The 54,316-nt window shown below is 69.2% G+C and carries 56 protein-coding genes and 3 tRNA genes (1 of these 59 cut by a window edge); 34 read left to right on the plus strand and 25 right to left on the minus strand.

The features are described 5' to 3' along the window. Window positions 1-650, minus strand: a 650-nt coding sequence (locus tag ACZ5C2_RS27865) for a polymorphic toxin-type HINT domain-containing protein (protein WP_468796917.1), incomplete at its 3' end; no start/stop codon positions are given. A 9-nt stretch (window positions 651-659) separates the two neighbouring features. Here ACZ5C2_RS27865 and ACZ5C2_RS27870 point away from each other — a divergent pair. After that, entirely contained in the window at window positions 660-782 is a 123-nt protein-coding gene (locus ACZ5C2_RS27870; protein WP_468797520.1) for a hypothetical protein, read from the plus strand. Window positions 783-887: 105 nt separating this feature from the next. Here the strand turns inward: ACZ5C2_RS27870 and ACZ5C2_RS27875 are convergent, their stop codons facing one another. Further along, on the minus strand, window positions 888-1,337 hold the full coding sequence (locus ACZ5C2_RS27875; protein WP_468796920.1) for an ATP-binding protein: 450 nt from the start codon (window positions 1,335-1,337) through the stop codon (window positions 888-890). A 219-nt stretch (window positions 1,338-1,556) separates the two neighbouring features. Here ACZ5C2_RS27875 and ACZ5C2_RS27880 point away from each other — a divergent pair, with 219 nt between their 5' ends. The 7 genes from ACZ5C2_RS27880 (at window position 1,557) to ACZ5C2_RS27910 (ending at window position 4,623) form a co-directional block, all read left to right on the plus strand. Next, window positions 1,557-2,408 carry a helix-turn-helix domain-containing protein gene (locus ACZ5C2_RS27880; RefSeq protein WP_468796923.1) on the plus strand — a complete coding sequence of 284 codons (852 nt, stop codon included), beginning with the start codon at window positions 1,557-1,559 and terminating at the stop codon, window positions 2,406-2,408. Between the two features lie 4 nt (window positions 2,409-2,412). After that, entirely contained in the window at window positions 2,413-2,616 is a 204-nt protein-coding gene (locus tag ACZ5C2_RS27885; RefSeq protein WP_468796926.1) for a DUF397 domain-containing protein, read from the plus strand. Between the two features lie 170 nt (window positions 2,617-2,786). Then, window positions 2,787-2,957, plus strand: coding sequence for a hypothetical protein (locus tag ACZ5C2_RS27890; RefSeq protein WP_468796929.1), 171 nt, complete (start codon window positions 2,787-2,789; stop codon window positions 2,955-2,957). Between the two features lie 64 nt (window positions 2,958-3,021). Then, window positions 3,022-3,363 (plus strand): type II toxin-antitoxin system VapC family toxin, encoded by a 342-nt coding sequence (locus ACZ5C2_RS27895; protein WP_468796932.1) that lies wholly within the window; start codon window positions 3,022-3,024, stop codon window positions 3,361-3,363. Between the two features lie 112 nt (window positions 3,364-3,475). Further along, on the plus strand, window positions 3,476-3,841 hold the full coding sequence (locus ACZ5C2_RS27900) for a hypothetical protein (RefSeq protein ID WP_468796935.1): 366 nt from the start codon (window positions 3,476-3,478) through the stop codon (window positions 3,839-3,841). A 127-nt stretch (window positions 3,842-3,968) separates the two neighbouring features. Next, entirely contained in the window at window positions 3,969-4,559 is a 591-nt protein-coding gene (locus ACZ5C2_RS27905) for a bifunctional DNA primase/polymerase (RefSeq protein WP_468796938.1), read from the plus strand. Next, window positions 4,550-4,623 (plus strand) — tRNA-Lys (locus ACZ5C2_RS27910). Before ACZ5C2_RS27905 ends, ACZ5C2_RS27910 begins: the two co-directional genes overlap by 10 nt. A 76-nt stretch (window positions 4,624-4,699) precedes the next feature. Here ACZ5C2_RS27910 and ACZ5C2_RS27915 read toward each other — a convergent pair. Continuing rightward, window positions 4,700-6,139, minus strand: coding sequence for a M6 family metalloprotease domain-containing protein (locus tag ACZ5C2_RS27915; protein WP_468796941.1), 1,440 nt, complete (start codon window positions 6,137-6,139; stop codon window positions 4,700-4,702). A 326-nt stretch (window positions 6,140-6,465) separates the two neighbouring features. On the opposite strand from ACZ5C2_RS27915, the gene ACZ5C2_RS27920 reads away from it, so the two are divergent. Then, a complete protein-coding gene (locus tag ACZ5C2_RS27920) occupies window positions 6,466-8,331 on the plus strand; it encodes a putative bifunctional diguanylate cyclase/phosphodiesterase (RefSeq protein WP_468796944.1) in 1,866 nt (621 codons plus the stop codon). On the opposite strand, the gene ACZ5C2_RS27925 is transcribed toward ACZ5C2_RS27920, so the two are convergent. From ACZ5C2_RS27925 to ACZ5C2_RS27935, 3 genes are all read right to left on the minus strand, one after another. After that, entirely contained in the window at window positions 8,307-9,413 is a 1,107-nt protein-coding gene (locus ACZ5C2_RS27925) for an LLM class flavin-dependent oxidoreductase (RefSeq protein ID WP_468796947.1), read from the minus strand. The two genes, ACZ5C2_RS27920 and ACZ5C2_RS27925, sit on opposite strands and share 25 nt — an antisense overlap. A gap of 133 nt (window positions 9,414-9,546) precedes the next feature. Further along, the gene (locus ACZ5C2_RS27930; RefSeq protein ID WP_468796950.1) at window positions 9,547-10,278 is read right to left on the minus strand and encodes a maleate cis-trans isomerase family protein; all 732 of its coding nucleotides are present in this window, start codon (window positions 10,276-10,278) and stop codon (window positions 9,547-9,549) included. Then, window positions 10,275-11,108 carry a maleate cis-trans isomerase family protein gene (locus ACZ5C2_RS27935; protein WP_468797499.1) on the minus strand — a complete coding sequence of 278 codons (834 nt, stop codon included), beginning with the start codon at window positions 11,106-11,108 and terminating at the stop codon, window positions 10,275-10,277. The genes ACZ5C2_RS27930 and ACZ5C2_RS27935 overlap by 4 nt, the downstream gene beginning before the upstream one ends. A 195-nt stretch (window positions 11,109-11,303) precedes the next feature. On the opposite strand from ACZ5C2_RS27935, the gene ACZ5C2_RS27940 reads away from it, so the two are divergent. After that, the gene (locus tag ACZ5C2_RS27940; RefSeq protein WP_468796953.1) at window positions 11,304-12,251 is read left to right on the plus strand and encodes a D-2-hydroxyacid dehydrogenase; all 948 of its coding nucleotides are present in this window, start codon (window positions 11,304-11,306) and stop codon (window positions 12,249-12,251) included. A 25-nt stretch (window positions 12,252-12,276) separates the two neighbouring features. Beyond that, window positions 12,277-13,674 carry an amidase gene (locus ACZ5C2_RS27945; protein WP_468796956.1) on the plus strand — a complete coding sequence of 466 codons (1,398 nt, stop codon included), beginning with the start codon at window positions 12,277-12,279 and terminating at the stop codon, window positions 13,672-13,674. A gap of 61 nt (window positions 13,675-13,735) precedes the next feature. On the opposite strand, the gene ACZ5C2_RS27950 is transcribed toward ACZ5C2_RS27945, so the two are convergent. Continuing rightward, on the minus strand, window positions 13,736-14,230 hold the full coding sequence (locus tag ACZ5C2_RS27950; protein WP_468796959.1) for a DUF3830 family protein: 495 nt from the start codon (window positions 14,228-14,230) through the stop codon (window positions 13,736-13,738). Window positions 14,231-14,327: 97 nt separating this feature from the next. Here ACZ5C2_RS27950 and ehuB point away from each other — a divergent pair, with 97 nt between their 5' ends. From ehuB to ACZ5C2_RS27980, 6 genes are all read left to right on the plus strand, one after another. Beyond that, entirely contained in the window at window positions 14,328-15,257 is a 930-nt protein-coding gene (gene ehuB, locus ACZ5C2_RS27955) for an ectoine/hydroxyectoine ABC transporter substrate-binding protein EhuB (protein WP_468796962.1), read from the plus strand. Next, the gene (gene ehuC / locus ACZ5C2_RS27960) at window positions 15,254-15,967 is read left to right on the plus strand and encodes an ectoine/hydroxyectoine ABC transporter permease subunit EhuC (protein ID WP_468796965.1); all 714 of its coding nucleotides are present in this window, start codon (window positions 15,254-15,256) and stop codon (window positions 15,965-15,967) included. Before ehuB ends, ehuC begins: the two co-directional genes overlap by 4 nt. Continuing rightward, window positions 15,967-16,617, plus strand: coding sequence for an ectoine/hydroxyectoine ABC transporter permease subunit EhuD (gene ehuD / locus ACZ5C2_RS27965; protein ID WP_468796968.1), 651 nt, complete (start codon window positions 15,967-15,969; stop codon window positions 16,615-16,617). The genes ehuC and ehuD overlap by 1 nt, the downstream gene beginning before the upstream one ends. Further along, on the plus strand, window positions 16,607-17,392 hold the full coding sequence (ehuA, locus tag ACZ5C2_RS27970; protein ID WP_468796971.1) for an ectoine/hydroxyectoine ABC transporter ATP-binding protein EhuA: 786 nt from the start codon (window positions 16,607-16,609) through the stop codon (window positions 17,390-17,392). The genes ehuD and ehuA overlap by 11 nt, the downstream gene beginning before the upstream one ends. A gap of 194 nt (window positions 17,393-17,586) precedes the next feature. Continuing rightward, the gene (locus tag ACZ5C2_RS27975; protein WP_468796974.1) at window positions 17,587-18,345 is read left to right on the plus strand and encodes an IclR family transcriptional regulator; all 759 of its coding nucleotides are present in this window, start codon (window positions 17,587-17,589) and stop codon (window positions 18,343-18,345) included. Window positions 18,346-18,430: 85 nt separating this feature from the next. Next, window positions 18,431-18,504 (plus strand) — tRNA-Lys (locus ACZ5C2_RS27980). A 73-nt stretch (window positions 18,505-18,577) separates the two neighbouring features. Here ACZ5C2_RS27980 and ACZ5C2_RS27985 read toward each other — a convergent pair. Both ACZ5C2_RS27985 and ACZ5C2_RS27990 read right to left on the minus strand, forming a co-directional pair. Then, a complete protein-coding gene (locus ACZ5C2_RS27985) occupies window positions 18,578-19,183 on the minus strand; it encodes a lytic polysaccharide monooxygenase auxiliary activity family 9 protein (protein WP_468796977.1) in 606 nt (201 codons plus the stop codon). A gap of 125 nt (window positions 19,184-19,308) precedes the next feature. Next, window positions 19,309-20,577: an SPFH domain-containing protein gene (locus tag ACZ5C2_RS27990; protein ID WP_468796980.1), complete on the minus strand. Its 1,269-nt coding sequence runs from the start codon at window positions 20,575-20,577 to the stop codon at window positions 19,309-19,311. Window positions 20,578-21,256: 679 nt separating this feature from the next. Here ACZ5C2_RS27990 and ACZ5C2_RS27995 point away from each other — a divergent pair. The 3 genes from ACZ5C2_RS27995 to glxA all read left to right on the plus strand — a co-directional run bounded on the left by ACZ5C2_RS27995 (window position 21,257) and on the right by glxA (window position 25,777). Continuing rightward, window positions 21,257-21,330, plus strand: a tRNA-Lys gene (locus ACZ5C2_RS27995). Between the two features lie 461 nt (window positions 21,331-21,791). Beyond that, a complete protein-coding gene (locus tag ACZ5C2_RS28000; protein WP_468796983.1) occupies window positions 21,792-23,840 on the plus strand; it encodes a glycosyltransferase family 2 protein in 2,049 nt (682 codons plus the stop codon). Next, the gene (gene glxA / locus ACZ5C2_RS28005; protein ID WP_468796986.1) at window positions 23,837-25,777 is read left to right on the plus strand and encodes a radical copper oxidase GlxA; all 1,941 of its coding nucleotides are present in this window, start codon (window positions 23,837-23,839) and stop codon (window positions 25,775-25,777) included. The genes ACZ5C2_RS28000 and glxA overlap by 4 nt, the downstream gene beginning before the upstream one ends. Window positions 25,778-25,897: 120 nt before the next feature. Here the strand turns inward: glxA and ACZ5C2_RS28010 are convergent, their stop codons facing one another. The 4 genes from ACZ5C2_RS28010 to ACZ5C2_RS28025 all read right to left on the minus strand — a co-directional run bounded on the left by ACZ5C2_RS28010 (window position 25,898) and on the right by ACZ5C2_RS28025 (window position 30,293). After that, the gene (locus ACZ5C2_RS28010) at window positions 25,898-26,926 is read right to left on the minus strand and encodes a glycoside hydrolase family 6 protein (protein WP_468796989.1); all 1,029 of its coding nucleotides are present in this window, start codon (window positions 26,924-26,926) and stop codon (window positions 25,898-25,900) included. A gap of 510 nt (window positions 26,927-27,436) precedes the next feature. Next, window positions 27,437-28,129 (minus strand): sortase domain-containing protein, encoded by a 693-nt coding sequence (locus tag ACZ5C2_RS28015; RefSeq protein ID WP_468796992.1) that lies wholly within the window; start codon window positions 28,127-28,129, stop codon window positions 27,437-27,439. A gap of 90 nt (window positions 28,130-28,219) precedes the next feature. Further along, window positions 28,220-28,999: an HAD-IIA family hydrolase gene (locus ACZ5C2_RS28020; protein ID WP_468796995.1), complete on the minus strand. Its 780-nt coding sequence runs from the start codon at window positions 28,997-28,999 to the stop codon at window positions 28,220-28,222. Between the two features lie 172 nt (window positions 29,000-29,171). After that, entirely contained in the window at window positions 29,172-30,293 is a 1,122-nt protein-coding gene (locus ACZ5C2_RS28025) for an ROK family transcriptional regulator (protein WP_468796998.1), read from the minus strand. A 56-nt stretch (window positions 30,294-30,349) separates the two neighbouring features. Between ACZ5C2_RS28025 and ACZ5C2_RS28030 the strand changes: the two genes are divergently transcribed. Together ACZ5C2_RS28030 and ACZ5C2_RS28035 are read left to right on the plus strand one after the other, a co-directional pair. Beyond that, complete coding sequence (locus ACZ5C2_RS28030) at window positions 30,350-31,417, plus strand: Gfo/Idh/MocA family protein (RefSeq protein ID WP_468797001.1); 1,068 nt, start codon at window positions 30,350-30,352, stop codon at window positions 31,415-31,417. Beyond that, complete coding sequence (locus tag ACZ5C2_RS28035) at window positions 31,414-31,902, plus strand: heme-degrading domain-containing protein (protein ID WP_468797004.1); 489 nt, start codon at window positions 31,414-31,416, stop codon at window positions 31,900-31,902. The genes ACZ5C2_RS28030 and ACZ5C2_RS28035 overlap by 4 nt, the downstream gene beginning before the upstream one ends. Window positions 31,903-32,017: 115 nt before the next feature. Here ACZ5C2_RS28035 and ACZ5C2_RS28040 read toward each other — a convergent pair whose 3' ends face one another. The 3 genes from ACZ5C2_RS28040 to ACZ5C2_RS28050 form a co-directional block, all read right to left on the minus strand. Further along, a complete protein-coding gene (locus ACZ5C2_RS28040; protein WP_468797007.1) occupies window positions 32,018-32,875 on the minus strand; it encodes a fumarylacetoacetate hydrolase family protein in 858 nt (285 codons plus the stop codon). Between the two features lie 150 nt (window positions 32,876-33,025). Continuing rightward, window positions 33,026-33,742, minus strand: coding sequence for a YidC/Oxa1 family membrane protein insertase (locus ACZ5C2_RS28045; RefSeq protein WP_468797010.1), 717 nt, complete (start codon window positions 33,740-33,742; stop codon window positions 33,026-33,028). 98 nt (window positions 33,743-33,840) lie between these two features. After that, the gene (locus ACZ5C2_RS28050) at window positions 33,841-34,152 is read right to left on the minus strand and encodes a DUF6412 domain-containing protein (RefSeq protein WP_468797013.1); all 312 of its coding nucleotides are present in this window, start codon (window positions 34,150-34,152) and stop codon (window positions 33,841-33,843) included. Window positions 34,153-34,424: 272 nt separating this feature from the next. Here ACZ5C2_RS28050 and ACZ5C2_RS28055 point away from each other — a divergent pair, with 272 nt between their 5' ends. Beyond that, window positions 34,425-35,465: an SEC-C metal-binding domain-containing protein gene (locus ACZ5C2_RS28055; RefSeq protein WP_468797016.1), complete on the plus strand. Its 1,041-nt coding sequence runs from the start codon at window positions 34,425-34,427 to the stop codon at window positions 35,463-35,465. A 207-nt stretch (window positions 35,466-35,672) separates the two neighbouring features. On the opposite strand, the gene ACZ5C2_RS28060 is transcribed toward ACZ5C2_RS28055, so the two are convergent. From ACZ5C2_RS28060 to ACZ5C2_RS28070, 3 genes are all read right to left on the minus strand, one after another. Further along, entirely contained in the window at window positions 35,673-36,059 is a 387-nt protein-coding gene (locus ACZ5C2_RS28060) for a hypothetical protein (protein ID WP_468797019.1), read from the minus strand. Between the two features lie 56 nt (window positions 36,060-36,115). Then, window positions 36,116-37,150, minus strand: coding sequence for an AraC-like ligand-binding domain-containing protein (locus tag ACZ5C2_RS28065; RefSeq protein WP_468797022.1), 1,035 nt, complete (start codon window positions 37,148-37,150; stop codon window positions 36,116-36,118). Between the two features lie 452 nt (window positions 37,151-37,602). Beyond that, the gene (locus ACZ5C2_RS28070; protein ID WP_468797502.1) at window positions 37,603-38,508 is read right to left on the minus strand and encodes an NADP-dependent oxidoreductase; all 906 of its coding nucleotides are present in this window, start codon (window positions 38,506-38,508) and stop codon (window positions 37,603-37,605) included. Between the two features lie 120 nt (window positions 38,509-38,628). On the opposite strand from ACZ5C2_RS28070, the gene ACZ5C2_RS28075 reads away from it, so the two are divergent. Next, entirely contained in the window at window positions 38,629-39,090 is a 462-nt protein-coding gene (locus tag ACZ5C2_RS28075; RefSeq protein WP_468797025.1) for a MarR family winged helix-turn-helix transcriptional regulator, read from the plus strand. A gap of 583 nt (window positions 39,091-39,673) precedes the next feature. Beyond that, on the plus strand, window positions 39,674-40,135 hold the full coding sequence (locus ACZ5C2_RS28080) for a very short patch repair endonuclease (RefSeq protein WP_468797028.1): 462 nt from the start codon (window positions 39,674-39,676) through the stop codon (window positions 40,133-40,135). Window positions 40,136-40,579: 444 nt separating this feature from the next. On the opposite strand, the gene ACZ5C2_RS28085 is transcribed toward ACZ5C2_RS28080, so the two are convergent. From ACZ5C2_RS28085 to ACZ5C2_RS28095, 3 genes are read right to left on the minus strand one after another with little or no spacing between them, the layout of a single operon-like run. Then, on the minus strand, window positions 40,580-41,425 hold the full coding sequence (locus tag ACZ5C2_RS28085; RefSeq protein WP_468797031.1) for a protein NO VEIN domain-containing protein: 846 nt from the start codon (window positions 41,423-41,425) through the stop codon (window positions 40,580-40,582). Next, window positions 41,415-43,259, minus strand: a complete 1,845-nt coding sequence (locus tag ACZ5C2_RS28090; protein ID WP_468797034.1) for a DEAD/DEAH box helicase — start codon at window positions 43,257-43,259, stop codon at window positions 41,415-41,417. The genes ACZ5C2_RS28085 and ACZ5C2_RS28090 overlap by 11 nt, the downstream gene beginning before the upstream one ends. Next, on the minus strand, window positions 43,259-44,713 hold the full coding sequence (locus ACZ5C2_RS28095) for a ParB N-terminal domain-containing protein (RefSeq protein ID WP_468797037.1): 1,455 nt from the start codon (window positions 44,711-44,713) through the stop codon (window positions 43,259-43,261). Before ACZ5C2_RS28095 ends, ACZ5C2_RS28090 begins: the two co-directional genes overlap by 1 nt. Window positions 44,714-44,788: 75 nt before the next feature. On the opposite strand from ACZ5C2_RS28095, the gene ACZ5C2_RS28100 reads away from it, so the two are divergent. Together ACZ5C2_RS28100 and ACZ5C2_RS28105 are read left to right on the plus strand one after the other, a co-directional pair. Next, the gene (locus ACZ5C2_RS28100; RefSeq protein ID WP_468797040.1) at window positions 44,789-45,478 is read left to right on the plus strand and encodes a hypothetical protein; all 690 of its coding nucleotides are present in this window, start codon (window positions 44,789-44,791) and stop codon (window positions 45,476-45,478) included. Between the two features lie 226 nt (window positions 45,479-45,704). After that, on the plus strand, window positions 45,705-47,039 hold the full coding sequence (locus tag ACZ5C2_RS28105) for a DNA cytosine methyltransferase (protein WP_468797043.1): 1,335 nt from the start codon (window positions 45,705-45,707) through the stop codon (window positions 47,037-47,039). Between the two features lie 116 nt (window positions 47,040-47,155). On the opposite strand, the gene ACZ5C2_RS28110 is transcribed toward ACZ5C2_RS28105, so the two are convergent. Further along, complete coding sequence (locus ACZ5C2_RS28110; RefSeq protein WP_468797046.1) at window positions 47,156-47,782, minus strand: ATP-binding protein; 627 nt, start codon at window positions 47,780-47,782, stop codon at window positions 47,156-47,158. Between the two features lie 216 nt (window positions 47,783-47,998). Here ACZ5C2_RS28110 and ACZ5C2_RS28115 point away from each other — a divergent pair, with 216 nt between their 5' ends. From ACZ5C2_RS28115 to ACZ5C2_RS28125, 3 genes are all read left to right on the plus strand, one after another. Continuing rightward, window positions 47,999-48,844 (plus strand): helix-turn-helix domain-containing protein, encoded by an 846-nt coding sequence (locus ACZ5C2_RS28115; RefSeq protein WP_468797049.1) that lies wholly within the window; start codon window positions 47,999-48,001, stop codon window positions 48,842-48,844. Then, complete coding sequence (locus ACZ5C2_RS28120) at window positions 48,845-49,045, plus strand: DUF397 domain-containing protein (RefSeq protein ID WP_468797052.1); 201 nt, start codon at window positions 48,845-48,847, stop codon at window positions 49,043-49,045. Between the two features lie 67 nt (window positions 49,046-49,112). Continuing rightward, window positions 49,113-49,421: a DUF6247 family protein gene (locus ACZ5C2_RS28125; protein WP_468797055.1), complete on the plus strand. Its 309-nt coding sequence runs from the start codon at window positions 49,113-49,115 to the stop codon at window positions 49,419-49,421. Between the two features lie 64 nt (window positions 49,422-49,485). On the opposite strand, the gene ACZ5C2_RS28130 is transcribed toward ACZ5C2_RS28125, so the two are convergent. Beyond that, the gene (locus ACZ5C2_RS28130) at window positions 49,486-49,953 is read right to left on the minus strand and encodes a Fur family transcriptional regulator (RefSeq protein WP_468797058.1); all 468 of its coding nucleotides are present in this window, start codon (window positions 49,951-49,953) and stop codon (window positions 49,486-49,488) included. Between the two features lie 191 nt (window positions 49,954-50,144). Between ACZ5C2_RS28130 and ACZ5C2_RS28135 the strand changes: the two genes are divergently transcribed. Beyond that, window positions 50,145-51,608, plus strand: a complete 1,464-nt coding sequence (locus tag ACZ5C2_RS28135) for a catalase (RefSeq protein ID WP_468797061.1) — start codon at window positions 50,145-50,147, stop codon at window positions 51,606-51,608. 110 nt (window positions 51,609-51,718) lie between these two features. Further along, the gene (locus ACZ5C2_RS28140) at window positions 51,719-52,117 is read left to right on the plus strand and encodes an ankyrin repeat domain-containing protein (protein ID WP_468797064.1); all 399 of its coding nucleotides are present in this window, start codon (window positions 51,719-51,721) and stop codon (window positions 52,115-52,117) included. A 276-nt stretch (window positions 52,118-52,393) separates the two neighbouring features. Here the strand turns inward: ACZ5C2_RS28140 and ACZ5C2_RS28145 are convergent, their stop codons facing one another. Continuing rightward, on the minus strand, window positions 52,394-52,855 hold the full coding sequence (locus tag ACZ5C2_RS28145) for a nuclear transport factor 2 family protein (protein ID WP_468797066.1): 462 nt from the start codon (window positions 52,853-52,855) through the stop codon (window positions 52,394-52,396). 87 nt (window positions 52,856-52,942) lie between these two features. On the opposite strand from ACZ5C2_RS28145, the gene ACZ5C2_RS28150 reads away from it, so the two are divergent. Both ACZ5C2_RS28150 and ACZ5C2_RS28155 read left to right on the plus strand, forming a co-directional pair. After that, complete coding sequence (locus ACZ5C2_RS28150; RefSeq protein WP_468797069.1) at window positions 52,943-53,509, plus strand: TetR/AcrR family transcriptional regulator; 567 nt, start codon at window positions 52,943-52,945, stop codon at window positions 53,507-53,509. A gap of 356 nt (window positions 53,510-53,865) precedes the next feature. Beyond that, window positions 53,866-54,316 carry the beginning of an N-acetylmuramoyl-L-alanine amidase gene (locus tag ACZ5C2_RS28155; protein WP_468797072.1) on the plus strand. 1,121 nt of this gene lie beyond the right edge of the window, so 451 of the gene's 1,572 nt are visible here — the first part of the coding sequence; the start codon lies at window positions 53,866-53,868; the stop codon falls past the right edge of the window.

Consider the following 54,316-nt stretch of genomic DNA (forward strand, 5'->3'; position numbering starts at 1 on the left):
ACTCCGGCGTAGCCCGTGAACGGCCTCGGCACCAGCAACCTCTCAACAACGCTCCGACCAGCCCTGGCACGCCAGCAAGATCGTGTTATGAGTTCATAGTACGTGTGGGAGTCCGTGACCGTCAGGTTGTGCACTCTCGCCGATTGTGACCAGCGATCAATGCCGGTGATGCGGACGGTTTCGGTGGCTGCAGTGCGCAGTTCCTGCCCGATGGCGAGTTCCCCTGCGTCCACCCACGCATCGAGGCCGGGCACCCAGAACGGGTGGCCGTCGGTCGCGGTGACGCTTACCTGCTCGCCACCAACCGTGAGAGTGAGCGTCACCAGGTTCTTCGTACCTTCCCCAGTGATTTCGGCGGTGACCTGTTTGACTTCGGTCTTCCCCGTCTCCGGGTCCGTCGCCAAGACCTTTTCGCCGATTTCGACGTCCTCAATGGGCTTCGTCGTACCGTCCGCCATCAGGACCTCGGTGCCAGGGGCAAAGCTGTTGCACGGCAGATCCGCTTTGAAGATTTTCAACCCCTTGAACACCCGCCCCCAGGGAAGATCTGTCATCGCCCAGCCGCACGCACTGAGGCTGTCGCCGCTCAGGCAGCTCTTCCACGCGTCGACGTCGGGGGCCACCAGTGAGATGACAATCTGCTGGAACAAGGTTTGTTCATGGTGGACGAGACCAAGCGCCTCACCGGCACCGGACGCAAACGCTGGACCATGCGCTGGAAGGCCGCGCTCCAAGCCTTCGACATCACCTTCGACGGCCGGCTCACCGCCGGACGCCGCTGAACAAATCCGACCGAGTTCCACCGTTCGCTACACAGACCCGCGTCACCCAACGAGCGCCAACCCGTCGCGGGGCAAGGGCTGTTGGGGCGTACACCCGGTCGGCACTCAGCGCCTTGCGTGATCACTGCGCGCAACTCCCGGAGCCACACCCGTGCCCAGTTCGCACCAGATGTACTTGCCTCGGCTGCCGTCCCTCGCCAACGGTTGCCAGCCCCACACGTCGGCGCACGCTCTGATCAGCGCCAGTCCCCGACCGTCCTGTCGATCGATATCCAGGCCCAACGGCTTCGGCGGCTCCGGCGGCGAGGGGTCCGCGTCCCAGGCGCCAAGCCTCAGTACGCCGGCCTCCGACCAGCGCACCCGCAGAGCGGCGGGACCCTTGGTGTGCCGGATGGCGTTCGACACCAGCTCCGTAGCCAGGAGTTCGGCCACGTCGACCAGGCGGATCAGGCCGTGCATGGTCAGGATCAGGCGGAGGGTGCGGCGGCAGATGGTGACGGCGCGGGCGTCGTTCGGGATGGAGAGGGAGTACTCCCACGGGTCGTTTTCGGGCATGCGGATTCCTCACGGGAGCAGGCGGGGGGATGGTGTGCAGCGGTGTCACTGCAGCATCCGTCACGGCAGGACGGAGCGGTGCACTTCCGCCGTACGGGATACACAGAGTGTGCTGTGCGTCACCGACAGTAGGACCTAATTTTAGGTCTGCACAACTCTTTGCCCTACTCTTGCCCCGAAAGAGACGGCTGTTCTTGGAAGTTGAGGCGGGAGAAGGCCATGGCACGTCGACAGCAGCCCACCGCACGTCAGATGCGGTTGGGGCGCGAGTTGCGGAAGCTACGTGAGGCAGCAGGGCTCAAGGCGCGTGAAGCCGCCGCACTGCTCGGGGCCGACTCTGTCCAGATGAGCCAGATCGAGTCCGGGATCTCGGCAGTGAGCGAGGAGCGCATTCGACGGCTCGCTGCTCACTACTCCTGCCCGAACGAGGAGTTGATCACTGCATTGGTGGCCATGGCGGGTGACCGGACGCGCGGCTGGTGGGAGGAGTACCGAGGGCATCTGCCCACGCAGTTCCTGGATCTGTCCGAGCTGGAGCACCACGCTCGCTGCCGCTTGGACGTGGACTTCCTTCACGTCCCGGGCCTTCTGCAGACGGAGGAATACTCACGAGCGCTCTTCTCGTATGTGAATCCAGAGTTCCCCGAGGACGAGGTGGAGCGCTGGGTGGAACACCGGATGCGGCGCAAGGTCATCATCGAACGCCCCCAGCCAGTGGCGTACAAGGCCGTGGTGCATGAAGGGGCACTGCGCATTCGGGTGGGCGACCGGGCCGCGGCGCGGAAGCAACTTGCCCGCATCCTCGAGATCTCCGAGATCGAACATGTCAGCGTGCGCATTGTCCCCTTCGACCTGGACGGCTTCGGTGGTGCCGGAAGCGTCATGGTGTACGCAGGCGGCACTGTTCCCGAACTGGACACGGTGGTTCGCGACGGCCCCAACGGGCCGGTGTTCATCGATGCTGAAGCCCAACTGAACCGCTATCGAACGCTCTTCCGTAGGGTGGAAGCGGTGTCACTCGGTCCCGAGCGTTCGCGGGACTTCATCCACAGGCTGGCGAAGGAGCTGTAAGGACATGCTGATCCCCGGGACTTGGCAGAAGTCGTCGTTCTCCGGCGGCGGACAGGGCGATGCCTGCGTAGAGGTCGCCCACCGCCACCCCCACATAGCCGTCCGCGACTCCAAGGACCCGGGCCGGGCCACGCTCACCTTCCCCGCCACCGCGTTCAGCACGTTCACCGCCCATCTCGGCACCATGCGCCTGCCCGATGTGGAATGAAGCCGTCGGCAGACCCCACCGCGGGATGGTGCTGGGAGTGGATGTCCAGGCAGCACGGCTGCCTCTGTGGAAGACCGGGGACGGAACGGCCCCGTGGACCGCAGACTGTCCGGTATGACCGTTCGCGAGGAAGCGCACCGCCTTCTGGATGCACGCCGGAGGACCGGCTGGTGGATGCCATAGAGCTGTTGCGCGAATGGGCCGAGGTGGAGCGCGGTGAGCGGCGCCCTCGTCGGCGCTTCCGCACGACCTCTTCTTCCGACGGTGAGCCGGACCTCGGCGCGCGCGCCAAGGACGTCGTCCGTGAGGCGTGGGACGGTCAGGAGCAGCGCAGCGCGTGATCGTGATCGACACCGGCCCGTGGTCGCGGCGGCCAACCGCAAAGATGAGCACCACTCCGCTTGCGTGCGTCTGCTGAAGAACCATCCCGGCCCTCTGCCACTGCCGTCCCCGCTCGTGGCAGAGATCGGCTACATGCTCTCCAGCCGGGCCGGCGTGAAGGCCGAGGCCGGTTTCCTGCGTGATGTGGCCGACGGTGTGTACGACTTCGTCCCCGTTACTTCATCCGGAGCCGCACGGGCCGCCGACCTGGTGGAACGGTACGCGGATCTCCCTCTGGGAACGGCGGATGCCTTCGTCGTGGCCGTAGCGGAAAAGTTCCGCGCGATCAACATCGCGACGCTGGACCGTCGCCACTTCAGCATCGTCCGGCCCGCTCACGTATCCGCCTTGACCCTGCTTCCGTAGCGATCCTGCGGGCTCTCACCGAGCGCGTCGACGCCCTCTTGCGCGGGCGCGGGAGAATGGACGGTGGCCCGCCTACCGGGGGGCGATCGTGTCGTACGTGAAGGAGTACCTCATGGCGGAGCACGCGCCGCGTCGGGAGCAGCCGCGGCTACGCCCCGCGCCCCTGCTGTTCGAGCCCGCGGAGGCGGTCTCGGATCCCGAGCACTTCTTCGACCTGGAGTCGATCGAGGATCCGCGCGCCCTGCTGGAGCGGGCGACCGAGCTGACGCTCGCGTTCCGTGCCGCGGCGGACCGGGCGACGGAGTTCCAGGCGATGGCGGCGGCCCAGCTGGCCGACCCCCGGCGCTTCGACCGGCTGACGACGGCGGACATCGCCGAGCGCGCCGAGTGGACCGAGGACTACGCGAAGAAGATGGTCGAGTTCGGCCGGGATCTGATGCGGGGCGGGGACGGGCCGGGGCACGTCGACCCCACGTGAGCCGGCCATCCGCTCGAACGGGCGTGGCATATGCCGGGTGGGCACGATACTGCCTCTCCCGGCCCCGTGTCAGCGGTTCGGGCAACTCTGCGGAATCGTTCCCTCACAGGCGGTAGACCTGTCCGTCATGAGCAGCACACGGAACGCCTCCGACGTCAGCGGTGTCACCCCGGACGGTGCCGCCTGGCTCGCCTCGGCCGGAACGTATCCGCGCAGCACGCTCTCGCACTGGAGGGAGCGGCCGGACGTTCCGGTCGTACTGCCCTGCGGTGTGGTCTTCGACGTGGTGAGCGTTCCCGCGGTCTTCGGGCGCCGGATGCTGGACCGGCTGTGGGAGGAGGGCCCGGGGTCCGGCCCCGTGGCCGAGTACCGCGGGCGGACACTGCTCTTCGCCGCACCCGGTACGGCGCAGAGGCTGCCGGCCCTCATGGAGTGGGAGGAGTGGGGGGCGCGCGGCGCGCGGACGGACGGGGTTCCGCCGCTGCTGTGTCACGGCACCGGCGACGCGGTGACCCTCCCGGCCCCCGCCCCGGCCCTCTCCGGCCCCACCCCCGCCGCCCGCTGGCTGGTCGCCCCCGATACGCGTCGTCCCTGGTTACCGGGCCCGGAGGTGCTGCTGTGGGCGGCCGTACGGGCGGCCCGCGCGGCCGTGCGGATATCGATTTTTCCTCCCACCGATCGTGGTGCTAATGTCTACGACGTCAGCAGGCGCCGCTAGCTCAGTTGGTTAGAGCAGCTGACTCTTAATCAGCGGGTCCGGGGTTCGAGTCCCTGGCGGCGCACGACATGAGTGAGGCCCCTCGCGCAAGCGGGGGGCCTCACTCATGTCCATGGCGGCCATCACGGCTGCCACGACCGTCACGGCTGTCCCGCGGTGATCTTCACCGTCCAGGCGCCCGACGGCGTACGTCCCTCCACCTCCACCCGTACGGACTCCCCCGGCACCGTGAAGCTCTCGCCGAGCGCGACCGGTGCGTCGGCGAGCGGCGGGTAGACGGAGTCCTCCCAGCAGGCCTCGGTGTGCGGGTGGGCGTCGACGACCTCGATGGGCCCGCGCCCGGAGCGGGTGTCGCTGCTCACCCGGTAGACCAGTACCCCCGGCCGGCAGGCCGCCGCGTCGTTGCCGACCGGCCCGCGCACCTCGAAGGCGAGCGCGGTGTCGGGGCCGGTCCGCACGACCGCGAGCTTGGTACCCCGCCCGAGCCCGAAGGACGGCGCCCCCGCCGCCCCCGTCACCGGTGTCCCCGGCCCCGCCCCCAGCGGCTCCAGTGTCAGCCGTACCGGCTCCGGGCCCCGCACGCACCGCACCTGCCGGGGTTCCAGCCAGCCCAGTTTCCATTTGTGCCAGGCGAAGAGGTCCGGGGCGAGGGCGAACTGGCTGCCCATCAGGTCCCAGTCGCCGACGTGGGTGTCCCAGTCGCCCTTGCCGTCCACCGGCCGGTGGTAGAGGTCGGGCAGGTCGAAGACGTGTCCGGTCTCGTGGGCGAGGACGAGGCGGTCCGGGGGGTGGTTCTCGAAGACGGTGACGACCCGGCGGATGTCGGTGCCGTCGGCGCGCAGCGGACGGTCCATGTTGACGACCTTGGTGGCGTCGGAGTCCACGCCCGGTGCGTCCGGGTCGGCGACGAAGTAGACGACGTCGTAGCGCGAGTAGTCGACGTGCCGGTCGGTCACGGCGAGCGCGTCGCGCAGATAGGCCGCGCGGTGGGCGACGGTCCAGTCGCGCTGTATGGCGTACTCGGTGGAGGGGCGCGGCATCCGGATCCACTGCCGCAGGGGGTGCGGGCGCAGGGTGAACCTGCCGTAGGAGGCCCGCTGGAAGAAGCGGCTGGTGGCGGGGAAGTGGTCGGCGGTGAGTTCGGCGGGCGTGGCCAGGGGGTGGGAGTCGGGGAAGGAGAGGAACACCATCACCGCGTCCAGGGTCCGGGACGGGCGGGGGTAGGCGGCGTTCCAGGTGTCCAGGCCCTCGGAGTGGTGGGCGTCGGTGCGGGTGAGGGCGCAGGGCGCCGCCGAGAACAACTCGGTGTCGGAGGGGACGCTCACCAGGGAGGTCGCCGCGAGCGCCGACATGGTGGTGCACATCGCCGCGGTGGTGCGCAGCCGGGGCCGTGCACCCGATCGACCGAACCGGTCCCGTACACCCGATCGGCCCAGCAGGTCCCCCACACCCGATCGGCCCAGCAGGTCCCGTACACCCGATCGGCCGAGCCGGGCCCGCAGTGCCTCACGACCGAGTCGTCTCGGGGTGAGCGGACGCGGCACGAGGACCTCCGGGAGACGGTTCGCGGGACACCGCACCCCAGACTGTGGCGATTTGTCATACTGCGCCCTGTTCAACTGCACCGGACGGGTGAGAAACGCGGGAATCCGAGCGGGGCCGGGCGGAGTCACTCAGAGTCGACACCCAGTTCACTCACGGAACGTCACAACTGGTCGGAGGCCCGCAGAAGCCGTCCACCCGTGGGCAGAAACGATCGGGCAGAGATGCGGAACCGTACGGAAGACCGGAGAGTGACTGGAAGGCCCCGGCGCGGGCCTCTATGATCGGCACACTTCCTGGTACTGAGAGACTTTCCTGCACGGACAGCGGCGGACAGCGATCGAGTGCACTGCGGGAGCGAGTGGTGAGCGGAACGTCCGAAGGGCCGGCGCCCGCGACGGAACTCGACCGGCCGGTCGTCACAGAGAGTGAGATCGTCACGTCTGCCGGTACCGAACCCCCAGCCCTGCGTTCCCCCTCGCCCCTGCCTCCCCCGTCTCCCCCCTCGTACCGCTCGGTCTTCACGGCCGCGCCGCTCGCCATGGCCGTTGTGGACCGCGAGGGCACGGTGACCGGTGCCAACGCCGCCCTCGCCGGACTGCTGGGCCGCGACCCCGACACCCTGACCGGTGCCGTCGCCGCCGACCTGGTGGATCTCACCTCGGACGCCCGTACCTGGCACGCCTACCGGGAGATGCTGCGCGGACGGCGGGCCAGGCTGCGCTGCACGCGCCGGCTGAAGCACCCCGAGGGACACGCGCTGTGGGTGCGGGTGACGGTCGTCCCGCTGTCCGCCGACGACGCGGGCGTCCTGCTGTCCGTCGCCGACATCAGCGATCACCGTGAACTCCAGGAACGGCTGCGGCATGTGCGGATGCACGACCCCGTGACCCGGCTGCCCAACCGCACCCTGTTCTTCGAACGGCTGACGGCCGCGCTGGAGGCGGAGTCGTACGAGGAGAGCGGCACGGGCCGGATCGGGCTGTGCTACCTCGACCTGGACGGGTTCAAGGCCGTCAACGACACCCTGGGCCACCGCGTCGGGGACCAGCTGCTGACGGCCGTCGCCGAACGGCTCAGCCAGTGCGCGAAGGACGCGGCCAGGACCGGCACACCGCTGGTCGCCCGGCTCGGCGGGGACGAGTTCGCGCTGCTGGTCGAGGACTCCACCGGAACCGAACAGCTGGCCGACCTGGCCGGGTCGCTGCTCGACGCGATCCAGGCGCCCTTCGACCTCGACGGCCGGAGGCTGTCGGTGTCCGCGTCGATCGGGGTGGTCGAGCGCCATGCCGCCGGGACCACGCCCACCGCGCTGATGCAGGCCGCCGACACCACGCTGTACTGGGCGAAGGCCGACGGCAAGGCCCGCTGGACGCTGTTCGACCCGGAGCGCAACGCCCACCGGGTGACCCGCCAGGCGCTCGCCTCCACGCTCCGCCCGGCCATCGACCGGGGCGAGTTCGCGCTGGAGTACCAGCCGCTGGTGGGCATGGAGGACGACCGGGTGCACGGCGTGGAGGCGCTGATCCGCTGGCACCATCCGCGGTTCGGCACGCTGACGCCGAATCGGTTCATCTCGCTCGCGGAGGAGGACGGCTCGATCGTGCCGCTCGGCCGCTGGGTGCTGCGCACCGCCTGCCGGCAGGCCCGTGACTGGCAGGTGGAGCACCCGGACGAGCCGCCGATCTTCGTCAGCGTGAACGTGGCGGTCCGTCAGGTGTGGGACTCCGACCTGGTGGCGGACGTCGCCGACACCCTCGCCGAGACGGGCCTCGCGCCGCAGCTGCTCCAGCTGGAGCTGACCGAGTCCGCGGTGATGGGCTCCTCCGGCCGCCCGATCCAGACCCTGAAGGCGCTCAGCGACATGGGCGTACGCATCGCCATCGACGACTTCGGCACCGGCTACTCGAACCTGGCCTACCTCAGCCGGCTGCCGGTGTCGGTGCTGAAGCTGGACGGCTCCTTCGTCCGCGGCTTCCAGATCGAGGAGCGCACCGCCAAGGCGAGCCCGGCGGACGAGGTCATCGTCGAGGCGATGGTGCAGCTCGCCCACCGGCTCGGTCTGACCGTCACCGCGGAGTGCGTGGAGACCTCGGCGCAGGCCACCCGGCTGCGGCGGATCGGCTGCGACACCGGTCAGGGCTGGCTGTACTCGCGTCCGGTGTCGCCGGACCGCATCTCCGAGCTGCTGGGCACGCCCGGGGTTCAGGCGGGCGTGGGCAATCCGTAGACGTCGGCGATCAGCTCGTAGGACCGCAGGCGTACGGCACCGCCGTGGGCGTTCGCGGTGAGCATCAGCTCGTCGGCGTCGGTGCGCTTCCGCAGCTCGTCGAGGCCCGCGCGGACCTCGTCCGCCGTGCCGTGGACGACGTTGGCGTTCCAGGAGTCGACGAACTCCCGCTCCATGGGGCTGAAGTCGTACGCCTCCGCCTCCTCGGGGGTGGGGACCAGCCCCGGGCGGCCGGTGCGCAGCCGGACCATGCTGAGGGCGGCGGCGAGCACCTGGCGGCGGGCCTCCTTCTCGTCGTCCGCCGCGAGCGCGGAGACGCCGATGAGGGCGTAGGGGGCGTCGAGGACCTCGCTGGGGCGGAAGGAGTCGCGGTAGAGGTCCAGCGCCGGGACCGTGTTCTGCGCCGAGAAGTGGTGGGCGAAGGCGAAGGGCAGGCCGAGCGTGCCGGCCAGCCGGGCGCTGAAGCCGGAGGAGCCGAGCAGCCAGAGGGGCGGGCGGTGTGGTGACTGCACGCCGCCGGGGGAGGTCGCCTGCACCGGGCCGGGGACGGCGTGGATGCGGCGGTAGGGGTGACCGTCGGGGAAGTCGTCGTCGAGGAAACGGGTGAGCTCGGCGAGCTGCTGGGGGAAGTCGTCGGCGCCCTCGTTCAGCCGGTCGGTGCGGCGCAGGGCTGCCGCGGTGGCACCGTCGGTGCCGGGGGCGCGTCCGAGGCCGAGGTCGATCCGGCCCGGGGCCAGCGCCTCCAGGGTGCCGAACTGCTCGGCGATGACCAGCGGAGCATGGTTGGGCAGCATCACGCCGCCGGAACCGAGGCGGATGCGGTCGGTGTGGGCAGCGAGGTGGGCCAGGATGACCGCCGGGGAGGAGGAGGCCACGCCCGGCATGGAGTGGTGCTCGGCGACCCAGTGGCGGTGGAAGCCCCGGGACTCGGCAAGACGGGCGAGGTCCACGCTGGTGCGCAGGGCGTCCGTGGCGGTGCGGCCGGCGCCCACGGTGACGAGGTCGAGAACCGAGAGCGGGACGGGGGCGTTCCCCTGAGCCGTGCCTCGGATCCCGTCGGCTGCGGTGTCGTCTGCGGCCACGGTGGGGTGCCTCCTGTGTGTCGCCGTGCGCTGTCCCCGGTGGACAACAGGAGGGCCACCTCGTCTATTCCGGGGCCGTGCGTGAGCGGTTGGGACGGGCGTCCCACCGCCGCACCCGGACGGCCGCCCCCGGTCACACCTGGACGATCGGCTCCCGGGTGAACAGCGCGCCCAGTTCCGGGGCGTTCACGCGGCGGTCGGCCAGGCGCAGGCACTCCCAGGCCGTGACCTGGTTGGCGGTGAGGACCGGCTTGCCCAGCTCCTTCTCCAGGGCGGGGATGTGGGCGATGGTGTGCAGGGCCGTGTCCGGCAGGAGCAGCGCGTCGGCGTCGGGGGTGTCGGCCGCGCGGGCCAGGGCGGACAGCTCCTCCTCGCCCCAGGTGCCGACCTCGGCCGCGGTGATGATCCCTGAGCTGCGCACCCCGGTGACCTCCACGCCACCGGCCCGCAGGAACTCGGCGAAGAGCAGCGCCACGTCGTCCGGGTAGGTGGCGCCGACGGCGACCCGCCGCGCCTCGATCTCCCGCAGCGCGTGCACGAAGCCGAAGGACGTGGACGACGCGGGCATTCCGGCCGCCATGGCGAGACTGCGCACCTGCTCGTGGGCACCGTCCCAGCCGTGCACGAAGCTGCCGCTGGTGCAGGCCCACACCACCGCCTCGGCGCCGGACAGGCGCAGCTGCTGGAGGCCGGCCGCCAGCCGCTCGGGCGCGCCCATCTGGAGCAGCGCGTCCACCCGGTGGGCGTCCTCGCCGATGTCGGTGTGCACCAGGTCCACCCGGACGTCGCTGCCCAACAACTGTTCGATACGCGGATAGTCGTCCTCTGCGGAGTGGCCCGGGTACAGGAATCCCAGTGCGGTCATGTCCAGCCTTCCTGCTGCTTCTCTTCCGGCACGTCCGGCAGTACGGAGCCGGACGTCTGGCCCGGCAGTACGGTCCCGGAGCGCGCCGACGCGTCGATCAGCGCCTGATACGGTCCCACCGCTCGGGTACCCAATCGGCGCAGCGCCGCCCACATGGTCACCTGGTTGGCCGAGATGACCGGTATGCGCAGCTCCGCCTCCAGCTGGGGGATGACGTCGTAGGTCGGCAGGTTGGTGCAGGACAGGAACAGCGCGTCCGCCGCGCCGAGCCGTCCGCGGACCGCCGCCTGCCTGGCCATGTCCACCACCTCGCGGTAGGTGACTTTCCAGATGTGCCTGGTCAGACCCATGTAGGCGCAACCGGTGACGGTGACACCGGCCCGGGCGACGTACTTCTGCAGCACCCGGGTGACCGACACGGTGTACGGGGTGACCAGGGCGAGGCGGCGTACGTCCAGTTCCACCAGCGCCTCGAGGAGCGCGCCGGAGGTGGTGAGGGCCGGGATCGCGCCGGCCCGGCTCATCGCCTCGCACATCGCGCGCTCGCCGACGATCCCGCCGACGAAGCTGCCCGACGTGCAGGCGTAGGCGACGACCTCGGGCGCGACCTCGGTGAGGGTGCGCACCGCGTCGCCGAGGGTCTCGTGCTCGCTGATCAGCCGGGCGAGGTCGAGACTCACCTCGACCGGCACGTACGGCGTGCGGGTGAGGTGCAGTGACACCTCGTCCGGAATCCAGCGCCACAGCTCGCGGTCCAGCGCGAAGTCGAAGGGGGCGACGACACCGACACCGCGCTGCGGGCCGGGGCCGCCGAGAAAGGAGACGTCCATGTCAGCACCGGCCTCACGCTGGGAGACGAGCACACAAGGGATCGCGGGAACGCCCGTGTTGACGACGGTAGGTTCGGGTGCGAGCGTGGTCAATCCGCGCATCTCAGACTCCGGCCAATCCTTCGCAAAGTCCTTCACGAAGTCCCCGGCCGTTCCCTTCCCGAAGACCCGGCCAGCCCGGAGAAACGGCGGCTCATGACCATCCCCACGCTGCTCGTCCTGGACGCCGATCCGCTCCCCCGCCTCGGCAGGCTCACCGGCCGTGTCAGGGTCGAGCACGCCGACGCCGCGGCGCTCGCCGAGCTGCTGCCGTCGGCGGATGTGCTGCTGGTGTGGGACTTCACCTCGCACGCGGTGCGCCGGGCGTGGCCCGGTGCGGGCCCTCGCCCGCGCTGGGTGCACACGGCGAGCGCGGGCGTGGACCATCTGCTCTGTCCGGAACTCGCCGCGTCCGACACCGTGGTCACCAACGCGCGCGGGGTCTTCGACCGGCCGATCGCCGAGTACGTCGCGGCCCTGGTGCTCGCCTTCGCCAAGGATCTGCCGCGGACGCTGGAGTTTCAGCGGGAGCGGACCTGGCGGCACCGGGAGACGCGCAAGGTCGCCGGGACCCGTGCCGTGGTGGTCGGCTCGGGACCGATCGGCCGGGCGATCACCGGCACGCTCCAGGCGCTCGGGGTGCGGACCGCGCTGGTCGGGCGGTCCGCGCGGACCGGTGTGCACGGCCCGGAGGACCTGGACCGGCTGCTGGCCGGCGCGGACTGGGTGATCGCCGCCGCGCCGCTGACGGAGGAGACACGGGGCATGTTCGACGCCCGCCGGTTCGGGGTGATGCGGCCGTCCGCGTACTTCGTCAACATCGGCCGGGGGCAGCTGGTCGTGGAGGAGGCTCTGGCCGGGGCGCTGCGGGGGCGGTGGATCGCGGGCGCGGCGCTGGACGTCTTCGCGGCCGAGCCGCTCACCCCGGACAGCCCGCTCTGGGAGCTCCCGGGGCTGGTCGTGTCGCCGCACATGAGCGGGGACACGGTCGGCTGGCGGGACGAACTCGGTGAGCAGTTCGTGGAGTTGTTCGAGCTGTGGGCGGCGGGTGAGCCGCTGGTGAACGTGGTCGACAAGCAGCGCGGGTATGTACCGGGTCACTGACGTGCGTACGTGAGAAGGAGGCCGGATGTCCGAGCTCACCGAGCTGACCGCCGTACGGCTCGTCGACGGCTACCGCAGGGGCGAGATCGGCCCCGTGGAGGTGACCCGCGCGGCGCTGGAGCGGGCGGAGGCGATCCAGCCGGAGGTGAACGCGTTCGTGCGGCTGCTCGCCGGGGACGCGCTGGAGCGGGCGGCCGCCTCCGAGGAGCGGTGGCGGCGGGGTGAGCCGTGCGGGCTGCTGGACGGGGTGCCGGTGACGGTGAAGGACATCCTGCTGCTGCGCGGCGCCCCGACGCTGAAGGGCTCGCGGACGATCGACCCGGCGGGCCGCTGGGACGAGGACGCGCCCTCGGTGGCCCGGCTGCGCGAGCACGGCGCGGTGTTCCTGGGCAAGACGACGACCCCCGAGTTCGGCTGGAAGGGGGTGACGGACTCACCCCTCAGCGGGATCACCCGTAATCCGTACGATCCGACGCGTACCGCGGGCGGGTCCAGTGGTGGCGCGGCGGCGGCCGTGGCGCTGGGCGCGGGACCGCTGGCGCTGGGCACGGACGGCGGGGGCAGTGTCCGTATCCCTGCCGCGTTCTGCGGGATCTTCGCGCTGAAGCCGACGTACGGGAGGGTGCCGCTGTATCCGGCGAGCGCGTTCGGCACGCTGGCGCACGTCGGTCCGATGACCCGGGACGCGGCGGACGCGGCGCTGCTGATGGAGGTGATCGGCGGACCGGACTCCCGTGACTGGTCGGCGCTCGGACCGGCGCCCGGCTCGCTCCGGGAAGGGCTCGCGGGCGGGGTGCGCGGGCTGCGGGTGGCGTACTCGCCGACGCTGGGCGGGCAGGTGCGGGTGGATCCGGAGGTCGCGGCCGCGGTGCGGCGGGCGGTGGAGCGGCTGGCGGGGCTCGGCGCGTACGTCGAGGAGACCGACCCGGATCTCACCGACCCGGTGGAGGCCTTCCACACCCTGTGGTTCGCCGGTGCGGCGCGAGTGGTCCAGCACCTCACCCGGGAGCAGCGGGGGCTGCTCGACCCGGGGCTGCGGGAGATCTGCGGGGCGGGTGCCCGCTTCTCGGCGCTGGACTACCTGGCCGCGGTGGACGTGCGGATGGACCTGGGCCGGCGGATGGGCCGTTTCCACGACACCCACGACCTGCTGGTCACCCCGACGATGCCCCGCACGGCGTTCGAGGCGGGTGCCGAGGTGCCGAAGGGGGCGGGCCACCGCCGCTGGACGGGCTGGACCCCGTTCACGTACCCGTTCAACATGACGCAGCAGCCCGCCGCGACGGTGCCCGTCGGCACCGACGCCGGCGGGCTGCCCATCGGCCTCCAGCTGGTGGCCGCCCGGCACCGGGACGACCTGGTCCTGCGGGCGGCGCACGCACTGTACGAGGCGGGGGTGAGCGGCACGCCCTCCGGTGGCTGAGCGGCCCTCACGCCGGCCGGAAGCTCAGCGGCCCTCACGCCCGCCGGTAACTCAGCGGCCCTCAGGCCCGCCGGAAGCTGAGCGTCTCTCCGGCCGCGCCCGTGCGCCACAGGTCGTTGCAGGCGCTGGCCAGGGAATCCAGTCCCTCCACCACCTGGCCCCAGACGATGCCCGGGACCCAGCCGACGTCGCCGTTCAGCAGCAGGTTGTTGCGCTCGTAGAACAGGGCCAGGTCCACGACGGTGGTGCCGGGGCGGACCTCCCGGTCGTAGCCGTAGGCCCTGGTGCCCAACTCGGCACCCGCGAAGGAGAAATAGCACAGATCACCCGGAATGGGGGTGACCGTCGGGTTCTCCAGGGGTGGTTCGGTGTCCGCGAAGGGCGGGAACAGGGCGTAGATCTCGTTGCGCGCGTACTTGGCGTGGTAGACGTCGCCGGACAGCGGGAGGGATTTCCAGACGGCTTCGCAGGTGATCGGCGCCCGGTCGTCGAGGAGTCGGGCCGTGCCGGTGATTCCTCGCTTGACCAGGGAGATCTCGAGATATCGGTCTGCCATGTCCCCCATGGTCCCGCGCCGGTCAAGACCGCCCGACCGCCGAACGGGGCTGAAACTGGCCGGAATAACTCGCATCGCTTCGGGTAGCTGCGCCGCCATGGCTCCACCACACAGAACCCCTCCAAGGGGTATTTCCGACCAAAGGTCCAGGACAGCCGGGCCCACTCGCCGGTCGCTGCTCGCGGGGGTCGCGGCGCTCGGTGCGCTGGGGGCCGCCGGCTGCTCGCGGGTGGCCACCGCGTCCGACGTGGAAGGCGGCGATCTTCTCGAACGGCTCAGGGCACAGGGCGTGGCCCGGCTCGGCATCGCGGGTGAGATCCCCTTCGGGTACATCAGCAGGGACGGTGAGCTGACCGGCGAGGCCCCGGAGCTGGCGAAGGTCATCTTCAAGCGGCTCGGCGTGGACCGGGTGCAGCCGGTACCGACGGAGTTCGGCTCCCTCATCCCGGGTCTGGCGTCGCAGCAGTTCGACATCGTGGCGGCCGGGATGTACATCAACCCCGACCGCTGCCAGCAGGTCATCTTCTCCGACCCCGACTACCAGATGCTCGACGCCTTCATCGTGCGCAAGGGGAACCCCCTCGGGCTGCGCGACTACAAGGACGTCGTGGAGAAGAAGGCCAAGTTCGCGACCGGTACCGGCTACGCCGAGATCGCCTACGCGGTGGAGGCCGGGTACAAGGAGAGCGACATCCTCATCGTGCCCGACCAGGTGGCCGGCCTGAACGCCGTCGAGGCCGGGCGCGTGGACGTCTTCGCGGGTACGGCGCTGACCGTCCGCGAGGTGGTCAAGAAGTCCGGCAAGACCGAGGCGACGGAGGCGTTCCAGCCCATTGTCGACGGTGAGCCGCACACGGACGGCGGCGGTTTCGCCTTCCGCCCGGACGAGACCAATCTGCGGGACGCCTTCAACGTCGAACTGCACAAACTCAAGAAGAGCGGCGAACTGCTGCGCATCCTCAAGCCCTTCGGTTTCACCGAGGACGAGATGACGGATCTGACCGCGAAGGAGTTGTGCGGCGGATGACATCCGGACTGTGGGAACTCGTACTCCAGGGCGTCTGGGTCACCATCCAGCTGCTCGTCTTCAGCTCGCTGCTCGCCGCGGGCGTCTCCTTCGTGATCGGTATCGCGCGCACCCACCACCTGTGGATCGTCCGCTTCCTCGCGGGCTTCTACACCGAGGTGTTCCGCGGGACCTCCGCACTGGTGATGATCTTCTGGGTGTTCTTCGTGCTGCCGCCGGCCTTCGGCTGGCAGCTGGTCCCGATGTGGGCGGGCACGCTGGCGCTGGGCCTGACCTACGGGGCGTACGGCTCCGAGATCGTGCGCGGCGCACTCGGCGCGGTCGACCCGGCGCAGAAGGAGGGCGGCATCGCGCTCAGCTTCACGCCTTGGCAGCGGATGAGGCTGATCATGCTGCCGCAGGCGGTGCCGGAGATGATCCCGCCGTTCTCCAACCTGCTGATCGAGCTGCTCAAGGGCACCGCCCTGGTATCGATCATGGGCATGGGCGATCTGGCGTTCAGCGGCAACCTGGTGCGTCTGGCGCTGCAGGAGAGCGCGGAGATCTACACGTACATCCTGCTGATCTACTTCGTGATCGCGTTCCTGCTGACGCGGGTGATGCGCGGGCTGGAGAAGAAGCTGAAGGCTGGCGTGGGGAACGCACCGGTGCGCAAACCTGACGTGGAACTGAAGAGTCCTGAGACGAGCAACGTGGGGGGTGCCGCCTGATGGAATGGGACTGGAGCGCGGTCTCCGACTTCATGCCGCACTTCTGGGACGGTCTGCTGGTCACCCTGCAGATCCTCGTCCTGGGATCGCTGGTGTCGTTCGTCCTCGGCCTGGTGTGGGCACTGCTGATGCGGGTGCCGTCCCGCTGGGTGACCTGGCCCGTCGGGGTGCTCACGGAGTTCGTGCGCAACACCCCGCTGCTGGTGCAGCTGTTCTTCCTCTTCTACGTGCTGCCCGAGTGGGGTGTGACCGCCCCGGCGCTCACCACCGGTGTGCTCGCCATCGGGCTGCACTACTCGACGTACACGATGCAGGTCTACCGGGCCGGCATCGAGGCGGTGCCGGTCGGCCAGTGGGAGGCCGCGACGGCGCTGAACCTGCCGGTGAAGCGGACGTGGACGGCCGTGATCCTGCCGCAGGCGATCCGCCGCGTGGTACCCGCCCTCGGCAACTACGTGATCTCGATGCTGAAGGACACACCGCTGCTGATGGCGATCACGGTGCTGGAGATGCTCGGCGAGGCACGACTGTTCTCGCAGCAGAACTTCCAGTTCACCGAATCCCTGACGGTGATCGGCGTGGCCTTCATCATCATCTCCTACCTGGCATCCCTTGCCCTGCGAGCCCTGGAGCGACGCCTTGCCCACTGACACTCTTCCCCATCCCGAGACAAGCCCCGAGCGCGGTTCCGGCGAGCTGATCCGCCTGGAACAGGTCACCAAGCGGTTCGGGGAGAACACCGTCCTCGACCACCTGGACTTCTCCGTCGACGCCGGCAAGCACGTCACCCTGATCGGCCCGTCGGGGTCGGGCAAGACGACGATCCTGCGGCTGTTGATGACGCTGCTCAAGCCCGACGAGGGCACCATCACCGTGGACGGGCAGAAGCTGTTCCCGGCGACCGAGAAGGAGCGGCGGGAGGTGCGCAAGCAGATCGGGATGGTGTTCCAGCAGTTCAACCTGTTCCCGAACATGACCGTGCTGCGCAACATCACCGAGGCACCGGTCACCGTGCTCGGCATGTCCAAGGACGAGGCGGCGGAGCGGGCCAGGGAGCTGCTCGACATGGTGGGCCTGGCCGACAAGCACGACGCCCGCCCGGCCCAGCTCTCCGGCGGCCAGCAGCAGCGCGTGGCGATCGCCCGGGCGCTGGCGATGCGGCCGAAGGTGCTCCTCCTCGACGAGGTGACCTCGGCGCTCGACCCGGAGCTGGTCGCGGGTGTGCTGGATGTGCTGCGCGACATCGCCCGCTCGACCGACATCACCATGCTCTGTGTGACCCACGAGATGAACTTCGCCCGGGACATCTCCGACCAGGTGCTGATGTTCGACGCGGGCCGGGTCATCGAGGCGGGTCCGCCGGAGAAGATGTTCAACGAGCCGGAGCACGACCGGACGCGGGAGTTCCTCAGCGCGGTCCTTTAACCACGGGGTGTGAACGGGCAACGCCCGAGGTCCACGCCCCGGGTCGTCCCTCTGGCATGTGCCAGAGGGACGGCGTCGCAGTTGAGGGGGCCGCCATCTTGTCAACCCCCGCTTCCCGGACGCCGTTTGACGGCTATCGTGGAGGGGATTCGCTGACCGGATTGCGGCCCCAAGAGCGAGCGCAGGGGGACACCGTGGCGCTGAGGCACGAGCCGACCGCGTCGTACCACTCGGTCCAGGACGCCCTGCGCGTCCTGGAGACGGTGGCGCGGCGCAGCACAGGAGTCAACGACACCGAACTCGCCCGCGAGACCGGCATCGCAACGGAGCGGCTGACCACCCTCCTGCGGATGCTGCGCCGCGAGGCCTACATCGAGCAGATCGCCGACGGTGCGTACGTCACCGGATCGGCCTTCACCCGCCTCGGTTCCGTCGAGGGACACGAGCAGGCGCTGCGCGACAAACTCCAGCACACCCTGGACCGGCTCCGCGATTCCGTGGGCGCCGCCGTCTACATCACCCGGTACGTCGACGGAGAGGTCGAGGTCACCCAGTACGCCGACGGCCCGGCCACCCCGAAGGTCAACGAGTGGGTGGACTTCCGTTCCTCGGCGCACGCCACCGCGATGGGCAAGAGCCTGCTCACCCAGCTCGACCACGACGGCCGGCGCGACCACCTCGCCCGGCACAGGATGGCCCGGCTCACCTCGCGCACCATCACCAGTGACCGCCTGCTGCTGTCCCGGCTGGCGTCACAGCCGCCCACGGTGCCGGTCCTGGACCTCCAGGAGTACGCGGTGGGCACGGTCTGCGCGGCCGTTCCGATCACGGCCGGTTCCTCGGTGGGCTGCCTGGCGCTGTCCCTTCCGGTGGAGCACGCCCACCGGCTGCGCCAGGCAGCCGACACCCTCAACCGCAGCGCGGCTCCGGTGCTGCTCTCGCTGACGATCTAGCGTCCGGGAGGGTGGTCGGAACCACCTTCCCGGACCGGGTATTATTTTTTCGTCGCCGACCGCGAAAGCGGACGGCGGGAGTCATGCGCCGCTAGCTCAGTTGGTTAGAGCAGCTGACTCTTAATCAGCGGGTCCGGGGTTCGAGTCCCTGGCGGCGCACCTGGAAGGGCCTCTCGTGGGAGCGAGAGGCCCTTTGACGTGCTGTGACGTGCTGGTGACGCGTTCGGAGGGCTCAGAACGTGACGTCGGAGCAGGCGTAGAACGCGTTGCCCGTGTCATGGACCGTCCACACCGCGAGGATCACGTGGTGGCCGCTGAGCCCGGACGGCAGACGGCCACTGTGCGAGAGCGTCTGCGGCGGACGCTGGCCGTTGTAGGGCACCGTCAGGAACGGGGTGAGGTTGAGGTCGGACCGGGACAGGTTGTGGTTCTGGTTCCAGCCCGGCCGGGTGATGTAGTACGTGAAGTCGGTCGTGGCGTGCATGGCCGTGAACTGCCACCGGAAGGTGTAGTTCTGGCCGCCCGACACGCGGGTGGTGGGCCAGGCCCCGCCCGACGGGGTCCGCGGGCTGTCGAGCTGGCCGAACCGCGTGTTGTTGGCAGAGCAGAGCTGCCCGTCGGCGGGTCCGGAGGCGGGGAAGCCCTTCGGGCCCTCGACGCTCTGCGGCTCCCACTGGATGGATCCGCAGTTGGTGACCGTGCCGTTCTGGCAGAGCTTCTGCCTGCTGATCGGCAGATCGGTGTAGCCGTGGCCGCTGGCACCACCGGAGGAGAGCACGAGCGCTCCGGTCGTGGCCAGTCCCACCGCGGCTGCGTACAGCTTGGTCCGTGTGCGCATGCTGCCGCTCCTGGAGAACGTGGGGGAGTTTCACTGAGCCGTGCAGGTAGGTCTAGACCAAGTCTCAGATTATGGGCCCGGATTGAACATGTCCATACCAATCGCAGCGGCGGTTCTCCGGCCGTTCACGGCCCCGTCTCCCCCCGGCCCGCGCAGAACGCCACCGTCAGGTCCTTCACCAGCACCTTGCGTTCGTAGTCGTCCAGCGCCACCAGCCCCCGCATCGTCAGCCGGGTCACCGTGTCCTCCACCGAATCCACGACCGAACCGAGCACGCTCGCCCGGTGCTGGGCGTCCAGCGCGGCGATCCTCCGCCGGTGCATCGCGGTAGCCACCTCGGGCGCGTACTCCACCCGCACCGGCCGTACGGCGAACACCTCCACCCCCACCGGCGCGGCGTCCGCCGCCACCAGCCCGGTCAGCGTGTCCTGCGCCGCCTCCACCGCACCCCGCCCCGCGCCCGGCGCCGCCACCGGAACGCGCGTCAGCGCCGCCTCGACGCACTCGCGCAGATAGGACTCGTGGTCCTCGACGCCCAGCGTGGCCCGCGCGGTGTCCCGCACCCGCCACACCACCAGCACGGCGACCCGCAGGGCGACCCCGCTGCGGTCGGCCGCCCGCATCGGCTCACCGCGCCAGTGCCGCAGCCGCACATCGACCCGGCGCCGCAGCAGCAGCGGGTTGACCCACATGAGCCCGGTCCGCCGCACGGTCCCCCGGTAGCGGCCGAACAGGTCGAGCACCCAGGCCCGCCCGGTCCGCCCGCGGGCCAGCCCGCCGAACCCGAACAGCCCGAGCGCCCCGGCCCCGGCGTACGCCGCCCAGTGCGCGGGCCCGATCCCGGCCGCACCGGCCCGCGCCGTGACGCCGAGCACCTCGGTCGCGAGCGGCGGCAGGACGCCCGCCCACCACGAGGTGGCCACACATCCCGCCGCCCCGCACAGACCGGCGAGGACGCCCGCGCCCCCGGGCAGCACGCGGGCGGGGCGCTCCACCAGTTCGGGGTCGACCGGGGGGACGGCCGCGCGGGGCCGCCCGCCCTGGTCCCGCCCCGCGCCCGGCCGGCGGGCGACGACCGCGGGCCGCAGCCGCACCGGGGTCGGCGCGGAGGCGTCGCCGTCCTCGCGGTTCTCGCGGTTCTCGCGGTTCTCACGGTCCACGCGGTCCTCGGGGCCCTCGGGGCCCTTGCGCTCCTCGCGGAACAGCAGGTGGACGGGGATCTCGGTGGTGGCCCCGCTGTGGATGAGCCGGACCGGACGGGCGGCCGTCACACCCTCCGAGGGCTCCTCGGACTCGGTGAAGGGCTCGGGGGTGAGGTCGGGCGTGGGCTCGGGCGTGGGCTCGGGGATCGACTCGGGGATGCGTTCGGGGACGGGGGACGTCGTCGTGGTCATGGGTGCCTCCAGCCTCCGCACCAGATGCGTCACTTCAAGGGACTCGCACTGCTGGCCGGGGCTTGGTGTCCGGGGTTGGTCGTAGCGGCGTGGCGGGCCATGCCCGTCGGAACGGGCGTTGGTGCGGGCCGGGGGTGCGTGATCGCGGGCGCCCGCGCGGGGCTCACGGGCCGCACCGGCGGGGCCGCCCGGCCGTCGGGACCGTGCAGCGGCGCCTTCCGGCCTTGTCGCGTTTGCGGCCCCTCACCTGCGATGACGTCCGTACCGGCGGACTGCTGCGGGTGCGCGGACGCGGCCGCGGGAGCCGCCGGGGCGCCGATCGCGGTGGACGCCACGGCGGCCACGACCAGCGCGGTCCCGTGGGCCGCCGGACGCCCCGGAGACCGGCCGGCCGGGGAATGCAGCAGAAAACGCCGCCAGTGCGCACAGCCCGGGCAGTCGCAGTCACCGGCCGGATCGAATTCCTCGAATACCGGAGACTCCATGCGATTCCCCTCACACTCCCGGTCGATTCCTTCACAGCTGTGCACGACGGCCAGTTTCGCAACTGTCCTGCACACGCGCATGTTGACGGCCCGAATGATGTAAAGGCCCCGGTGAACCGGCCGGCCTGCGGCGCACGGAGGGTCCGAGGCGTTCGGGGCACCCCCCGGGTCCTGTAGAGTGTCGCCGTCAGCGCGCGCCGCTAGCTCAGTTGGTTAGAGCAGCTGACTCTTAATCAGCGGGTCCGGGGTTCGAGTCCCTGGCGGCGCACCGACAGACGGGCTCCTCGTGCAGACGGGGGGCCCGTTGGTTTTGGCCGGATTTCCTCTCGCGTCCGTTGAGTGAAACCCTCTCGCCCTACGTATGCAACGGTGACCCACCGGCCCGCCCCAGACGTCACCATGGTCGCGTATGCCCGGTTCACACCGTGTTTGGCACTTGCGATCATGATGAACACCGTAGACCCTGGTCTCTTCAAGATGCTGCGGATTCGCGGCTGTTGGGGGGCAAGGAACCGGTTGCCGGCGGAGCGGGGTGAGGGTCCCCGTCCCGGGAAGCGATGCCGAGGGGGGCATCATGCAACCGGAAGAGCGCTGTGCCGTGTCTATAGGGTGTGGATGACGTGGTGGCAGCGGTCAACCACTGACACGTCCGTGAAGGTCGAGGGGGCCCGAAACGGACGTAAGGAAGCGACGAAACACGCGGCGGAGCCGTGTGTGGGGGGATGACTCATGACGTCGACGCCGACGGGCGCCCGGAAGGACGATGACCCGTCCGAGACCACCCAGCTCAGGGTGCCCGGCCATCGGACGGGGAACACGGGCACGTTCCGACGGATCAAGAAGACGCTGCCGAGATACGACTACGAGCACTACAGCCGGCTCGCGGGTCCCCTCACCCAGCCCGATCCGAACAAGCCCTACACGGTCCAGTACCGCTCGCTGATCGGCCAGGAGCCGCACCGCATCCGCATCGCGCTGATGCTGGCCGCGGCCCCGGTGCTGTCGCTGGTGCTGCTGGTGTGGCTGCTGCAGCCCTCGCACTGGACCGAGCGGGACTACGTGGAGTTCGCGTGGCTGCCGGCCCTCGACATCGTCATGCTCGTCTCGATCGGCCTGATCGAGTTCTTCCGCTGCATGAACGTGCTGTCGAACGCGCACGCCACCCTGGTCGCCCGCGACCCGGTCCCGGTGGTGCCGGAGACGGGCACCCGCGTGGCCTTCCTCACCTCCTTCGTGCCCGGCAAGGAGCCGCTCGAGATGGTGACGAAGACCCTGGAGGCGGCCGTCAAGATCCGCCACCGGGGCCTGATGCACGTCTGGCTGCTCGACGAGGGCGACGACCCCGAGGTGAAGGAGGTCTGCGCCCGTCTCGGCGTGCACCACTTCTCCCGCAAGGGCGTCGCGAAGTGGAACCAGAAGAAGGGCGCCCACCGCGCCAAGACGAAGCACGGCAACTACAACGCCTGGCTGGACGCACACGGCGACGACTACGAGTTCTTCGCCTCGGTCGACACCGACCACATCCCGATGGCGAACTACCTGGAGCGGATGCTCGGCTTCTTCCGCGACCCGAACGTGGGCTTCGTCATCGGCCCGCAGGTGTACGGCAACTACGACAACTTCGTCACCAAGGCCGCCGAGTCCCAGCAGTTCCTCTTCCACGCGCTGATCCAGCGCGCCGGCAACCGCTACGGCTCGCCGATGTTCGTGGGCACCTCCAACGCCGTACGCATCAAGGCGCTGAAGCAGATCGGCGGTCTGTACGACTCGATCACCGAGGACATGGCGACCGGCTTCGAGATGCACCGCCACAAGAACCCGGCGACGGGCAAGAAGTGGCGCTCGGTCTACACGCCGGACGTCCTCGCGGTCGGTGAGGGCCCCAACGCCTGGACGGACTTTTTCACCCAGCAGATGCGCTGGTCGCGCGGAACGTACGAGACGATCCTCAAGCAGTACTGGAAGGGCTGGTACTCGCTCCCGCCGAGCAAGCTCTTCAACTACACCATGATGATCATCTTCTATCCGATGTCCGCCCTCAACTGGATCCTCGCGGCGATCAGTTGCGCGCTGTTCCTGGGCCTCGGCGCCTCGGGCGTGAACATCGACCCCACGATCTGGCTGATGCTCTACGGCAACGCCTCCGCGCTGCAGATCGGCCTCTACATCTGGAACCGCCGCCACAACGTCTCGCCGCACGAGCCCGAGGGCTCCGGCGGCGTGGCCGGCATGGTGATGTCCGCGCTGTCGGCACCGCTCTACGCGAAGGCCCTGATCGACTCCGTCCTGCGCAGGAAGAGCAAGTTCGTGGTCACCCCCAAGGGCGACTCGGCCAGCCCGGACACCTGGTTCGGAACCTTCCGGTACCACTGGTACTTCATCCTGATCTTCGTCGGCTCCCTCGCCGCGGGCTTCGTCTACGGACACTCGCACCCGGCGATGGTCATCTGGGCGACCTTCGCCCTGCTGATCACCGCCGCGCCGATGTTCGCCTGGCGCCACGGCATGCGGCAGGACCGGAAGAAGCCCGGCGCCCACGCGGGGGGACGGCCGCCGGAGGCCGCCGACGCGCCCCCGACGCAGCAACTGCCGCAGCAGTACGCCGCGCAGCAGTACGCCCCGCACCAGCCGCACGACCGGCCCGGCTGGGCCGGTTCGCACGGCGCGCCGGGTGGATCAGGAGGCCCCGACGGGCCGGGAGGGCCCGGGGGCAGCACTCCCGGAAACGACCAGACCATGCAAATCGCCCTGGGTGGACTTGGGGGACGTAAGGAATGACTGACCGTGCAGGCCGCCGTCGCGCCCGTCGTATCGCGATAGGCACGGCGGTGGTACTAGCGCTGGCCGGAATGAACGGGCCGTGGCTCTACCGCTTCGGCACCGAGAAATACCACCAGTACAAGATCAACCAGCCCGAGTACAAAGCCGCGAACGGCAAGTGGGAGATCGTCGACTTTCCCGAGGAGTACCGGCAGAACACCATTCACGCGGCGCTGCTGCGCACCGGCAAGGTGCTGCTCGTCGCGGGGTCGGGGAACAACCAGGACAACTTCGACGCGAAGAAGTACGACACCCGGATCTGGGACCCGGTCAAGGGGACCATCAAGAAGGTGCCGACGCCCACCGACCTGTTCTGCACCGGCCACACCCAGCTGGCCAACGGCAACCTGCTGATCGCGGGCGGCACGAAGCGGTACGAGAAGCTCAAGGGTGACGTGAAGAAGGCGGGCGGCCTGATGGTCGTCCACAACGAGAACCCGGACAAGCCGATCACCCTGCCGGCGGGCACCAAGTTCGTGGGCAAGGAGAACGGCAAGACCTTCGTCTCGAAGGACCCCGTACTCGTCCCGCGCGCGAAGAAGAACTTCGACAAGGAGACCGGCGAGTTCCTGGGCAACACCCCGGGCTACGGCCGTACCTACGTCGAGGCGCAGAAGGACGGCAACACGTACGCGACCGGCACCCAGGACAACTACACCGTGCGGGGTCTGAAGGGCGAGGACGCGCGGAACACGTACGGCATCGCCGAGAAGCTCGCCCTGGACAAGAAGGACTTCCAGGGCATCGACGACGCCTTCGAGTTCGACCCGGTCGCCGAGAAGTACATCAAGGTCGACCCGATGAAGGAGTCCCGCTGGTACCCGACGCTCACCACCCTGAGCGACGGCAGGATCCTCAGCGTCTCCGGCCTCGACGACATCGGCCAGCTGGTCCCGGGCAAGAACGAGGTCTACGACCCGGAGTCGAAGAAGTGGAGCTACACCGGCAAGGTCCGCCAGTTCCCGACGTACCCGGCGCTGTTCCTGATGCAGAACGGCAAGATCTTCTACTCGGGTTCGAACGCGGGCTACGGACCCGACGACGTGGGCCGTGAACCGGGCGTCTGGGACGTGGAGACCTACGACTTCGAGAAGGTCCCCGGGCTGAGCGATCCCGACATGATGGAGACGTCCGGCACGGTGCTGCTGCCGCCCGCGCAGGACGAGAAGTACATGGTGATCGGCGGCGGCGGGGTCGGCGAGTCCAAGCTGTCCAGCGAGAAGACCCGGATCGTCGACCTCAAGGCCGACGACCCGAAGTTCGTGGACGGTCCCTCACTGGACAAGGGCACCCGCTACCCGCAGGCCTCGATCCTGCCGAACGACGAGGTGCTGATCACGGGCGGCTCGGAGGACTACCGGGGCCGCAGCGACTCCAACATCCTCGAGGCGCGGATCTACGACACGGAGAAGAACGAGCTCAAGCGGGTCGCCGACCCGCTGGTGGGCCGCAACTACCACTCCGGCTCGATCCTGCTGCCCGACGGCCGCGTGATGGTCTTCGGCTCCGACTCGCTCTACGCCGACAAGGCCAACACCAAGCCGGGCGAGTTCGAGCAGCGCATCGAGATCTACACCCCGCCCTACCTGTACGGCGACGAGGCACAGCCCGAGCTGTCGGACGGGCCGGAGACCATCGAGCGCGGTGAGTCCGGCACGTTCACCTCGAAGGACGCCGCGTCCGTCACGAGCGCCCGGCTGATCCGGCCGAGCGCCTCGACCCACGTCACCGACGTGGACCAGCGCTCGATCGAGCTGGACTTCAAGGCCGACGGCGACAAGGTCACCGTGACGGTCCCGGAGAACCGGAACCTGGTCCAGGCGGGCTGGTACATGCTCTTCGTCAGCACCGGCGACGGGACGCCCAGCAAGGCCCAGTGGGTCCGGGTGCCTTAGCGCTGCGCCGGCTTGGGGGGTCTTCGGCCGGGGCCCGGGAGGGCTGGTTCTCCGGCTGCGGGCCCGCCGTGGCTGGTCGCGCGGTTCCCCGCGCCCCCCAAGGGGTGCGGGGAACCTGCGTCATTCGGATCCCTTGGCCAGTTCCAGGGCGTAGTCCGCCCACCACTGGCCTGCCTTCGGGCCGCCCTTGCATTCGCCGTCCGACTCCCCCGGACGCTTGATCCACAGGTAGGCGTCGACGAGGGGGTCGGCCGTCTTGGTCGTGGGGGTCTCGCCGAGCGCGCGGCCGGGCGGGTTGCACCAGCGTTCGTCCGCGGCACCCTGGGTGTAGGGGCCGTTGCCGTTGCGGCTGGTGTCGATGACGAACGGCTTGTTGCCGACCTTGGCGGAGAGCTGCTTGCCGTAGGCGGTGGAGTCCTCGGTGGTGTAGAAGTTGGACACGTTCACCGCGAAGCCGTCGGCCTGGTCGATGCCTGCCCGCTTGAGCGGGTCGAAGATCTGGTCCGGGTTGCCCCAGCCGGCGTTGCCCGCGTCCAGGTACACCTTGGTGTTCTTCAGTCCCTTGAGCTTGGCGACGGCGCCGCTGAGAAGGTCGTAGCGCTCCTCGTGGAACTGCTCCGGGGTGCAGCCGTCCACCAGGTGCAGCACCGCGTCGGGCTCGAGTATCACCGTCGCCGGGCGGTCCCCGATGCCCCGGGCCACGGCGTCGACGAAACCCCGGTAGGCGTTGCCGTCGGCGGCGCCGCCCTGCGAGTACTGGCCGCAGTCGCGGTGCGGGATGTTGTAGAGGACCAGCAGCGCGGTGCGGTCGGCCTTCTCGGCACCCTCCGTGTAACCGCGGGCCTGCTCCTCGGGGTTCTCCGGGCTGATCCACTCGCCGACCGGCTGGTCGGCGATCTTGCGGATCTCCCCGGCCTCCGACTTCTTGCCGTCCTGCCGCAGTTCGGCGACCTTCCGCACGGCGAGACTGTCGGGGTTGACCCAGTAGGGGTTGATCTCCTTCGGCTGCTGTGTGACAGCCGCGCCGGCCCCCTGGTCGTCCCCCTTGCCGTCGTCGGAGGAACACCCCGTGATCAGCAGTGCCGCCCCCAGCACCGCTGTGGACGCCCGCCTCCCGGCGAACGCCCCGACCCCCCTGCTGCCGTACATCCAACCCCCCTTGGGTGCACTTGTTCCATGTGTTCCGAGCCCCAATCCTGACATACGTCCCGCGACGCCCACGAGGCCGAACCCACCTTGTCCGTGAGCTGTTACAGCCCGGCTTCCCGGGCCGGCCCTCCTCACTCCCGCCGGGCCCCGTCACCACTGCCACCTGCGGCGTTCGCGGAACGCGACCGTCCGGGGGTTGGCGTCGACCAACCCCCGTGTCAGACCTGACGTTCGTTCCGGAGTCGTGCGCATAGTCCCCGGGACGGTGCCCGCCCGCGCGCACGTGCGCCTCACGGAGCATCACGGGCTCCCGCACGGCTCGCCGGGTACTCCCGCGGCCCGTGCCGCCCGCACGGTCGAGGACCGGCCCGGCCGGCGTCCTCCGGGGAACGGGCCGTCGGCCGGGTGAGGTGAGGTGAGGTGAGGCCCGGGCGAGGGCGGGCCCGGCGGTGGTGGCGTGGGCCCCGTGTTCGGGTGCCCAGGCGTCCACCTGCTCAGGCGCTCAGGCGCTCAGGCGCCGGTCGCGTACGCCGAGACGACTACGGGGGCCGTGCAAGCACCGGCACCGGACGTCCGGTCGGCGGTCCCGCCGCAGGTGATCAGCCGGAGCCCGGCCCGTCCGTCGCCGTCCGGAACGGAGACCTGCCGGACGTCGAGCCGCCCGTCCCCCACGACGGACCCGTCCCGGGTCACGGCCCGGACGTCCTCCACGGTGAACCCGACGGTCTCTCCGTCCGCCCGGACCACCCGGATCTCCTGACCGACGGCGAGCCCTGCCCCCGTGCCCGCCGTCCCCGCCATCAGCGCGGTGCCGGCCGCCCCCGGGGCCACCCCGTCCGCGTACCAGGCGACCGCGTCCGGCTGCCCGGCCGGTGGCGGCTCCAGGGTGCCGTTCTCGTCCAGGCCGCGGGCGACCACCGGCGCCCGGACACCGAGGGCGGGGATGGCGAGGAGTCGCGGCGCCGTGGCGTGGGGCTTCGGTGACGACGGTTCGGCGCGGGGCGGGCGTCCGGCCGCCGCCATGTCGCCGGTCACGGGCCCGGTCGGCCCGGCGGGCTCACCGGCCGGCGCCGGGCCGCCCCACAGCCACAGCCCGAGCAGCATCACCAGCCAGGCCACACCGGCGAGCAGCCGCCCGGTACCGCACGGAAGCCGCTCCTGACACCCCTCCCCCGCACGGAGTGCGACACGCAGCGAACCCATCGTGAACCTCCAGACACCTGGAGGCTCCCCCGAGGGGCACGGCCCCGCATCCCCGTGCGCGCGACGCCTACTCCGTACGGGTGAACGTCGTCAGACCAGGTCGACGATGTCCGCGATGGAGTCGAGGACCTGCGACGGCCGGTACGGGAAGTCCTCCACCTGTTCCGGCCGGGTCAGGCCGGTGAGCACCAGGAAGGTCTGCATCCCGGCCTCGATACCGGCCAGGACGTCGGTGTCCATGCGGTCGCCGATCATCGCGCTGCTCTCGGAGTGGGCCCCGATGGTGTTGAGCCCGGTGCGCATCATCAGCGGGTTCGGCTTGCCCGCGAAGTACGGCTGCTTGCCGGTCGCCTTGGTGATGAGCGCGGCCACCGCGCCGGTCGCCGGGAGCGGGCCCTCGGCGGAGGGGCCGGTCTCGTCGGGGTTGGTGCAGATGAAACGGGCACCGTCGTTGATGAGACGGACCGCCTTCGTCATGGCCTCGAAGGAGTACGTACGCGTCTCCCCCAGAACCACGTAGTCGGGCTCGTGGTCGGTGAGGATGTAGCCGATGTCGTGCAGCGCGGTGGTGAGTCCGGCCTCGCCGATGACGTACGCCGACCCGCTGGGACGCTGGTCGTCCAGGAACTGGGCGGTGGCGAGCGCGGAGGTCCAGATGTTCTCGATCGGGACGTCCAGACCCATGCGGCGCAGCCGGGCGTGCAGGTCCCGTCCGGTGTAGATCGAGTTGTTGGTGAGGACCAGGAAGGGTTTGCCGGACTCGCGCAGCTTCTTGATGAAGGCGTCGGCGCCGGGGATCGGTACGCCCTCGTGGATCAGCACCCCGTCCATGTCGGTGAGCCACGATTCGATCGGCTTGCGGTCTGCCATGTGCGGGATCTCCTGCCGTACGCGGTCCTGCGTGCGCCCCAGCCTAAACAGACCCGGATCATGAGGGAATGGCCGACGTCGGTCCGCACGGCGACGGGAGCACGGCGACGGGAGCACGGCAACGGGAGCACGGCAACGGGAGCACGGCGGCCGGCTCAGCCCGACCGGCTCCTCAGCCGTCCCCCCGCCCGAACAAGGGCGCCAGCACCAACTGCGCCGCGCCCTGCGCGACCGCCCGCACCCCACCGGGGGCAACCCGGACCGGAACCCCCACCTCACTGCCCCCGCCCTCCCGCCGCGCGCGGGCACCGAGCACCGCACCCACCCCGCCCACGAACACCTCGGGCGCCCCCGCGACGGTCCGCCCGCCCAGCAGCACCAGGTCGATGTCGAGCAGCCCCACCAGATTCGCCGCCCCCGCCCCGAGCACCCTCGCGGCCTCGGCAAGGTCGTCCCGCGCGACAGCCCTCAGGCACAGCGCCTCGACACACCCCCGGGCACCGCAGGTGCATACCGGCCCGTCCAACTGGATCACCTGGTGCCCGAACTCCCCCGCCCCGGTCCTCGCCCCCCGGTACACGCTCCCCCCGATCACCAGCCCCGCCCCCAGCCCCGTACCGAGGTGCAGATAGGCGAAGGAACCGCCCTCGCCACCCACGGAGAGCCCCAGCGCCGCCGCGTTGGTGTCCTTGTCGACGACCACCGGCACCCCCAGCCGCTCCGCCAGCGCGTCCCGCAGCGGGAAGCCGTCCCACTCGGGAAAGCCGGTCACCCGGTGCAGCACACCCCTCCGGTGATCGAGCGGCCCCGGAAGCGCGACCCCGACCCCCAGCGGCGGCCGCCCGCCGGCCACGTCCGCCCGCAGCGCGCCGACCACCCCGGCCACCCCGGCCAGTACCGCCTCCGCCCCCGCGCCCAGGTCCAGCGGCGCCCTCCGCCGGGCCACCGCCGCTCCGTCGAGATCGACCAGCACCGCCCGCGTCTCGTCGCGGTCCAGGTGCACGCCGACCGCGTGGCCCGCCTCCGGTACCAGGCGCAGCACCGCGCGCGGCTTGCCGCCCGTGGACGCCCGGCGGCCCGCCTCCGCCGCGAGGCCGTCCTCCCGCAGCCGGGCCGTGATCTTGCTGACCGCCTGCGGGGTGAGCCCGGTCCGCTCGGCGAGTTCCAGCCGGCTGATGCCCTCCGTTCCCGCGACCCGCAGCAGATCCAGCACGAGCGCGGCGTTGTGGCTGCGCAGGGCGAGCAGGTTCACCCCCTGCCGGCCTCCGCCGATGTCGTCGTTCGTCCTCTTCACCCGCCCATTCTCCCCGCCGCTTGCACTTTGGCAACAGCGTTGCGAAAGTGGGGGGCATGACTGGCACTCCCCTCCGCGTCGGCCTCGTCGGCTACGGCCTCGCGGGCTCCGTGTTCCACGCCCCGCTGATCGCCGCGACCGAGGGCCTCGCGCTCGACACGGTCGTCACCTCGAACCCCGAGCGGCAGCGGAGGGCCCGCGGCGAGTTCCCGGACGTGCGCGTCGCGGCCGCCCCGGACGAGCTGTTCGACCGTGCCGGCGAACTGGACCTGATCGTCATCGCGTCCCCGAACAGGACGCACGTCCCGCTCGCCACCACCGCACTCGAGGCCGGTCTGCCGGTCGTCGTGGACAAGCCCGTCGCCGGTACGGCGGCCGGGGCGCGTGAACTGGCGGCGCTCGCCGAGGAGCGCGGTCTGCTCCTCTCCGTCTTCCAGAACCGCCGCTGGGACAACGACTTCCTCACCCTGCGCGAGCTGATCGACAAGGGCGAGCTCGGTGACGTCCACCGCTTCGAGTCCCGCTTCGAGCGCTGGCGCCCGCAGCTCAAGGGCGGCTGGCGGGAGTCCGGCGACCCGGCGGAGATCGGAGGTCTGCTGTACGACCTCGGCAGCCATGTCGTCGACCAGGCACTGGTGCTCTTCGGCCCGGTGAGCTCCGTGTACGCGGAGACGGACATCCGCCGTGAGGGCGCGCGCACCGACGACGACACGTTCATCGCGCTCACGCACGCGAGCGGCGTCCGCTCCCACCTCTACGTCTCCGCGACCACGGCCCAGCTCGGCCCGCGCTTCCGCGTCCTGGGCTCGAAGGCCGGCTACGTCAAGCACGGCCTGGACCCGCAGGAGGCCGCCCTGCGCGACGGGCTCCGCCCCGGCGCCGGCTGGGGCACGGAGCCCGAGGAGCTGTGGGGCCGCGTCGGATCCGGGGAGTCCCCGGTGACCGGCGGCGGACGCCCCGCACCGACCCTCCCCGGCGACTACCCCGCCTACTACGCGGCCGTGGCGCGGGCCCTGCTGTCCGGTGGCCCCAACCCGGTGACCGCCCTGGAGGCGGCAGCCGCACTCGACGTACTGGAGGCGGCCCGCCGCTCCGCCCTCGAGAAGGTGACGGTGACCCTGTGACCACCCCCGAACTCACCCCCGGCGTGGAGGAGCTGGAGGCGCAGGAGCGCCGCCTGGTCTTCGAGCGGTTCACGTACGACGACGCCTGGGCGCTCGGCTCCCTGCTGGTGGAGATGGCGCGCGAGCGCCAGGCGCCCGTCGCCATCGACATCCACCGCGCCGGTCAGCAGCTCTTCCACGCCGCGCTGCCCGGCTCCGCCCCCGACAACGACGCCTGGATCGCCCGCAAGCGCCGGGTGGTGGAGCGCTACGGCTCCGCGTCCTACCTGGTGGGCGCCCGCCACCGTGCCAGGGGCACGACGTTCGAGGACTTCTCCCGCCTCGACCCCGACACCTACGCTGCCCACGGCGGCTCGTTCCCGATCACGGTCGAGAGTGTCGGCGTCATCGGCGCGGTGACGGTCTCGGGCCTGCCCCAACTCCAGGACCACGCCATGGTGGTGGAAGCCCTGACCCACTACTTGGCCGAGGCTCAGGGACGTTAGGGGCGCGGGACTGCTTCGACAAGCGGCTCCGCCGCGTGGGCGCGAACGGGGGGTCTGGGGCGCAGCCCCAGGGACGGGAAGGGAAGGGGCGGCGGGGGCGAAGAAACAGCCCCGCTCAGGCGCCCCCGAACACCTGGCGCTGCCGCCCCAGCCCTCCGATCTCCAGCTCCACCACATCCCCCGCCCGCAGATACGGCTTCGGCTCCGGCCGCCCCATCGCCACCCCCGCCGGCGTCCCGGTATTGATCACGTCCCCGGGATACAGCGTCATGAACCGACTGACGTACCGCACGACCTCCCCCACCGGGAAGATCTGCTCGGCCGTCGTCCCGTCCTGCTTCAACTCCCCGTTGACCCACAACCGCAACGACAGATCCTGCGGATCAGGAACCTCGTCCGCCGTCACCAGCCACGGCCCGAGCGGGTTGAAGGTCTCGCAGTTCTTCCCCTTGTCCCAGGTCCCGCCCCGCTCGATCTGGAACTCCCGCTCGGAGACGTCGTGCGCGACGGCGTACCCGGCGACCTGCGCGAGCCCCTCCTCCGCCGACTCCAGATACCGCGCCGTACGCCCGATCACGACCGCCAGTTCGACCTCCCAGTCGGTCTTCACCGACCCGCGCGGAATCAGCACCGTGTCGCCGGGCCCGACGATCGTGTCCGCCGCCTTGAGGAAGATCACCGGCTCCGCGGGCGGCTCGGCCCCCGTCTCGCGGGCGTGGTCGTGATAGTTCAGCCCGATGCACACGACCTTCCCGATCCGCCCCACCGGCGGCCCGATCCGCAGCCCCGTCCCGTCCAGCGCGGGCAGCTCACCGGTCTCGGCGGCGGCCCGGATCCGGCCGAGCGCCGCCTCGTCGGCGAGCAGCTCCCCGTCGATGTCCGCGACGAGACCCGACAGGTCCCGCAGGATCCCCTCGGCGTCGAGCAGCGCGGGCCGCTCCTGTCCCGCCGTACCGACTCGCAGCAGCTTCATGGGTGACGTCTCCCTCGATCGCGGGCCCGTCCGACGGAGAACCGACCCGGATGCGGCGGGGCGCAGCCATCGGAGGACTGGTCGATCCTCCAAGCCGGTGTTCCTCCCCGCAAGACCCCGTTCACGTACTGGACCGGGTACGGCCACCGCTCACCGGTACAGCACGGACCGTTCCACCACGCTCCACGTCGTGCTCATCACCATGTACAGCGCGGCCGCCAGCGGCACGACGGCGACCGTGACGAGCGTGAGGAAGGACATGAACGGCATCACCTTGGTCACCGCCCCCAGCCCCGGCACCTGCTGCCCCGCGTCGGCACCGGCCATTACGGGCCGGTCGGTCATCATCCGCCGGGACAGCCGGTAGCTGAACCAGGCGACCACCGTGACGACCGCGAACAGCACGACGTACACGAGCCCGGCCCCGCCGAACACCCCGCCGTCGCCGAGCGCGTCCGCCCACCGCTCCCCGAGCGGCGCGTCGAACAGCTGGTGGCCGAGGAGTTCGTTGGCGCGGCCGCCGATCGTCTCGCTGGAGAACAGGTGGTACAGCAGGAAGAACGCGGGCAGTTGGAGCACGCTCGGCAGGCACCCGGACAGGGGCGACACCTTCTCCTCGGTGTGCAGTTCCAGCACGGCCCGCTGGAGTTTCTCGGGGTTGCGCGCGTGCTTGCGGCGCAGCTCGGCGATGCGCGGCTGGAGCGCGGTCCGGGCCTTCTGGCCGCGCGCGGCGGCCCGGGAGAGGGGGTGGACGAGAAGGCGTACGAGCGCGGTGAACAGAACGATCGCGGCGGCCGCGGCGGAAGCGCCGAACAGCGGCTGGAGCAGGTCGGCCAGGCGCTCGACCAGGCTGGCGAAGACGGACATGGGTGAGCCCTCCGGGGGTCTCGTCGTGCCGGACGTGAGGAATGGCGGCATGACGACCCGCGGCAGGGCGCGGCTGAGGAAGGAACTGCGGAAGCGCCCTACGCGGCGGTCGCCGGGAGGGCGTGTCCGGGAGCCCGGGGCCGGGTGCGCCCCCTGGCGTCGGGGTCGCGCTGGGGCAGGAAGGCGGTACGCCGGTCACGGTCGCGGATGGCCGTACGCACCCGGGTGGGCGGTACGACGGGCGCGCAGCGCGCGGCGATGAGCGTGCAGACGGTGAGCGCGGCACCGGCGGCGGCGGTCGCGGCGAGCGCGACGTCGACCACGGAGAGGCCACCGGCGGCGGCCGGCAACAGGACGAGGAGGACCTGGAACAGCGGCAGGAGCACGGCGAAGGCGGAACGCGCGGACATCCGCTGCCGTGTCACTCGCCGCCCCTCCCCCACGTCGTCACCGGACCACTGTCCCGCAGTTATACCGGAAAGACCGGCTGCACCGGGTCGCCGGTCCGGCTGGACCGAGCCCGGGCACCCGCGCCGTACAACGTCCGAGACCGGCACAGCGGTTCCGCCGGCCGGACATGCTTCGCCGTACGTTCCGCAGGGCCGGGCCCGCGGACCCGGAAGAGCCCGGCGACCCCATGCGCCCTCACCTCCTGTCACCTCTCGGCAGTACCGTGTCACCCATGCGCCCCGACACGCCTGCCGAAAACGTCGACCACACCGCTGAAGCCGCCCGCCTGGAGCGGACCGCCGACCGCTATCCCGAGGACGCCGAAGCCCTGCTCCTGCGGGCCGCCGCCCACCGCGAGCTCTCCGGCGACCGCCCCGCCGCGACCACCCTCTACGACCGCCTGCTCGCCTCGGACGCGGCCCTGGACCAGCCGTACCTGGTCCGCGCCCTGAAGGCGTCGAACCTCTGGGAGTACGGCCATGAGGCGGAGGCCCGCGCGATCATCACCGGCATCCGCGCGGCGGCCCCGCGCGACCCGGCCCCCTGGCTGATCGTCGCGGAGTCCCTGGAGTCGCACGACGAGCTGGAACAGGCGCACGAGACGTTCACGCAGGCGGTGCACCTCGTCCTGACCGGCGATCCCGGCGGGACCGACGGAACCGCCGGGACAGCGCCTCCGCGCGCCGCCCACCCGCTCCTCTTCGGCCGCCATCGCGTCCGCAGGATGCTCGGCGCGGCGCACGACGAGTGGGACGCCCTGGCGGACACCGTCCACACCCTCCCGATCACCCTGGACGAACTCCACGACCCCAAGCGCGTGTGGTCCCTGGGCTCGGAGAACCCGGCGGAGCTGGAGGCGGAGATCGTCCGCCTGCGCGCGGAGCTGGGCGCGTTCCGCCAGGCCCTGTCCCGTCCGTTCCCGGTGGCGGTCCTGCACTGGCCGGCGGACGAACTGGCGGAACTGACGGAGGCGTACCCGTCCCTGGCCGAGGAGTACCCGTCCTACGACGCCCACCTGGCGACGATAGAGGCGGCCCTGCGCGAACTCGCCGCCTCGGGCACCGGCAACCTCGGCATCGTCACGGGCACGGTCCCGTCGTACGAGGCCTTCGCCGCCTCGGAGCTCAGCTCCCCCGACGACCTCACCCTGCTCCCCCAGTACGCGACGACCCTGGCCGCGCGCGGCCGGGCGGTGGCATGGCCGCCGGAGCGGACGGCGCCGTGCTGGTGCGGCTCGGGCCGGAAGTACGGGGAGTGCCACGGCGCCGCCTGACGGCGACGGCTCGACGGACGCGCGCCCGTCCGCCAGCCCTGGCGAACGGGCGCACACTGCTTCCCCTTGCCCCTGCCCGGTCCGGAAGGCGGGCACCGTCACGCCGCCGGAGGCCGGCGGGAGGGCCCCGGCGTCCCCCTCCCGCCGGAACACCACCGGATCCGCCGCACCACCGCGTCCGTCTCCGTGGACAGCCGAACCTTCCCCTCAGAAGACGCGTGTGGTCCAGCAGTTGGCCTGCGTCCGGGTGTCCGTGCGTTCCTGCGTGCACGTCTCGATCCAGCCCACGCGGGAGAGGTCGACGTCGACCCCCGCCCCCGAGCCGTTGTTACTGCCGTTCGAGTCGTACGCGAAGGCCAGTACGGCGTCACCAGAGGCGTTGTACGCGGTGGCCACAACCCGTCGCCCGTCGCTGTAGGTGTCGTCGACGTACATGAAGCCGTAGGTCGTGTCCAGGGTGGCGTGCCCCCGGTTCTGCGGGCTGGTGTAACAGCGGATCGTGTCCGCCGCGGCGGGTGTGGCGCCCACGAAGAGCACCGCGCTGGCGACTCCCCCCACCACGGCAATGGCACGCTTGCGTACATGACCGGCCATTGTGCATTCCTCCTTCAGGTCCGTGTCCCTGCTGTTCGGTGGACTGCTGTGCTGCTTCAGCATGCCGAGCGGGCAGCGTGCGTCCCTTGTCGGTTCGCGCGCGGCTGTTGACGATTCGCGCCCGCTTCGGCCCTCAGGTTTCTGAAGTCCCGCGGCGGCATCCCATAGGCGGCCCGGAACAGCCGGCTGAAGTGGGCGGGGTCGGGGAAGCCCCAGCGGGTGGCGATGGCATGGATCGGGCGGGTGTGCAGGCGGGGGTCGGCCAGGTCGAGGCGGCAGCGTTCCAGGCGGCGGTGGCGTATCCAGGCCGCCGGCGACGTGTCGTTCTCGGCACACAGCTGCTGGAGATGGCGGAGGGAGATGTGATGGGCGTCCGCGATCGTCTGGGGGGTCAGGGCCGGGTCGGCGAGGTGCTGCTCGACGAACGCGTTGATCCGGGCCCACAAGGCAATCCGGCGGGTCTCCGGGCTCAGCGCCTCTTCAGCTTCCAGACAGCGGGCGATCACGGAGGCAAGGAGGTCCAGGGTGACCGAGGCGAGGGTGGGGACGTCGGCCGGGGTGAACTCCCCGGCGCGCGCGTTGAGGTCGGCCAGCCAGCGGGTGAAGACCCCGCCCATGACGTGGCGCCCGCTGATCGGGACGGCGACGAGGTGCCGCACCGTCTTCTCCGGCAGTGGCAGCAGCCCGCGAGGACACTGCATGGTCATATGCGACCAACCGCCCGGAATACTCCGGACATCGCCGCGGTAGGGGCGGCTGCTGTCCATCACCAGCAAATCACCGACATGCAGCGCCGCTACAGCTCTGCCCGTGGAGACAGTTCCCGCCCCACCGAGGAAGTAGTTGATCTGGTAAGCCTCCGGGTCGGACTGCCGGATCAGCCTCTCCGTCCGCGCTATCTCCAGGTGCGGGTAGGCCAGCGCAGCCACCTGCACGTCCCCCAGGTCCAGGCCCCGCATCCTGGCCCGGAAGTCGTCCTGATCGTCGCTGCGCAGCCGGTTGCGCATGTGCGACTGTTCCGTCGCCGCTTCCCACAGTGCGAACCGCTCCGGCGCTTCGACGACGCCCGTACTGAACTCTGTCACCAGCATTTCCAGCCCCCGTAGCCGATTCCCTTGCGGGCGAAGTAGACATGGGCAGAGGTACGTCTGCCAGCAGCACTTCGGTCACATGTGCCGCCACGCGTCTTCTGGCGGACAACGGAGAAGCGAGGGCGGGTTCGTGATCAGGATTGGGTTGCCCTCCCGGAGGCCGAGCGCTGGGTCGGATCCCCGCCGGCTTCCGGCGCCGGTATCGGCAATGCTCAACGTCATGGAGCGACTTGGAGGAAACGTGGCCTTGATCACGGGCGGCAGCCGGGCCACCACGTGCGCCGGCCGACGGAGATCACCGCCCCACCGGGGGCCGGAGGACGCCCCGCACCCCCTCCCGCCGGACCGCCGACGGCCCCCGGAACCACCGCACCGCCGCACCCGCCTTTCCCGGGGCCGGCCGACGCCGGCCCCGAGGAAGGCCACAAGGAACAGCCGGTACCGGTTGTCGTTCACAGGGTGACGACGATCTTCCCCTGGGTGTGGCCGCGTTCGGCCACCCGGTGCGCTTCGGCAACCTTGTCCAGCGGGTAGGTCGCGGCGAGGTGGGGCGTGAACCCACCCCGGGCGCCCAGCGCGGCGCCCTCCGCGAGCACCGTGGCGTCGTTCTCCGCGTAGACGTGCCGCACGCCGAGTTCGTCCGCGCGTGCCGCGTCGGCGACCGTCACGACGCGGTCCGCGTCACCGGCGATGGCGACGAGGTCGGGGAGCGAGCCGGAGGCGGCCATGTCGAGCACGGCGTCCACTCCCGCCGGGGCGAGTGCGCGGACCCGGTCGGCCAGGCCCTGGCCGTAGGTGGTAGGCAGGGCTCCCAGCGTGCGCAGATAGGCGTGCTTGCCCGTGCTCGACGTGCCGATGACGGTGGCGCCGCGGGCCACCGCCATGGCGACAGCGGCACTGCCCACACCGCCGGCGGCCCCTTCGACCAGGAGCGTACGGCCGGACAGGTCGCCGAGCGCGTCGAGGCCCCGGCCCGCCGTGGCGACGGCCAGTCCGGCACCGGCGGCCTGTTCCAGCGTCCATGATTCCGGCACCGCGGCCCAGGCGGTCAGCGTGGCGTACTGCGCGGTCGCCCCGAATATGCCGCCGAGGCCGAAGACCCGGTCACCGACGGTGACGCCGGTGGCACCCTCGCCCACCTCGTCCACCACACCGGCGGCGTCACGACCGGGGACCGCCGGGAAGTCGACCGGGAAGTGCTCACGGACCTCCCCCGAGCGCAGCTTCCAGTCGACGGGGTTGACGCTGGCGGCCGTGACCTGGATGCGGATCTCGCCGGGACCGGCGTGCGGCTCCGGGACGTCCTCGATGACGAGCACGTCGGCGGGGCCGTAGTCGTGGTAGCGGGCAGCACGCATCATTTACTCCTTGATCGACAATCACTTGCTTCGGAAACTAACGTAGAGTCTAAAATTTTCCACGGCAAGTATCCGAGAGTCACTTGCCGCGGAAAGTGCTAACGCGCTACGATCGCGCGTGTGGAAGCAGATCATGAGCTTGTCCCGGCCGAGGCGGACACGTGGGAGTCGCTGCTGTCGGTGCTCCTCTGGCTTCCGGCAGCGCTGGACGGACGGCTCAAGCAACAGGGCCTGAGCCATCACGAGTTCCTGATCCTGTGGTGCCTGACGCAGCACCGGGGCCGTGCCCACACCATGAGTTCACTCGCGGAGCTGTCCCGGGTCACCCCATCGCATCTGTCCCGGATCGCGTCCCGGCTGGAGCGACAGGGCTGGCTCGTGCGCGAGCCGGACCCCTCGGACGCCCGCGTCACGATCGCCTCGCTGACCGAGGCCGGGGCGCTGAAGTACGCGGAGTCGGCGCCCGGCTACTACGCGACCCTGCGCGAACACGTCTTCAGCCGACTGACCGAGGAGCAGGCCGAACAGCTCGGCGGGATCGCCGCGCGCATCGCACAGTCCCTCGATTCCCGGGCGGGTTGAACCGTTCGTCCTGTTCGGACGATGGGCGAGCCGTTCGAGGGTGCCACCCCCACGCGTGGGCCCGCGGGACGGGCAGGGGGCGGCGTTCCTCGTGCCTCAGGAAGTACCGGCTGCGGAACTCCCTGCCGCCAGCCGCATCACCCGAAACCGATCTCGGCAGGGGCGGTGGAGGCGGAGTCCTCATCTGGTGACGGGCCAACACGAACCGTGCGAGCGTTTCGATGCGCCGGTGACTCTGAGGGTGCTGCGCCTCACTCGCCGGCGCGAGGAGGCACTGTACGCATCGCGCCGCACCTGCCTGCGCCAGTGCGCATGCTCCGCCCTTGCCTGAGCCTGCACCTGCTGCCGCCCCGACCACCCCGTGATCGCCGACGCGAGTACGGTGCCCGCCACTCCGACCGTCGCCCCGAGCAGTGCCGCCAATCCCTGGTCCACAAGAGGTGTGTCTACCGCACTCCTCACCCTGCTGGCCATGCAGTCGCCTCACTCATTCCGGCACCGACCTCCGCAGCGCGGCACTGCCAATCCAAAGGGGCATGACGGTTCCTGCGACCAGCCGAGCAGGTGGACTACCCTCTGCGGTGTGTCCATAGATCCCGCATGGGAAGCTCCAGAAGGTTCCTGGGCCTCGTCTGCGGCCCGGCGACGCAATATGCAGGCAATCCGCAGCCGTGACACAAAGCCCGAAAAGCTTATCCGGCGGCTAGTACACGCCCAAGGACTGCGCTACCGCGTGGCCGCACGCCCTCTGCCGGACCTTCGCCGTACAGCAGACTTGGTCTTCCGTCCAACAAAGGTCGCCGTCTTCATAGACGGCTGCTATTGGCACGGTTGCCCTAAGCACTACGTACCTCCAAAAACCAACTCTGGTTACTGGTCAGACAAAGTCCTGCGCAATGTCACGCGTGACCGCGACACCGATCAACAGCTTCGAGAGGCTGGTTGGCTTGTGCTCCGCTTCTGGGAGCACGAGCCCCCATTTTCCTGCGCTCAGCAGATTACTGACACCGTTCATTCGCGTCGCGCAAGGCCGTCCGATTCCTGACACAGAAAATGGCAAGCCGCCCGACCGTGGCTTCTACGGTACATCCTGAACAGAATCCATCTCATATCCGCTCAGCAACGATTCTCGCTGTTCCGGACGCAGGACGGACGCAATCGCGCGACCTGCAGCGTCAGCTACCGGTGACGGGAAGACGTTCCCGATCTGCCGATATCGCACCGCCTCCCTAGGTAATTTCAGCCGTGAGGAAATCCTTAAGACCGCATCGGCACCTCCGGCGCTACCCACTGAAATAGCTCCTACAACTCGCCCGGCACCAGCCGTCCAATTCCTTCACCGTCCGGGGAAGTCTCTGAGCCGGGTAGTCGGTCAAAGATCTTGCGTTGTTGAACGCGGGCTTGATAGCGGTGTGCCACTGGTCGAGCGACCAATGGCCAACGGGTCCTGAAAACTTCTGCCAGTAGACGCTGAATTACAAAATTCCCGCTACAAAGTGGGTATTCCCTTGAGGAGCTCGGGAGCAGTCTCGGTAAGCATGCGCGCGACGCTCGGGATTCCTGGAACAGGTACCTCAGGGGGTATGTCGAGTCGGCACGACTCCCAGCGCCCACGCGTAGTGCGGTCCGACGGAACGTGACGCGCGATCCAGTCCTTTGGCAGCGCTGCCACCCCAGCGAGCGTCAGCTCCGGAGAGAGGCGGACCATGACAAGTTCCCAAACTGGGTCACGCAGCATGGTCTCGTATTCATTGCGCGAGATGTACACGGTGAGGCGCCCCACCCGTACTGTGCTCTTCACCTCCAGATGGGCGGAGCGCTCAGGGGCATCCACGTAAATGTCGTAACCATAGCCGTCGGACCATGCCGCGACATGCTCTACACGGCCTTGCGCTGACTCTGCCAATAGCTCAAGGAGCGCCAGCTCACCGGCCGAGCCGATCCGAGACCGCTCCTCGGTATCCACCTTTCCCCACCTCGTGGCTACTTGGGCATACGCCTCTTCTGGGGTGAGGCCAAGGGTCTCGGCTGCGCGCAGAGCGTCTTCCGGCAGTTCGTCCGGGCTGCGGATAAGCAGATCGGCATCCCGAAGCCAGGGCACTCCGCTATGGGCCACCGCAGCGTCAAAAACCCTGCAGCGCACTGGCACTCCGCTGTGTGTCCCATCCAGCAGACCGGTCTCCCGAATCCATGTATACGCGGCGTCGTACTGGGTTGGCGTGATGTCACTGAATTCGCTGTGCGTGGTGAAGAGGGCGCGGACACGTGCTGCTCCGCTGGCGGGAAGCCTCTCCAGCCAGCGGACCGCCGCACGCAGAACTGGCTCAGGCAGCATGGGCACGAAGGTGACCCATCAGGGCCTGGAGATCTCGCTGGTCCAGCCCGCCGCCCACTGCTGGCTCTTCATCGAGGTCGGCCAACTGCTGGACCGCCGGATCATCGAGTATCCCGCCCATGAAACGCAGCTTGTCGCTGAGACGTTGGTCAACGACTTCGTCGATTGTCCCCTCAGAAGCAAGCACCGTGATCCGCGTCTCGGTCTCTGGAGCAAGGCCAAGACGGTGAATACGGTCAAGGCTTTGCAGAAAGCGGCCGGCTGCGAAGTCACGGTCGACGTAGACAGCGTCGTGACAGTGGTGGTGAAGGCTGATCCCCTCACCTAGCGTGCCCGGATTGGAGAGGAGAACCATGCAGTCTGGGTCACGCCGGAACCGCCTGATAGCGGCTTCGCGGTCATCGTCTGCCATCGGTCCGTAAACCAGGGAAGGCGAGAACTCCCTCAGCATGCGCTCCAGCGTGTTGAGACTTCTAACGAACGTGGACCACACAAGGGTCTTTCGCCCTTGAGCGGCGTTCTCGCTGACGATGGCCAGGACTTCCCGGTACTTCGGCGACATCTCGTAGTTCGGGAGATCACGCATCAGGTCGAAGAGTGGGGTGCCCTCAGGTGCAGTGAGCGGCGGTACTTGATAGGACAACGGTTCATGACGTGTGGTGCCCACGGCGAGCAGGGCTGGACTGGTCGCCGCCATCAGCATGTACACAATGACTTTGCCAAGGGCAAGGAAGTCGCCCTCCGAGCCAGCGGCGCGGGCAGAGAAACGACCGGCAAGCGCCTCGTACACTTCTTGATGGAGCGGCGGCATGGGCACAGAACGCAAGCTGGTCGACACCGGAGGCAAGCTGAGTTCGCTCTTGGTGGTGCGAGTAAACAGAGGGCGAAGTACTCGGCTTGCCTTGGCAAGGTCTCCGCCGGCCACAGCCTGGATCACCTTCTGACGGCCGTGGCCTGGCCATACGAAGCCGAAAAGGTTTTCTAGGTCCTTGACGCCGTTCGGAGCTGGTGTTCCGGTAAGGATCAGCCGGTGCCTGCTGCGGGGACCGAGCGCGAGGCAGGCCGAACCGTCTGTACCGTCGGCTCCACGCTTCATCCGGTGGGCTTCGTCGAGCAGCAACATGGATGGCCGCGCAGCCAGCCACTGGCCGAGTTCGTTGACAACCCCCTCCTGGCGCAGCCGCTCGTAATTGACGATCAGCACGTCCGCACCCGGATCCGCGTTTCTGGAGAACACGTCCATGTGCAAGGGCGTGCTCAAGCACTGTCGGCTCTCGTACCTCCATGACTCGTAGCAGGACTTTGGCCCCACGATGAGCAGCCGGTCGATGCCTTTGTTGCGGCGGAGGCTCTGGAACACGGCGAGGCCGACGCGCGTCTTACCGGCGCCCGGAACGGAGAAGTTGGCGCCGTGCCGCAGGGACAGCAGCTTCGCGATGTCCCTGCGCTGGAAGGCAGTGAGATCGGCGACCCAGTCTGCCCCGAGTAGGCTGTCCACTTCGTCTGGGTCAACCTCTCCGTCCGTACCGCCCGTCGGGTCAAGGCGTTTCGCGACAGTCTGAGCATCGGTTGCTGAGTCCCGAGCCAGAGTAGCGAGCTGCGGGTCCCAGGCCACACTCTTCGGCTCAGGCCAAGTAGCAAGCGCTACAAGGTTTGTCAGGAGGTCATCAATCTCGACCTCCACAGTTCCTGCCGAGATCTGCAAGCTGCTCTGGAAACGAAGGGACAGCCTCCGCAGCTCGCTCTCGTAGCCGCTTGCAGCCCGGAGCCGTGCCCGGGTCACGCCATCTCCAAAGCCGATCTCCAGACTGGGCGCAGAAGACGGCTGTGCCATCAGTTCTCCCGCGTGGCGTCGAGTAGCCAGGCGACACCATCCCCAGGAGAACTAAAGGTTCTTCCCGCTTGCTTCGCCAGCCGGGCAAGGCTGGCCCTCAGCGTGATCAGTGCGTCGTCAAACGCATCCTCATCAAGCGCACGCTTCGCTTTCGCTTCCGCGAATTCTGCAGCGCACTGATTCACGTGGTCAGCAGCATCCGTGAGACGGGCTGGTACCGCCACCTGGCGTTTCTGCAGTTCGGCGTTCGCGCCAGCCAATTTCACGGCTGCATCGAAAGTCTTGCGTGCCGACTTGATGAGCGTGTCCGCATGAGTGATCGTCGCGGCATCCAGCTTGTCGCCTGCCTGCGCGGCCGCCTTCGCCTGAAGCAGGGTGTCAGTAAGGGCCTGGGTAGTCTTCACGGCCGCGGTAGCGTCGGGAATCTCTACGTCTTCGAGGCCGGGGATCGACACAGAGGCGGACTCCTGAGCCGCAGGCCGCAACTCAGCAGGCAAGCGCTCTTCGAGGTAACGGCTGTGGAAGTCAGCCTCTGCGAGACGCACTGTGGTCTTCGCATAGTTCAGCACCACCATGGCAAGACGCGACTCCTTGAGTTGCTCAGCAGCGTCCCGGTCGGTCTTGGCGAGCTTGGAGTAGTCGCGGTGCAGCTCGCGCAGCTTCTCCTGGTGATCTTCGAAGTCCACCAGCCGCAACGCTGCGCCACTTGGTGTCTGGCTGCGGTCGATGGCGTCATTGATCAGCTGGTAGACCCAGCGGTCCTGCTGGAGAGTGGTCTTCTTGATGTTGAAGTCACGCGCTACGTCCTCTTCGCGACGGCCATCCGCAAGCTCATCCTCGATCGCGATCAGACGGTTGATGTACGAGTACTCACGACGCTTGTCACGGCGCAACTGGAGAGCAAGCTCAACGCTGTTGATATCCCGGCGAGACGTGTCCGCGGGGAGCACCCCGACTCGAATGTCCCTGATCCCGAGGTCCCTCAGGGCTGCACAGCGGGTGTTCCCGTCGACGAGGATGCCGTCGGGACTGATGATCCCCGGCTCTCGCTGTCCCACGTCGTCCAGCTCATCTTGCAGCGCCACGTAATCGGGGTCGGTCTGGTTGGGGTTCGACGGTCGGCATCGCAACAGGCGATGGAGATACGCCTGCGCGGATTCGCTCCACGGCTCTTCTTCCAGGACCCGGTTCTGCTTCGGGTCCAAGCTGCGTTGCGCACGGATGCGGTGCGTGTCCGGGTTGAAATACAGCATGTCGACCGGCATGGAGATGACACGCAGGTGCTTCTGCTCCCCGCGCCACTCCACGCTGATCTTGGCACCATCCTCAACCATGGCCTGCGCCAGCCGCTCGTCCACCAGCGAGCGGATCTTCTCGCCCTCAGGCGGGACACCAAACCTCACAGCCATATCGAGACCCCTCCCCAAACCAAGTGCAGCAAGCACCTGCATCATGTCAGGGCCACCTGACAGCGAGTACAGGGATAGTCCAGAATCGGTTGCTCGGCTACCTAGCGAACGGAGTAAGAGATGTCCGTGCCTGCCTGGGACGATCCGGAACTCAAGGCTGGAACCATGGTCCGCGGAGCTCTGTGGTTGCTCCAGGTAGTCCGCGAAGGCAACACCTTCACGAAGGAGCAGATCCGCCAAGCCTTCCCCCGAGTCTCACAGGCGGACCGCCGGATCCGCGACCTCCGGGACTACGGCTGGGTCATACTCACGAGCAGCGAGGACGCAACACTCACAGCGGAGGACCAGCGCTTCGAAAGAGCCGGTGTCCCGGTCTGGGACCCAGTAGCCCGACGTGCGGCGGCACCGCAGAAGGCCATCTCCAGCAAGGAGAAGCAGGCCGTCTTTGCCCGTGATCACTTCATGTGCACTGTTTGCGGCATTTCTGGTGGTGAGTCCTATCATGATGACTCCAACCAATCCGCAGTCCTCTCTGTCACCGGGCGTAAGACGGTGCTGCCGGACGGTGATGAAGAGACCTACTTCATGACTGAGTGCAAGCGCTGCCGCGCTGGCTCCGATCACAGCCCTGCCCGCGCTGATGAAGCTCTGGACGACATCAGAAGCCTCGACCCCAGCGATGCACGTCGTCTTCTCCGATGGATAGAACGTGGCCGCCGCGGAACCACGCCTCTGGAACGGGCGTGGAGCACCTACCGACGGCTACCCGCCGACGCCCAGGCAGAGATCAGGGCAGCGCTCCAAGCCTGACAGGACTGACCGGAGCACGGAACTCACTACTGGACCCAAGCGCAGCACCACCAGCAGAGCGCCGTACACTTCTCAATCTTGCCCGGCTCACTGCGCCGTTCGCGCCCGTCTGCTGAGAACCTGCGACTAGGGTGCTGTCGAGTTGACGTGTGGCTGGAAACCACTTATGTCTACTAGCCCGAGCACCTTTCACGGGCTCAGCCTGCGTGCTTGGAAGGAGATCACAATGTCAGCGGCGGAGGACGAGCAGAAACTCGAAGTCGTCGAGATCTGCGCCGGCGCTGGCGGCCAGTCCCTCGGCCTGCACCGAGCTGGTTTCACCCATCGGCTTGCGGTCGAGCTGGACGAGCACGCGGCGCATACCTTGGAGCAGAATCTTCGCAGGGTCCTCAAAGAGGACGGAACAGAGCCACCAGACGATCTCGTCAAGGTCGGTGATGTAGCTTCCCCCGCGACGTGGAATCCCGATCTATACCATGGCGTCGCACTCTTGGCTGGTGGTGTCCCCTGCCCCCCGTTCAGCTTTGCCGGGAAGCAGCTAGGCACAAGTGACGAGCGCGACCTATTCGCCTGGGCTATTGAACTCTGCGGGCGAATGAGGCCCAAGGCTCTACTCCTGGAGAATGTGCGCGGCCTAAGCGCCAACCGATTCTCTGGCTATCGGCAGGCCGTCCTCGACAAGCTGCATGAGTTCGGGTACATCGCCTTTTGGAAACTGCTCCAGGCCTCAGATTTTGGCGTCCCTCAGCTCCGCCCTCGATTCGTGCTGGTCGCACTTCTTCCTGAATATGCGCAGCACTTTGCATGGCCTCAGGAGCACGCCTATAAGAGACTGACGGTGGGCGAGGCGATTGCTGACCTAATGGGCGAGAACGGCTGGAGTGACGAGGAAGTAGCAGCTTGGGCGAAGAAGGCCAACCGAGTGGCCCCCACCATTGTCGGCGGCTCGAAGAAGCACGGTGGCGCCGACCTCGGCCCCACCCGGGCGAAGAGGGCTTGGGCGGAGCTGGGAGTCGACGCCATGGGAGTCAAGGACGATGCACCGGAGCGCGGCTTCAAGCCGGTAAACGGAGCTCCGGGACCCAGGCTGACAAACAAGATGGTCGCAAGGATCCAAGGATGGCACGGCGAGTTCGCCGATTGGGAGTTCCTGGGCCGCAAGACCTCTGTGTACCGACAGATCGGAAACGCCTTCCCTCCGCCAGTCGCTAAGGCTGTCGGCGAAGCGATCAGGGATGCGCTCCTGCAGAAGGGAGAACCGCGTGCCCTCATCGAGACATCCAACACTGTCCAGGATCCCGTATACAAACTCCTCAGAACGCAGTCCCGCTCTCTCACCGCCGAGCAAATCATTGCGCGACTCGCCAAGACCGGGGTTTCTATGGACCAGCCTGAAGTGGAACGACGACTGAACCACTTGGGCCATGACTTCGAGCTTGAGAAAACAGAGCGTAAATCGGGTGAGATCGCTTACGCACTCGGCCAGTTCAAGGCGTTCGTAGGACAGGACGACCACCAACGCCATGACCTGTTTACCCAGCACCGAACAAGAATTAGCTGATTGACGTCCAGCCGAAAGATTCGGTGCACTGTCCGCCCTTACCCCGCCTGCAGCTGTGGCGGGGCAGGGGTAGATCCTTTTAGGAAACGGCCGATCCGAATGTGGCCAACAATCCCTCAAGCAGCCTCGGATTCAGCCTCGAAGTGCATCTGCGCCCGGTCCAGAACGTCATCCGGGTCCAGGCCGCGTGCGGACGTCCAGTGCAGCAGATCGGCGATCAGCTCAACTGCTGACTCTTCCAGGGCGGCTTCACACCGCCCGTGCAGGACAGCCCCACCGCGCTCCCGGTAGCCCTCCAGCACGTCGATGGCCCGCTCCATACGCAGGCACACGGCATCCGAGCCCAGTTCGATCTCGCACCACACCGCTTTGCCCAGCGCTGTGACGGCGGTCCCCCAGTCCACGGCCATAGCGGCGAGCAAGTGCAGGCCGCGGCCGCACTCCGTTTCGCAGTCGGCGGCGCGCAATGCGGGCAGCGAACTGCTCTTGTCGTGCATCTCGACGCGCAGCCGCTCGCGCTTCCACTCCAGGATCAGGGTCGCCGGCGAGCCCTCACCCACGTGCTTGATGACGTTCGTGGCCAGTTCCGTCACGACGAGCTGCGCCGCGTCACCGACAGCCGGCACGCCCCACTGGCCGAGCTGCGTGGCGGCGGCTCGCCGCAGCAGACGTACTTCCGTCGGCAGGGCCTCGAAAGGCAGGACACAGCGGCGCTGACGGTCCTTGATGTCGATCCCGGGCATAAGCGGTTTTCCCTCCCGTGCCACGCGCATGCTGCGCCTGCCGTGTCCGAACGGCTGCATTGCGTGTCTGTCCGTCACCGAGAATGACACAGAGAACTCTCGCTGTGTAACTTCTCATGGACCTCTATCGAGTGAATCGCATGGTGGGTCGGCTGCCGCGCTACCTAGCCTGTTCACACCCCGAGCACCTGCCCGGGTTACTGCTTGAGGAGTTTCATGTCCGTACGGACCACCACCCGTCGTCGGCAACTCGGCGCAACATTGCGCAAGTTGCGCGCTCGTAAAGGGATGACTCTGGAGGAGGCGGGCGGGCTGGTCGGCGTATCGAAGGCAACGGTCAGCCGGTACGAGACGCAGGCGGGGCCGGTGAAGTGGATCGTCGTGGACGCGCTGTGCCGTGAGTACGGAGCCACGGATGCTGAGCGGGACGCCGTGGTGCGCCTGGCGAAGGACGCCAAGCAGCAAGGATGGTGGAGCTCGTTCGCCGACTCCATCCCGGAGAGCATGAACCTGTTGCTCACCCTTGAGGACGAGGCCGTACGCGAAGACCACTTCTCCTGCGTCTACGTTCCTGGCCTTCTCCAGACGCGCGCCTACAGCACCGCTCTGCAGAAGGCCAACGAGATCCCTCTGGAACCGGCCGAGATCGAGCGCCTGGTGGACATCCGCATGAAGCGGCAGGAGATCCTCACGCGTCCGAAGCCGCCCCGCCTCTGGGCCATCCTCGACGAGTCTGTGATCCGCCGGGTCGTAGGGGCGCCAGAGACCATGAAGGAGCAGCTTGGCCAACTGCTCGAAGCGAACGAGTCCCCGCACATCACGCTTCAGGTACTGCCATTCTCCAAGGGTGCGCACTGCGCAGCGCTCGGCAGCTTCGTGATCCTCGGAGGCACCGAGGCGGCCCTCGACGTTGTCTACGTCGACTTCCACACGGGTTCACTCTTCCTGGAGCAGGAAGAGGAACTGGAGCGCTACAGACTTGCGTTCGAGTACCTCCGCGCACAAGCGTTGGACATGGAGGCTTCCTCCGCTCTGATCCACCACGTGCGCAAGGAGCTGTGAATGCCCATCAGCCCTCAGGACTCCATCCAGCCCGACTGGTTCAAGTCCTCCTACAGCGGCGGCAACACCACCGAGTGCGTGGAGTGCGCACACATCACGCACGGCGTACTCATACGCGACTCCAAGGACAGCGAGGGTTCTGTGATCAGAGTGGACCACGACACCTGGGCGTCCTTCATCCAGGAGATCCGGCGGCGGTGACCGAAGCCCTCATCCACCCATCGATGGCAAACGTGCAGGTCTACGTAAGGGCAGGGAGAGCCAAGACGTGGATGATCCTGAGCACAGAGCACGCAGAACCCCCGCACCCACGCCGCTGCACTTGAGAACCCTCGGCGAGGTCCGGTCCGCCCTGCGGTCCGGACACGCCTCTCCCGGCGACCGGAAAGCTTTCGAAGCCGATCTTCAGCGCGCGCTGGAGGCCTCGTCGGAGACGGACCTCTCCGCCGTCGCCGCCGTGATCGTCGACTACCGAGGCCGAATTCGCCTCTGCCGGGACCCTGACTTCAACATCGCCGTACAGGAAGGCCTCGACCTCGCGGCACTGCTGAAGCGGCGGGACGTGCCATGGACGTAGAGATCCTTCAGGGCCAGTGATTGCGAGGAGTCCGCGACCGCCGACGCACCCACCCGGCCCCTGCCTACGTACCCGGAGTGGGCCCCGCTTCGGCCGGCGCCGACTCTCCCGCCGGGCGCCCCTCGGAGCAGTCCGGGCAGGTGCCGCGGTAGGTGACTTCGGCCTCGGAGACCGTGAAGCCGAAGGTCTGGGACTGCGGGAGGTCCGCCAGGGGGTCACCCGTCGGGTGCACGTCGCGCATCGCACCGCAGCGGGTGCAGAGCAGGTGATGGTGGGGACGGTGCGCGTTCGGGTCGTAGCGCCTGGCGCGCATGTCGGTGGACACCTCGACGACCTCACCCTGGTTCACCAGCTCGTGCAGGGTGTTGTAGACCGTCGCCCGGGAGATCTCGGGCAGCCGCTGGGCGGCGCGGGCGTGGACCTCGTCGGCCGTCAGGTGCACATGGTCACCGTCGAGGACCTCGGCGACAACGCGCCGCTGCGCGGTCATGCGCCAGCCACGCTTGCGGAGCCGCTCCAGGAGGTCACTCATGAACAGCACCCTAACAGCGGGCGGGAATAACTCAAGAGTGGGTATTTCTCTGGATGCCGCCTTGACTTAGATCCTGTCCAATATAGGGTGGGGGCGTGTACCAGCGCGGGTCATCTGGCCCCGGACTGCCGGCCGGCCGGGCTCGTCAGGCCTTGAGCGCATGCGAAGAACCACTCAACGAGGAGCAAGCCTTGCCTGAGAACAACCAGAAGCCGCTGACCACGGCCGCCGGAGCACCGGTTCCCGACAACCAGAACTCGCTGACGGCCGGTCCGCGCGGTCCGATGCTCCTGCAGGACGTGTGGTTCCTGGAGAAGCTCGCCCACTTCGACCGCGAGGTCATTCCGGAGCGCCGGATGCACGCCAAGGGCTCGGGCGCCTTCGGCACCTTCACGGTGACGCACGACATCACGCGGTACACGAGCGCGAAGATCTTCTCCGAGGTCGGCAAGAAGACCGAGCTGTTCGCCCGGTTCTCCACGGTCGCGGGTGAGCGCGGCGCCGCCGACGCCGAGCGCGACATCCGCGGCTTCGCCGTGAAGTTCTACACGGACGAGGGCAACTGGGACCTGGTCGGGAACAACACCCCGGTGTTCTTCTTCCGCGACCCGCTGAAGTTCCCGGACCTCAACCACGCGGTGAAGCGCGACCCGCGCACCAACATGCGCAGCCCCGAGAACAACTGGGACTTCTGGACCAACCTCCCCGAGGCCCTGCACCAGATCACCATCGTCATGTCCGACCGCGGCATCCCCGCCTCGTACCGGCACATGCACGGCTTCGGCTCGCACACCTACAGCCTGATCAACGCCGAGGGCGAGCGGTTCTGGGTCAAGTTCCACCACCGCACCCAGCAGGGCATCAAGAACCTCACCGACGCCGAGGCCGAGGCCCTCGTCGGCAAGGACCGCGAGTCCCACCAGGCCGACCTCTTCGGCGCGATCGAGGACGGCGACTTCCCGAAGTGGAAGCTGTTCATCCAGGTCATGCCGGAGGCCGACGCGGAGAACTACCGCTTCCACCCCTTCGACCTCACCAAGGTCTGGTCGAAGAAGGACTACCCGCTGATCGAGGTCGGCGAGTGGGAGCTCAACCGCAACCCCGAGAACTACTTCGCGGACGTCGAGCAGGCCGCCTTCAGCCCGGCCAACGTGGTCCCGGGCATCAGCTTCTCCCCCGACCGGATGCTGCAGGGCCGGCTGTTCTCCTACGGCGACGCCCAGCGCTACCGCCTCGGCGTCAACCACCACCAGATCCCCGTCAACGCCGCGAAGAACCCGGTGAACTCCTACCACCGCGACGGCGGCATGCGCGTCGACGGCAACCAGGGAGCCACCCCGGGCATCGAGCCCAACTCCTACGGGCGCTGGCAGGAGCAGCCGGCCTACCGCGACCCGGCCCAGGCCGTGGGTGCCGTCGCCGACCGGTTCAACTACCGTGAGGACGACGACAACTACTTCGAGCAGCCGGGCAACCTGTTCCGCCTGATGACCGCCGAGCAGCAGCAGGTTCTCTTCGAGAACACGGCGCGCGCCATCAACGGCGCGTCCGAGCAGACCGTCGCGCGGCACATCGCCAACTGCACCAAGGCCGACCCGGCCTACGGCGAGGGCGTCCGCAAGGCGATCGAGGCCCTGGCCGCCGGCAACCTCTGATCCCGGCCGGCCGGGAAGACACACGGTACGCCCGTACTCGTACCCGGCGTGGGCACGGCATCGTGCCCACGCCGCGCGCGGGGCGGGCGTTCCCGTTCACGGAGACTTTGATGGACATGCACAGCAATGGCGGCGGACTGACTCCCGAGCAGACGGAGCGGGTCCTCGCCCTCGCCATGGACCTGGCCCGGGAGGGCAGCACCGACCAGCTGGCGGAGTTCGTGGCGCACGGACTGCCCGTGGACGTACGCGATCCCGCGGGCAACACCCTCCTCATGCTCGCCGCCTACCACGGCCACGCCGACACCGTGCGGACCCTGGTCCGGCTCGGAGCCGACCCCGACCTGCGCAACGACCGGGACCAGACGCCCCTCGCGGGCGCCCTGTTCAAGGGGGCCGACGGTGTGGTGACCGTCCTGCGCGAGGCCGGCGCGGATCTGGACTCCGGTACGCCGACCGCACGGGCCGCGGCGGCCATGTTCGGCCGCGCCCATCTGCTCGAGGGCTGATCCGGCGACGCCGGCGCGGCCGGGGTACGGGGCACCACGGGGCCCAGGTCAGCGCCGCGCAGTGACTGCTGAACGACCAGGGCCGCGAAGCCGGTGCGGTGGGCGGGCGGTTCGGCCCGGGGACGGTGGCGGTGCGCTCCTTCCGGTCGGCGCGGAGGGCTCGCCTCGGACGGCGCGGTCGGGGCGCGCACGTGGACGGGACTGCTGTCGGCGGGGTCCCGGCCGGTGGTCCGTCAGGGGTTCGTCCGGGGCGGCGGGGCGGCGTGGTGGCGGGTTCTACTGAAGCGGGATGTCGGCTCCGTGTTCGTCCCTGGGCCTGGGACCGTGGATACGCCGGTCGGCTTCAGGGATGGCGACGTCGTTGATGCTCGCCTCACGGCGTCGCATGAGGCCGCGCTCATCGAAGTCCCACAGTTCGTTGCCGTAGCTGCGCCACCAGCGGCCTTCCGCGTCGTGCCACTCGTACTGGAACCGGACGGCGATCCGGTTCTCGTCGAACGCCCAGAGGCTCTTGCGCAGCGCGTAGTCGAGTTCCCGCTCCCATTTCCGTGTCAGGAAGGCGACGATCTCCTCGCGCCCGTTGATGAACGTGTCCCGGTTCCGCCACCTGGAGTCGGGTGTGTAGGCCAGTGCCACCCGGTGGGGATCGCGGGTGTTCCATGCGTCCTCGGCGGCCTGGACCTTCCGCAGGGCGGTTTCCCGCGTGAACGGAGGGTAGGGCGGTCGATCTTCCGGCACTGCTGCCTCCTCGCGTTGAGAACGGTCGTTTCCCATCGGTCGGAGCTAAGGTAGGGAACGATCGTTCTCAACGTCAAGGAGCGCCGGATGCCAGCCCCGATCACCGCCGAGCAGAATCGGCTGGACCGCGAGGCACTGCTCGACGCAGCGGAAAGGCTCTTCTACGAGCGCGGCATCCAGGCGGTCGGCATGGACGAGGTCCGTACGGTGTCGGGCCTGCCACTGAAGCGGATCTACCGGTTCTTCGCGGCGAAGGAGGAGCTGGTGGTGGCGGTGCTCAAGCGTCGCGACCGGCGATGGCGGGGGAACCTGGCCGCCCACGTGGAGCAGGTTCCGGATCCCCGCGAACGCGTGCTCGCGGTCTTCGACTGGCTGGCCCAGTGGTTCGCGGAGCCCGGCTTCCGTGGATGCGCCTGGGTCAACGCCTACGGTGAACTCGGACCTTCGTCCGAGGCGGTGCTGGCTGAAGTCCGGTCGCACAAGCAGGCATTCCGCGACCAGATCGCGGTGTGGGTCCACGCCACCGGGCTGCCGGTGGCCGAACCGGTCTTCCTGCTGGCCGAAGGAGCCATCGTGACGGCCGGAATCAGTGGCGACCCGGCCCCAGCCTGTCATGCACGTACCGCCGTCGCGATGCTGCTCGGGACGCCCTGATCCCACCCGAGAAGCATTGACCGAGCTCGACGGCTCGACGGCCCGACAACTCGACGGCTCAACGGCTCGACGGCTCGACGGCTCGACGGCTCGACGACCGAAGGTGCGCGCCGGGTTCCGGCCGTTCCGACGACCGGGCGCGGAGCCGGCGGGTCGTCAGCGGGTCCACGGACAGACGGTCACCCGGGTCCGGGGCATCGCTGGAACGGTGGTGCGGGAGAGGTGCCAGTGGGACGTACGGGCCCGGTGGGACGCGCGAGGCACCGTTGACGGGGTTCCGTGCGACCTGTTCAGTGGTCGGGCGCCGAGTGGCGTGAACGGTCCTGTCGAGCCAACTCTCCCCCCACGGAGGCCTCGTGAGAAGTTCCACGGCACCGATACAGAACAGCCGGCGTGTCCGGCACGCCCGCCACATCCCCGCGGTCCTGGTCGCCGTTCTCGGCCTCACCGTGACGGCTCTCGCACCGACCGCCCAGGCCCGGCCCGCGCCTCCCACCGTGGCCGGGGCCTTCAGCGAGGCCGCCGCCGAGTTCGGTGTCCCGCGCGACGTGCTCGTCGCCGTCGGCTACGGCGAGAGCCGGCTCGACGGGCATGACGGCCGGCCCAGTCAGGCCCGCGGGTACGGAGTGATGCATCTGGTGGACAATCCGCGGCAGCACACCCTGCGCGAGGCATCCGACCTCACGGGGATTCCGGTGGCGGAACTGCGCCGGGACACCGCGGCCAACATCCACGGCGGCGCCGCCGTGCTGCGCGCCCGTGCCGACGCCGCCGGGCTCACCGCGGGAGAACGTGCCCATCCCGCCG

Source organism: Streptomyces sp. NPDC031365 (assembly GCF_055569765.1).

Excerpts from the sequence above, each read along its gene's own strand:
- ACZ5C2_RS27870 (WP_468797520.1), top strand. The coding sequence starts at position 660 with ATGGTGGACGAGACCAAGCGCCTCACCGGCACCGGACGCAAACGCTGG.
- ACZ5C2_RS27875 (WP_468796920.1), bottom strand. The coding sequence starts at position 1,337 with ATGCCCGAAAACGACCCGTGGGAGTACTCCCTCTCCATCCCGAACGAC.
- ACZ5C2_RS27880 (WP_468796923.1), top strand. The coding sequence starts at position 1,557 with ATGGCACGTCGACAGCAGCCCACCGCACGTCAGATGCGGTTGGGGCGC.
- ACZ5C2_RS27885 (WP_468796926.1), top strand. The coding sequence starts at position 2,413 with ATGCTGATCCCCGGGACTTGGCAGAAGTCGTCGTTCTCCGGCGGCGGA.
- ACZ5C2_RS27900 (WP_468796935.1), top strand. The coding sequence starts at position 3,476 with ATGGCGGAGCACGCGCCGCGTCGGGAGCAGCCGCGGCTACGCCCCGCG.
- ACZ5C2_RS27905 (WP_468796938.1), top strand. The coding sequence starts at position 3,969 with ATGAGCAGCACACGGAACGCCTCCGACGTCAGCGGTGTCACCCCGGAC.
- ACZ5C2_RS27930 (WP_468796950.1), bottom strand. The coding sequence starts at position 10,278 with ATGACCGCACTGGGATTCCTGTACCCGGGCCACTCCGCAGAGGACGAC.
- ACZ5C2_RS27935 (WP_468797499.1), bottom strand. The coding sequence starts at position 11,108 with ATGGACGTCTCCTTTCTCGGCGGCCCCGGCCCGCAGCGCGGTGTCGGT.
- ACZ5C2_RS27940 (WP_468796953.1), top strand. The coding sequence starts at position 11,304 with ATGACCATCCCCACGCTGCTCGTCCTGGACGCCGATCCGCTCCCCCGC.
- ACZ5C2_RS27945 (WP_468796956.1), top strand. The coding sequence starts at position 12,277 with ATGTCCGAGCTCACCGAGCTGACCGCCGTACGGCTCGTCGACGGCTAC.
- ACZ5C2_RS27950 (WP_468796959.1), bottom strand. The coding sequence starts at position 14,230 with ATGGCAGACCGATATCTCGAGATCTCCCTGGTCAAGCGAGGAATCACC.
- ehuB (WP_468796962.1), top strand. The coding sequence starts at position 14,328 with ATGGCTCCACCACACAGAACCCCTCCAAGGGGTATTTCCGACCAAAGG.
- ehuC (WP_468796965.1), top strand. The coding sequence starts at position 15,254 with ATGACATCCGGACTGTGGGAACTCGTACTCCAGGGCGTCTGGGTCACC.
- ehuD (WP_468796968.1), top strand. The coding sequence starts at position 15,967 with ATGGAATGGGACTGGAGCGCGGTCTCCGACTTCATGCCGCACTTCTGG.
- ACZ5C2_RS27985 (WP_468796977.1), bottom strand. The coding sequence starts at position 19,183 with ATGCGCACACGGACCAAGCTGTACGCAGCCGCGGTGGGACTGGCCACG.
- ACZ5C2_RS27990 (WP_468796980.1), bottom strand. The coding sequence starts at position 20,577 with ATGACCACGACGACGTCCCCCGTCCCCGAACGCATCCCCGAGTCGATC.
- ACZ5C2_RS28000 (WP_468796983.1), top strand. The coding sequence starts at position 21,792 with ATGACGTCGACGCCGACGGGCGCCCGGAAGGACGATGACCCGTCCGAG.
- glxA (WP_468796986.1), top strand. The coding sequence starts at position 23,837 with ATGACTGACCGTGCAGGCCGCCGTCGCGCCCGTCGTATCGCGATAGGC.
- ACZ5C2_RS28010 (WP_468796989.1), bottom strand. The coding sequence starts at position 26,926 with ATGTACGGCAGCAGGGGGGTCGGGGCGTTCGCCGGGAGGCGGGCGTCC.
- ACZ5C2_RS28015 (WP_468796992.1), bottom strand. The coding sequence starts at position 28,129 with ATGGGTTCGCTGCGTGTCGCACTCCGTGCGGGGGAGGGGTGTCAGGAG.
- ACZ5C2_RS28020 (WP_468796995.1), bottom strand. The coding sequence starts at position 28,999 with ATGGCAGACCGCAAGCCGATCGAATCGTGGCTCACCGACATGGACGGG.
- ACZ5C2_RS28030 (WP_468797001.1), top strand. The coding sequence starts at position 30,350 with ATGACTGGCACTCCCCTCCGCGTCGGCCTCGTCGGCTACGGCCTCGCG.
- ACZ5C2_RS28040 (WP_468797007.1), bottom strand. The coding sequence starts at position 32,875 with ATGAAGCTGCTGCGAGTCGGTACGGCGGGACAGGAGCGGCCCGCGCTG.
- ACZ5C2_RS28045 (WP_468797010.1), bottom strand. The coding sequence starts at position 33,742 with ATGTCCGTCTTCGCCAGCCTGGTCGAGCGCCTGGCCGACCTGCTCCAG.
- ACZ5C2_RS28050 (WP_468797013.1), bottom strand. The coding sequence starts at position 34,152 with ATGTCCGCGCGTTCCGCCTTCGCCGTGCTCCTGCCGCTGTTCCAGGTC.
- ACZ5C2_RS28055 (WP_468797016.1), top strand. The coding sequence starts at position 34,425 with ATGCGCCCCGACACGCCTGCCGAAAACGTCGACCACACCGCTGAAGCC.
- ACZ5C2_RS28060 (WP_468797019.1), bottom strand. The coding sequence starts at position 36,059 with ATGGCCGGTCATGTACGCAAGCGTGCCATTGCCGTGGTGGGGGGAGTC.
- ACZ5C2_RS28065 (WP_468797022.1), bottom strand. The coding sequence starts at position 37,150 with ATGCTGGTGACAGAGTTCAGTACGGGCGTCGTCGAAGCGCCGGAGCGG.
- ACZ5C2_RS28070 (WP_468797502.1), bottom strand. The coding sequence starts at position 38,508 with ATGCGTGCTGCCCGCTACCACGACTACGGCCCCGCCGACGTGCTCGTC.
- ACZ5C2_RS28085 (WP_468797031.1), bottom strand. The coding sequence starts at position 41,425 with ATGCTGCCTGAGCCAGTTCTGCGTGCGGCGGTCCGCTGGCTGGAGAGG.
- ACZ5C2_RS28090 (WP_468797034.1), bottom strand. The coding sequence starts at position 43,259 with ATGGCACAGCCGTCTTCTGCGCCCAGTCTGGAGATCGGCTTTGGAGAT.
- ACZ5C2_RS28095 (WP_468797037.1), bottom strand. The coding sequence starts at position 44,713 with ATGATGCAGGTGCTTGCTGCACTTGGTTTGGGGAGGGGTCTCGATATG.
- ACZ5C2_RS28100 (WP_468797040.1), top strand. The coding sequence starts at position 44,789 with ATGTCCGTGCCTGCCTGGGACGATCCGGAACTCAAGGCTGGAACCATG.
- ACZ5C2_RS28105 (WP_468797043.1), top strand. The coding sequence starts at position 45,705 with ATGTCAGCGGCGGAGGACGAGCAGAAACTCGAAGTCGTCGAGATCTGC.
- ACZ5C2_RS28110 (WP_468797046.1), bottom strand. The coding sequence starts at position 47,782 with ATGCCCGGGATCGACATCAAGGACCGTCAGCGCCGCTGTGTCCTGCCT.
- ACZ5C2_RS28115 (WP_468797049.1), top strand. The coding sequence starts at position 47,999 with ATGTCCGTACGGACCACCACCCGTCGTCGGCAACTCGGCGCAACATTG.
- ACZ5C2_RS28120 (WP_468797052.1), top strand. The coding sequence starts at position 48,845 with ATGCCCATCAGCCCTCAGGACTCCATCCAGCCCGACTGGTTCAAGTCC.
- ACZ5C2_RS28130 (WP_468797058.1), bottom strand. The coding sequence starts at position 49,953 with ATGAGTGACCTCCTGGAGCGGCTCCGCAAGCGTGGCTGGCGCATGACC.
- ACZ5C2_RS28140 (WP_468797064.1), top strand. The coding sequence starts at position 51,719 with ATGGACATGCACAGCAATGGCGGCGGACTGACTCCCGAGCAGACGGAG.
- ACZ5C2_RS28150 (WP_468797069.1), top strand. The coding sequence starts at position 52,943 with ATGCCAGCCCCGATCACCGCCGAGCAGAATCGGCTGGACCGCGAGGCA.